The sequence below is a fragment of the Dactylosporangium sp. NPDC005572 genome (assembly GCF_040605515.1).
Taxonomy (GTDB): Bacteria; Actinomycetota; Actinomycetes; order Mycobacteriales; family Micromonosporaceae; genus Dactylosporangium.
Genome location: NZ_JBEXCY010000100.1, coordinates 1 through 40869, shown reverse-complemented (window position 1 = coordinate 40869; position 40869 = coordinate 1). Strand labels below are relative to the sequence as shown.

The window sequence follows — 40869 nt, the reverse complement described above, 5'->3', positions numbered from 1 at the left end:
GGGGACACGGCCACCAACACCGCCGCGGGCGCGGGGTGTAAGGTGGCTTTCGACCGCGCCGACGACACCCCCAAACCCCCCCGGGCGGGGGACGCCGTCATGTCGGCGTCCCCGGCGCTTCCCGCGCAATACCCGACAGAGATCGCGCTGAACCGCCGTTATGGTGACGGCCGTGACGCGGCTCGACTTCCGGATCCTCGGACCGCTTGAGGTACGGACGCCGGCCGGCGAGCCGCTCGACCTCGGCGCCCGCAAGCAGCGCGCCGTCCTGGCGCTGCTGCTGGTGGACCCCGGCCGGGTCGTGTCGGTGGACCGGATCGTCCACGGCCTGTGGGCCGGCGAGGCGCCGTCGAGCGCGACGGGCACGCTCCAGGCGTACGTCTCCCAGCTGCGCCGGGTGCTCGAACCCGACCGCCCGCCGCGCACCCCGCCCGCCGTGCTGGTGACCCGCGACCCCGGCTACGCGCTGGCGGTGGCGCCGTCCCAGGTCGACGCCCTGCGCTTCGCCGCTGCGGTCGAGGCGGCCCGCGGCAGTCTCCGTGACGGTGACTACGACCTCGCGGAACGCTCGCTGACCGCGACGCTGGGGGAGTGGCGCGGCGAGCCGTTCGCCGACTTCGCCGACGAGGAGTTCACCGTCGCGGTCGCCGCCCAGCTGACCGAGCTGCGCGACAGTGCGGTCGAGGACCTGATCGAGGTCCAGCTCGCGACCGGTCGCCTTTCCGACGCGGCGGCCGCCGCGCAGGGTCTGCTGGAGCGCCATCCCTTCCGGGAACGGGCCTGGGGCCAGCTCATGATCGCCCTGTACCGCGACGGCCGCCAGGCGGACGCCCTGGCCGCCTACCGCCGCGCCCGTGAGCTCCTGGACAGCGAGCTCGGCCTGCCCCCGGGCCCGGACCTGCAGGCCCTGGAGGCGGCGATCCTCCGCCAGGAACTGGATCTCGGACGCGCTCCGGTCGCCGGTGCCACCGAGGTCGTCACACTCGTGGGCCGGGCGGCCGAGGAGCAGCGGATCGCCGAGCGCATCAGCCAGGTCGGCAGCGGGCGCGGTGGTGTCCTGCTCGTCGTCGGTGAGGCCGGCGTCGGGAAGAGCCTGCTCGCCGAGTGGGCCGCCGCGACCGCCGAGCGGCACGGGCTCGGCACCGCCTGGAGCCGGTGCGTCGAGGCCGGGGCCACGCCGGCGTTCTGGCCGTGGGCGCAGGTGCTGCGCGCACTGCCGGACACTGCCGAACGACGGCACCTGCGCGACGTGCTCGCCGGGCGCGGCGAGAGCGAATGGCGGCGGGAGGACCCCGACGCCGGCCTGTTCCACCTGCACGAGGCCGTGGCCGAGACGCTGCGCGAGGCCGCCCGCGAGCGGCCGCTGCTCGTCGTGGTCGACGACCTGCACGTCGCCGACGCCTCGTCGTTGCAACTGCTCGCGCACCTCGCGCCGACCCTGCACCGGCTGCCGATCCTGCTGCTGGCCACCCTGCGTCCGGAGGCCGGCGACGCCGACCCGGCGCTGCGCGAGGCGCTCGCGCTGCTCGCGAACGAGCGCGGTGCCGAGCGTTTGCGGCTCGGATCGTTCACCGCCGTGGACATCGCCGACTACCTGGGTGGCCGGCCAGGCGACGGCGTGGTCGCGGCCCTGCTCGAACGCACCGGCGGCAACCCCTTCTACCTCAAGGAGCTTCTGCGCCTGCTGGCCAGCGAGCACCCCGGCGGCTGGGGCTCGGCCCAGGCCGTCGTGGACACCGGCGTGCCCGAGAGCGTCCGGGACGTCATCTCCCGCCGGGTGTCGCGGCTGCCCGACGCGACCCAGGTGCTGCTGCACGCCGCCGCCGTCATCGGCCGCGACGTGAGCCTGCTCGTGCTGGAGGCGAGCACCGGCCGGCCCAACGAGGCGGTGCTGGAGGCGCTGGAGCCGGCGGTGGCCGCCGGGCTGCTCACCGAGGTGCCGGGGACGTGGGACTACCGCTTCTCGCACGCGATCGTGCGCGACACGGTGTACGGCGGGCTCAGCCGGCTCCAGCGGGCCCGGCTGCACAAACAGGTCGGCGAGGCCCTGGAGCGCGTCGAGGACCCGGCCCTGCTGCATCTGCTCGTGCACCACTTCACGATGGCCGCGCCGCTCGGCGTCGCCGACCGGGCCGTGCGGCACGCCCGCCGCGCCGCGGAGCTCGCGATGGCCCAGCTCGCCTACGACGAGGCCGCCCGCTACCTGGAGACGGCGCTCGGCGCGACCCGGCCCGGCGCGAGCGAGGACCGCGGCCGGCTGCTCGTCCAGCTCGGCGTCGCCCGCCGCGCGGCCGGTGACCTGGTCGGCACGCGGGCCGTCCTCGACGAGGCGCTCACCGTGGCCACCCAGCTCGGCGACGACGAGCTGGCCATGGACGCCGCCACCCTGTTCGGCGGCGTGACCCTGTGGACGTGGCGCCCGTACCTCTCCGTCGACGAGCGCATGATCGGCATCCTGCGGGCCCAGCTCGGCCGGCTCGACCCGGCCGACGACCGGCGGCGGGCGGTGCTGCTCGGCACCCTCGCGGTCGAGCTGTACTACAGCCCCGACCGCCCCGAAGGCGAGGAGCACGCGACGCGGGCCGTCGCCCTGGCCCGCGGAAGCGGCGACCCCGACCTGTTGATCCGCACGCTGAACAACTACTGGGTCGCCGCCTGGGTGCCGCAGCGGGAGGCGCGGCGCCGCGCGGTCGTCGACGAGCTGCTCGCCATGGACCCGCTCGCGCCGACCGTCGAGGTGACCGCCCGGCTGCACCGCATGATGTCGCACACGATCGCCGGTGACCTCGCCGGGTTCGACGCCGATCTCGCCCGGTGCGTCCGGCTGGCCGAGGAGATCCGCACCCCGGTGCTGGGCGCGCAGGTCAAGTACGCGCGGGCCGGGCGCGCCCTCAACGCCGGCGACTGGGCCACCGCGGAGCGGCTGGTCGGCGAGGCGTTCGCGCTGCAGGAGCACACCAGCCTCTGGGGCACGCACTGGATTCGCCTCGCCATGCTCCACACCAACCGGCGTTTCCAGGGCCGGCCGGGGGACCTGCGCGACGAGCTGGTACGCCGGGCCGACGAGCCGGCCCTGGAGCTCCTGCGCCCGATCGCGGTGCTGGCGGCCTGCGAGTCCGGCGACGAGCACCTGGCCCGCGAACTGATCGGCCGCTGGGGCACCGCCCGTGAAGACCTCTGGTGCTGGGGCCTCATCGCGTTCCAGTGGGGCCTGGTGGCGGCGCGGCTGGGGACCCCGGACCCGCAGAAGTTGTACGACGAGATCCTGCCCCTCGCCGACCAGTGGTCCACGGTCGGCAGCGCCTGCGCGACCTGGGGCACGCTGCACTTCGTGCTCGCCGAGCTGGCGGCCCGGCTCGGCTCCCCGATGGCCGTCGAGCACGCGGAAGCGGCCCTCGCCGAGCACAAACGAGCAGGGATCGCTCACTTGATCACCGCGAGTGAGGCTCAAGTCGCGCGGCTGGCGGCTTAAGTCACGACCTAGTTGCTCACAAGTGGCGCGCCGCAGAGTGACTCCTGCACGGCCCCCGCCCCGGGAGCCACCGTTCTAGGGCAGTTGTTCAGATGACGATTTCCGACATTTCGATAGATGACCTGATCACCGCCGTCGCCGGCCCGGTGTTCGTGCCGGGCGACGAGGCGTACGCCGCCGAGACGTTCGCCTGGAACGTCGCCCACCAGCACACGCCGCTCGTCGTCGTGGGCGCGACCAGCGCCGCCGACGTGGCCGCCGCGGTGCGCTGGGCCGGTCAGCACGGGCTCGCGGTCGCGGTCCAGGCGACCGGCCACGGCGCGGTACGCCCGGCCGAGAGCTGCGTCCTCGTCTCCACCACCCGCATGCAGCAGCTCAGCGTCGACCCGGCCACCCGCACCGTCCGCGCCGGCGCCGGCGTGCGCTGGTCGCAGGTGATCGAGGCGGCCGCGCCGCACGGCCTGGCCCCGCTCAATGGCTCGTCGTCGAACGTCGGCGTGGTCGGCTACACGCTCGGCGGCGGGATGGGCCCGCTCGGCCGCGCGTTCGGCTTCGCCGCCGACCACGTCCGCTCGGTCGAGATCGTCACCGCCGACGGCGCGGTGCGCACGATCGACGCCGACCGCGAGGCCGACCTGTTCTGGGCCGTGCGCGGCGGCAAGGGGAACTTCGGCATCGTCACCGCGATCGAGTTCGGCCTGGTGGAGGTGGCGACGCTGTACGCCGGCGGGATCTACTTCCCGGCCACCCACGCCGCCGAGGTTCTGCACAGGTTCCGCGAGTGGGCCCCCACCCTGCCCGAGCGCACGAGCACGTCGATCGCCGTGCTGCGCCTGCCTCCGCTGCCGCAGCTGCCCGAGCCGCTGCGCGGCGCGTTCGTGGTGCACCTGCGCTTCGCCCACCTCGGCCCCGCCTCGGAGGGCGCCGAGCTGCTGGCCCCGATGCGGGCGGCGGCCCCGGCCGTGATCGACGCCGTCGGTGAGCTGCCGTACCAGGCCATCGACGCCGTCCACCAGGACCCGGTCGACCCGATGCCGAGCCGCGAGCGGGGCGCCCTGCTCGGTGACCTGTCCGCTTCCACGATCGACCGCCTGCTGGAGGTCGCCGGCCCGCAGGTCGCCGACATCCCGGTGGTCATGGTCGAGCTGCGACTGATGGGCGGCGCCCTGTCCCGCCCGGCCACGGTCCCCAACGCGGTGAGCGGCCGCGGCGCCGCGTACTCGCTGTTCGTGATCGGCCTCGGCGTCCCCGAGCTGGCCCCGGTCGTCGACGCGGTGAGCGCCGGCATCGTGGCCGCGGCGGCCGCGGACACCGTGCCGGGCGGGCTGGTGAACTTCTCCGGCAGCGCGGTCCACGAGGCCCTGCTGGCCAACTGGTCGCAGGCCGACCGCGACCGCCTCCTGCGGATCAAGCGCTCCTACGACCCGACCAACCTGTTCTCGGCCAACCAGGCGCTGCTGGCCTAGGTCCGGGCCAGTTCCCGGTACTCGGCGGGCAGCTGGCTCAGCGCGTGCTGCACCCGCGCGCTGTCCGGCAGCTCGCTGAGTGTCGCGAGGATGACCCGCAGCCCGCGGGTCACCTCGTCCTGGTTGAGCCCGGTGCGCTCGCGCAGGTGCCGGGTGAAGTTCCGCAGCGGCTCGGGGTGGGCCTGCCCGTCGTGCTGGGCCACGTGCTCGGCCAGCTCGATGGGCAGGTCGAGGGCCAGCTCGCGGCTCTCGCCGCCGCTGAGCTGGCCGCCCAGCTGCTCCAGCGTGGCCCGGGTGAGGTCCAGGGCCTCCTCCTTGGCCAGCCCTGCCTGCTCCGCGACCCGCGCGGCGAACGTCCTGTCGTCCACGCCCTCCACCCTCCCCGGCTCCACGGGCTCCCGCCGCCGCACCCGCGGGGTGATAATCGCCTCGTGCACCGGCAGCGACTTCGCGCTCTCGCCGCCCTTTTCGGGGTGACCGCGCTCGGCGACTACGTGGTCGGTGACTACCTGCTCGGCGAGAAGCTGTTCGGAAACGAACCCACTGGCGACCTGGGGTTCGCGATCACCGTCTTCGTGGCGGGCCTGGCGGTGTCGTGGCTGATCGGCCGGGTGCCCGAAGGTTGGCCGCGCCGCGAGCCCCGGCCTTGGGAGTCGCTGCCACCGGAGATGGACAAGGTCCGCGAGCTCGCGCGGGCCGGCCGCCGGTTGCAGGCCATGCGGATGTATCGCGACCTCACCGGCGCCGACGTCGCCACGAGCCGGTTCGTCGTGAGCTCCCTAGCGGCGGGCGTGCCGGACGGCGGTCACGGAAAGGACCGTGACCAGGCAGCCGAGCGCGGCTGACCCGACCAGCGACGGCGGCAGGCCGCCCGTCATGAAGTTGAGCGACACGACGTCGTTGATGATGAGGTACCACCAGACCGTGTACAGCGCCTGGAACGTCCGGGGCGTGCCGGTAAGCGTGCCGAGCAGCAATGCGAGCGCCGGGACGAACAGCGACGCCGCCGCGAACGGCAGCGGCAGCTGCCACGACGCGAGCGCGCCGAGCGCCGCCGTCACCGCGACACCGGCCGCCCACGAGGCGAGCAACCGGACGTGCGGGGACGGGTACGCGGCCAGGAAGGTCGTCGTCCGGGTGCCCAGCCTCGACCACAGCAGCACCGGCCAGACCCAGATCAGGGCCAGCGCGACCCCGGGCGGGACGGCCAGCGGCAGCCAGAACAGCAGCGCCGCGCCCAGCCACCACCACCAGGGCGTGCCCTGCACCAGGATGCGCAGCTCGCCGGCGAACAGCTGCGGGAGGCCGGGCCCGTACGCCGGCGCGGTCCGCGGCAGTCCCCGGTAGACGGAGGGCGGCACCGGCACGTCGCCCGCCCGCGACGCCACCGGCCGGTCGAAGCGGTGGAACCACAACGCCGGCAACAGCGCCACCGCGACGGCCATAACGGACACGATCGCGCGCCCTCCGACGTACGAGGGCGGCAGGGCGAGGCCGGGCCACTCGAACGTCCGCAGGGGAGTGTCCACATAGGTCAGCCCCAGGCTGAACTCGCCGCCCGACATCGACGGCAGGTGCGGCAGCCCGATGCCGCCCAGCGGGGCCGACGGCGACTGCCCGCCCACCGCGCCCACCATCCACACGAAGAACCACAGGATGTTGCCCAGCCCGCCACGCAGCATCGGGGTCGTCTCGAACAGCACGGCCGCCGCCGCCGTCACCGCGAGCATGGGCAGCGCGATGAACAGGTACGGTGCGAGCAGCCCGGGCAGGTCGAGCGCGCGCGACTCGCCGCGCAGCTGCTGCAGCGCCAGGGTGGTCGCGGCGAGCGCGGCGGCCATCGATCCCAGGAGCAGCACGTTGCCGAGGAACTTCCCGCCGAGATAGACGGCCGTGCGCAGCGGCGTCGACGCGAGCAGATGGCCGACCCCGGTCCGCTCGTCGCGCGCCACAGTGTCACGCACGAGATAGAAGCCCACGAACGTCAGCCACAGCGCGCTGGTCAGTGCGGTCACCAGCCCGACGTAGGCGCCGGTGTAGACGCCGCGGCGGCCACCGGCGTCGAGCACCACCCAGTGCGCGTCGGCGGCCGGCACCGCGAGCCAGCCCAGCCCGATCGCCGACAGGAGCATCAGGAGGTACCCCGGCCGCCGCGTCCGCTCGCGAAAGTCCGCGACCGCCAGCCCCCACGCCGCCCTCATCGGTGCACCGCCGCGAGGTAGGCGTCCTCCAGGTCGGGCGCGACCGCGACGGCACCGGGCAGCGGCGGCGCCGTGGCGAGCATCCGCACCCGGATGCCGCCCGGCACCCGGACCCGGCGGGTGGTGCGGAACCGGAGCTCGGTCTCCGGCGGTACCACCGCCTCCCAGACGTGGCCGTCCACCGTCCGCAGCAGTTCGTCGGGCGTGCCGGCGAACCGCAGGCGCCCGTCCTTGACCACCGCGATCCGCCCCGCCACCGACTCGACGTCGGCCACGATGTGCGTGGAGAGCAGCACCACCCGGTCGGCGGCCAGGTCGCTCAGCAGGTTGCGGAAGCGGACCCGCTCCTCGGGGTCGAGGCCGGCGGTCGGCTCGTCGACGATGACCACGCGCGGGTCGGCGAGCAGCGTCTGCGCGATGCCGACCCGGCGCAGCATGCCGCCGGAGTACCCGCCGAGCGGCCGCTTCGCCGCGTGCGTGAGGTTGACCAGTTCGAGCAGTTCGTCGATGCGCGTTCGTGCAGAGCGCGCGGACAGTCCCTTCACCGCGGCCAGATATCCGAGGAACTCGCGCGCGCTGAGGTTCGGGTAGACGCCGAAGTCCTGCGGCAGGTACCCGAGCGCGCGCCGCAGCCGCGCTGGGCGGGCGACCGCGTCGGTGCCCTCGAACCGGACCTGGCCGCTGGTCGGCCGGGTGACCGTGGCGGCGATGCGCAGCAGCGACGACTTGCCGGCGCCGTTCGGCCCGAGCAGGCCGTGCAGCCCCGGCCCGAGCCGCAGGGTGAGGCCGTCGACGGCGCGCTTCGAGCCCTTGTAGACCTTCGTGATGTCGAGCAGTTCGAGCATGCGTCAAGCGTCGGGACGCGGCCGCTCCCGCACATCTGCCGAACGGGAGAGATCGCACGTGACGCGCCACCCGCCCCGGTACGGCCCGGCGGTGAGCCCGGGCACCCGCTCGCGCAGCCCGGCCAGGCCGCTGCCGCCCAGTCGCGAGGTCCCCTGCTGCCGGCTGCCGCTGTCCACGATCGTGAGCCGCCCGTCGCGGTCGAGCGTGACGGTGACGGTCGCGGCGTCCGGCGCGTGCCGGCGCACGTTGGTCAATGCCTCCACGACCACGTGGTATGCGGCGGTACCGGCGGTGCTGTCGATGTCCGGCTCGGCGTCCATGACGAGGGTCGCGCGGGTCGGGCCGCTCGCGTCGAACCGGGCGACGACGCCGGGGAGGTCCGCCAGCCCATAGCCGCGCATTGTCCGCACCAGCCGGTCCATCGCGTCGAGGGCCCTCTGCCCGGCCTCCTCGATCCGCTCGTAGGCGCCCGGGTCGCCGTCGAGCTGCGCGGCCTGCGCCTGGACGACGATCGCGGTCACCTCGTGCGCGACCAGGTCGTGCAGGTCGCGGGCCAGCCCGAGGCGCTGCTCCTGCTGCGCCTCCTCGGCTGCTCTCCGCCGCTTGTCGTCGCCGTAGCGCAGGTACAGCCCGACACCGGCGGTCCCGACGGCGACGGCGAACGCGGTCGCGACCAGCAGCACGGACCCGTCGAGCCGGTTGTCGGGCAGGTGCAGCGTCATGCGCAGCGGCAGGACAGTGAGGGCGAGACCGACGACGGTCGATTGCAGGACCGTTCCGCGGCGGGTGACGAGCACATGCAGTACTGCTAAAGCACAAAACTCGACGGGCATCCACAGCCCGGGCGGCTGGGGTGGCCCGTGATAGGCGACGTCGACGGCGAGCGACACGAGCGCCGCGGGCAGCGCCAGCCGCGGCATGATCAGCGCGACGACCGCGCCGACGCCGGCCACGGCCGGCAGGATCCCGGCGGCCCCGGTGAGCGGCACCGCGCACAAACCGACAAGCACGGTGAGCGCGACGCTCAGCCAACGCCACCTCATGGCGCGACGTTCCCGCTGTCCCACGCCCAGACGGCGATCCCGACCCGGTTGCGCACGCCGAGCTTGCGCTGGATGGCCGCGACATGCGTCTTCACCGTGCCGGCCGAGATGAACAGCCGGTCGCCGATCTCCGCGTTGGTCCGCCCGGCGCCGACGTGCCCGGCCACTTCGCGCTCCCGCTCGGTCAGCGGCTCCACCAGGGCTCGCGGCGCGGGCCGCGGCCCGGTGACGTGCTTGAGCAGCCGGACGGTGACCTCGGGGCTGATCAGGCTGTCCCCGGCGACGGCCGCCCGCACGGCGGCGACGAGCAGGGCCGGCCCGGACCGCTTGAGCAGGAACCCGGACGCCCCGTGCCGCAGTGCGGGGTACACGTACTCGTCGAGGTCGAACGTGGTGACCACGACGACCCGCGTGGGCGACCCGGCCAGCTCGCGGGTGACGGCAAGCCCGTCCATGCGCGGCATGCGCACGTCGATGAGCGCGACGTCCGGCTGCGTTGCGCGAATGAGCTCGATCGCCGCGACCCCGTCGCCGGCCTCCCCGACGACCTCGATGTCCCCGGCCGCACCGAGAATCCGCCGCAGCCCGTCCCGCACCATCGCCTGGTCGTCGGCGATGACCACCCGAATCACGCTGCCGAGCCTACGCGGGCGGGGCTGACCAGGGTTTCCTGGTCCATTTTTCTGGTCAGCCCCGCCCAGGTTTCCGGGTCAGTCGCGCTCGGCGACCAGCATCAGCCGGCCGGAGCCGACCGTGAACGGCGCACCGTCCGGGCCGGCGCACCGTTCCCGCACGGTGAATCCGCCCTCCGCGAGGAGCTCGGCCAGGTGGCCGACCGTGTACACGTGGTGCACGGCCGTCGCGGTGTGGCGCTCGTCCCCGCGGCGGAAGGTGTACGTGGTGAGCAGCCGGCTCGCGGTGACGTCGTACGACGTCACCGCCTCGACCTCGATGTCGCCGGTCCGCATGACCCGCTCACCGCCGATCGGCCCGGCCAGGACACCCTCAGCCGTCGCGTTGAAGTCGACGACCAGGCCACCTCCGGGCCGCACGGCGTTGCCGAGCGCGGCGATGAAGTCGCGCAGTCCGGCGGTACCGACATATCCGAAACTGTTGCCGAGACACACGGCGGCGTCGAAGTCGCCCGTCTGGGGCAGCTGCCGCATGTCCGCGACCCTGAGGTCGACCGTGAGCCCGGCCCGCGCGGCTGCGCGCCGGGCGTGCGTGACGGCCTCGTCCGAGATGTCGAGGCCGGTCACGGCGTATCCGGCCGTCGCGAACGCGAGCGCATGCCGCCCGCTGCCACACGGCACGTCGAGGATCCGTGCGCCGCGCCGCAGCCCGAGCCGCTGCTCGACGAACCGGATGTCGGCGGCGGTCAGTTCGGGGCCGGCGGCCCGGCGCCAGAACTCGTTGGGAAGTTCACTGAAGAAGGTTTCGTACCACTGGTGCTGCAATGCAGGAGCTCCTGTTCGGTGTGCGTTCGGATTCGTTCGATTCCCGGGCACACCGCACCGGACGACGCGATCGTCGCCGGCTCTCACTGGTGACCCGGGTCAGCACCCGGGGCCAGCCATGGCATCCTCCACAGACAGGTTTCCGGCACCCTATCGAGCGGCGCGCCACCTGTCGACGCGATTTATGCGCGCTTCTTGAACGTGGAGCGCGCCCACAGGTATCCGACGAGCGCGATCCCGACACACCAGGCGACGGCGGTGATCGCGTCGGTGGCGGAGGGCGCGCCGTTGAGCAGACCGCGCAGGGTCTCGATGATCGGCGTGAACGGCTGGTACTCCGCGAACTCCCGGATGCCGGGCCCCATCTTGTCCGCCGGGACGATCGCGCTGCTGAAGAAGGGCAGCAGGACCAGCGGGATCGCGGCCATGCCCGCCGTCTCCGGCGACTTCGCGAACAGCCCCAGGGCGACCGTGAACCACCCGGCAGCGGTGGCGAGCAGCACGATGAGCCCGACCGCGCCGAGCCAGTCGACGAGGCTCGCCGACGGGTCGAACCCCATGAGGAACGCCACCCCGACCAGCGCCGCGATGGCGATCAGGTTGGTCAGCACGCTGGCGACGACGTGCGCGGTGAGCACCGCGCTGCGCGAAACGTCCATGACCTTGAACCGGTTGATGATGCCCTTCGTCATGTCGGAGTTCACCGACGTCGCGGTGGCCCCGAGCCCGTAGCAGACGGCGAGCAGCATCAGCCCCGGCGTCGCGTAGTCGACGTAGTCGACCCCGACACTGAAGGCGTCACCGAGCATGTACACGAACATGAACATGATCACGATCGGCATCAGGACCGCGTTGAACACCGAGGTCGGATTCCGGGTGATGTGCTTGACGTTGCGGCGCAGCATCACGAGCGAGTTGGCGTTCATTTGGCGGCGACCTCCGTGGCGTGGCCGGTGAGGGCAAGGAAAACGTCGTCGAGGTCCGGCGTGTGCACGGAAATCTCCTCGGCACTGAGCGAATGCGCGTCGAGCTGGTCGAGCAGCGCGCGCAGCGACTGCGTGCCGCCGTCGCCGGGCACCCGCAGGGTCAGCGCCTCGTCGTCGCGCTGGGCCCCGGAGATGACGAGCGCGGCCGCCTCGAGCTCCGCGGCGGTACCGAACCGCAGCCGCACGTGGGTCCCGGGGATCATGCGCTTGAGCTCGTCGGGCGTCCCCTGGGCGACCAGCCGCCCCTGGTCGAGCACCGCGATCCGGTCGGCGAGCCGGTCGGCTTCCTCGAGATACTGGGTGGTGAGGAAGACGGTCACGCCGTCGCTGACCAGCTCACGGATGATCGTCCACATCGTGCGCCGGCTCCGCGGGTCCAGCCCGGTCGTAGGCTCGTCGAGGAAGATGATCCGCGGACTCCCGACGAGCGTCATGGCCAGGTCAAGCTTCCGGCGCATACCGCCGGAGTAGGTGGAGGCGAGCTTCTGCGCCGCCTCCACGAGCTCGAACCGCTCCAGCAACCGGGCGACGACCTTCTTGTCGTCCTTGATGCGCACGGGGCTGAGGTCGACCATGAGCTGCAGGTTCTCCTGCCCGGTCAACAGCTCGTCCACGGCCGCGAACTGCCCGGTGACCCCGATGGCCCGCCGCACGGCCTTGGCCTCGGTGACGATGTCATGCCCGTCGACCCGCACGCTGCCACCGTCGGCCTTCATGAGGGTGGTGAGCACGTTGACGGCGGTGGTCTTCCCGGCCCCGTTGGGCCCGAGCAGGGAGAAAGTCGTACCGGCCGGCACCGCGAAGTCGATGCCGTCGAGCACAACCTTGTCCCCGAACGCTTTCCGAAGCCCGGAAACCTCGATAGCTGAGCTACTCATGCGAACGACGATCGAGCAGGCCACTGTCACGCCCCTGACACGCTGCTGACACGGCGCCACACCCTGCGGCAGGTTCATGTGGGCAACCGTCGCCGCCGGCCGAGTGGTGTATTCGGCAGACGCGAGGTTGGGGGATTGGGCCATGGCTGAGCCGGACGGGTTCCGTGACTATGTCGCGGCACGGCAGCGCGGCCTTCTGCGGGCCGCGTGGTTGATGACCGGCGACTGGCACGCGGCCGAGGACCTGGTGCAGGCCGCGCTGGTGCGTGTGTGGCCGCGGTGGACCCGGGTCGTCGAGGCCGGTGACCCCGACGCGTACGTGCGCCGGGTGCTGGTCAACGTCTATTTGACCGCGCGTCGGCGGCGTTGGCGCGGAGAGTACGCAACCGGCGCGTTACCCGACTCGCCCGATGGCGCGGATGAGTTTGCGTCAGTGGACCTGCGCGACACCGTCGCCCGCGCGTTGTCGTCACTCGGCCGCCGCCAGCGTGCGGTGGTCGTACTGCGGTACTTCAACGACCTGTCCGAGGTGCAGGTCGCCGCCGCGATGGGTTGTTCGGTCGGCACGGTCAAGAGCCAGTCGGCCAAGGCACTGGCCAAGCTGCGGGTCGCGCTCACGCCCGCCGTGATCTCCGGGGGTCCGCGATGAATCCTGCCGAAGTCACCACAAACCTGCACGCCGCATTGGACGCTCTCGCGCCGGAGCCGCCCGCGGGCCCGAGCCTGTTCGACCGCGTCCGAGCCGACGTCACACGCCGTCGCGCCCGCCGCGCTCGCCGCGCGAGCGTGCTGTGCGGGGTGGTTGTGCTCGTCTTCGTCGGTGGCATAGCCGTTGCGGTGCACGAAACGCCGGCCACTGTCGCACCCACTGCGACCGAGACGCCAGGCACGACGACGAACCGGGCCGCCGCGGACGCCGATGCCACCCAGCGAGCCGACGCGTTCGTGGTACCAGACCCGGCCCTGCGTCAGAGCACGCCGCCGCGAGGGTCGCAGGAGATGGCCGGGGGTACGGCTCCGGCGGGAGATCGCCCGCACACGAGCGTGGCGACCCGCTGGTGGACGGTCCGGACGGCACCCGAGACGCTGCGTGAGCGTCTGGACGCCTACCTGCCGGCCGGGGCCACCGCCGCCGGATCGGGCTCCGGGCCAGGATCGTTCAGTCGCATGTACGGTTGGCCCGATCAGCCCGGAGTGCTGGTCGGCCGGCAGCTCATCGTGCAGGTCGACACGACGCGGCAACCATTGCTCGTCCGCGTGGACGCCGAGGCAACCTGGTTACCGACCCGCCCGCCGACCGCCCTGATCCCGACCACCACGACGACAGTCACGGTCACCCTGCACACGAAGACCCCCGGTCTCGGTAACCAGGCCGTACCGGCACGCACCTTCGGCCCGGCGACGATCACCGATCACAACCAGGTCGACCAGGTCGTGACGCTGATCAACCGCATGCCGATGGCGGCGGTCCGGGAGGGAACCATTCATTGCCCGGCCGACTCCGGCGGCACGATGGAGGCGATCTTCACCGGCCCCACCGGGATCGTCACCGCTCGACTTCGACTCACGCTCTCGGGCTGCCGCAGCAACCAATTGGAGATGCCGGACGGCACGGCGGCAGAGCTCGCCGACGACGGCGCCGAGGACCTGGGCACCACGATCCGCGGACTGCTCGGCCTCACTTGGACGTGGCAAACCTGACCTGGGGCGACTGCCTGCGCCTACCAGCCTCAAACAGCGGCGCGGCGGCGCGTCACACGGCACCGGTCGAAGCGGGAAATTCCCCGTCAACCTGCTGAAACAGGCGCAAGATCATGACACGCATTTGCCGGGGACCGCGACAAACGGTGGCATCTGGTTGCACGCGCGTAGGATCTCGCGGTGTTGAATACTTCCTGGTCGGCCGCCAGATTGGCTGGTCCTGGAGGTGCCCCCGGCAGGATTCGAACCTGCGACACACGGTTTAGGAAATGTAGCTGATCAGCGGAAACGCGGCGCCTGACCTGGCCTGACCTGCGCCGGTGTCCCGCGTGCCCGTCCTCAAATTGACCGTGGTTGACCGCGGCTGACCACCCCATCGGGCACGTAGCGGGCACGCGGGTCAGGCCACCGGCGACGATGCTAGGAGACAACATGTAGCGCTCAAGGGTAAGCACCCACGGGGCTTGAACCCCTAAACCGAGAGCGGGTCTGAAGATCGCCCGAATGGGACGGATCACGCCCTTGAGCTGGGCGAGCGTTGTCATCGGTTGCGATCGTTTGGCAGCGCTCGCCAGCCTCATTTTTTACCGGATTTCTACCCGTTGATCTTGGTGTAGCTCCCGAGCCCCTCCGTATACCCGTCGTCCACCCTCGGGGGAACGGGCCGGCGCCGGGGCTGCCCCTGTGAGTACGGACGGCGACCTCCGCGACCACGCTTGGCGGCCCCGGCGCCGGCCCGTTGGCTTGCCTGGACGGCGGGTGTGCGGAGGGGCTCCCCACCGGAACCCAGAGACCCCCGGCTGGAGGCCCCGCCGGAGGCAAAGAGCGTGACTGCACGCGGAGTCGGCAGGGAGCGAAGCGACCGGTGTCCGCGGAACAACGGCATACAGCTCAACGAACCGGGGCCAAATGCGCCGACATACCACGTCGCGAGCCGTTGGCGGCCCTCAGGTGCGTCCGCGAGCCAGCGCCATAGGTAGTGGACATGACCCGAAAGACATTGGAAGACTTCCGCCATGACCCCGAACGCCTTCGTTCTTGCAAATCAGGGACCGAATGCTGCCGACTGGATTGCAGCCATCGGGCAAGCACTCGGCGCTCTATTTACCCTCGTAGCGGTAGTGGCTGCGTTATGGATCGCGCTCCGAGACCAACGCGACCGCCAAAGGGAGCAGAAAGATCAGGCGTTGGCACAGGCACGTCTCGTACGAGTTCGCGGGACTGGTGTACGGCCAGTCGAGGAAGATGGTCAAGGGCAACTGCACGAGCTCACGATCTACTTCACGAATCACAGTGATCGGCCGGTGCTCGACGTCTATGGGGAGGCTTGGCCAGCAGACAACGCCCTCGACGAGCCGCCGAGGTGGGCAGTGACGAGCGATGTCGTTCTGTCGGGGCAGGATTTGCCGTTGGTGATGAGGGTCAACGGCAACGTCGCACTCAGGGCGTGGCGGGCGCGATGGACCGATGCTGATGGCCGACAGTGGTGCGTCGACCGCCGAGGAGAGCCTCCGGTTCCCTTCAAGGGACAGCCTCCAAGAATGGACTGATCCGCCGGCATCAACGGACACGCTGCGCGGCCCGCCTGTGGCGTCCCGGCCGTGCGGGGTTACGGCGCCGGCGCGCAGCGACCGGCGCCGCCGCACGTCGAGCCGGGTGGCCGCGTGTGGGCTGCGCCGTAGGCGCCTTGATCCCAGTACAGCCAAATTCAGCAACGACGCACTTCCGTCCAGTACACCGTAGGCAGGTTCAGCTACCCGTCGCCACGCACCACAGTCGAGCACGGCCAGGTGTGCAGAGGCTTCAACATTCGCTTGGAGCCGCCAATTGATCAAGACAGTGTCCTGGCACAAGGTAACCGTTATGCGGTACCGCGGGAGGCGATATGGCTCTAACATCTTGTGCTGACACTCTGGACGGCTGCCGATTATCGACCATAAGGAGGTCGAGATGAACGATACACAGAAGATGGATATCAACGACAAGCCGTATCTCGACCGACTTGAAGCACTTGTAACCGCTCTGCTTGAGATGAATTTCGACGGAGCTGCCGGGATATGGCAGTTTGAACTAGACCTACTCGAGGTTCAAAGAGAAATTCAGGCCGCGATTACCCTCTGTAAACAGAAAATGCGGCGCCGGGAAGCCACCCTGGACCAGCTCAATTCCCTCCGTCAAGCACGGTGGCATGCGCGCCGACTGGGTGACGCGCTCGCCTGGGTGTTACTCGATAACGACCGGAAGATCATATTCTCCCTGTCGGAGAACGAATCGGTGTCAGTCCCGACCGACGAGCATGGCAATCGGGGAACCGTCGCGATTGCGCAGGGCTTGGCAGACCAAGGTTGGGGATTCCCCCTTCTGCATGACATTACTGATGTGCTGCGAGTCGGCGACGTTTCATTCGTTCGCTTCGACCGTCCTCCGACGACGGTCGAAGTCAAGACCCGACTGGTCGATGAGAATCCGATGCCCGACGGGAGGACTGCTGTCACATACCAAGTCACCGTCCTCGCGGCCGAGGGCCGGGAAAACATATCCTCGATAGTCGTCCCAAGTAACGAACAGCCGATAGGGTTCGTGCCGAATCCACGTGCTTTGCGGCAGTTGCAGCGGCTTGGACGCGCCAAGGCCCATCAAGAGTCCCAAGAAGGTGTCCTCAACACGGGCGGAGGTGACGAACGCCCATCCATCATCACAACGGTTATCAACAGACACCGTGGACATTGGGATCTCGTTAGTGAGATGATTAAGACTGCATACAGAACGGGATTCGCGAGTGCCGCGCCCGAGCCACCGTTTGTTTATGCCGCTTTCTATAACCAGAACGGAGTCTCGCCGGCAGACGTGACCAGCGCACCGCTGATAGAGGGCGTCAAGGATTCTCAATTCTTGATGAAAAGCGGGGGTAACAGCCTCTACATCACGTCCATTCCATCATCCCCGGAGCGGAGACCAGCGCTTTATTTGCCATACTTCCTGTATCCGATCCCCGTCGAGCAGATTGTGGACTTGCTCCACGGACGTCTCCTGCTGGTGGTATTCCACAATATGGGGCGCACGGCGGCGGCGTTGGCGACGGCGGGCGTCACGCTCGATATCCAGGACGGCCGCAAGGGCACGACTCGCGGCGCGATCACCTTGTCGGCGAATTTCGAGCACGATGACGGAAAGCAAAGATTTGAGTGGAACGGGTTTCACCATTACGTTGAGCAGGTAGTCAACGAGTTCGATAGCTCGGAACTTCTTATCGACATCGCCACGAAGTTGTGCGACGAAGCTGGCCGGAACTTCGGGAACGTACGCGCCCATTACGCAATGATTCGAGAATCAAGACAATCTGGATCAGTGGCACCTACTATTGAACCCTAGGCATACGGGTTCCACGCCTTCGTGCCGCGATGCTGGCGGCGCCGTGTGGCTGCGGTGAGCCGGGATTTACGCCCCACCTGTCGACCGCTCATATAAGACGGCTTACATATCCCGCAGCAACTAGGCGATCGTAGGCGAGCCTAACGTCTGCGGGTATCTCCTGCTCAACGGCAAAGCCCCTGTCTGCGTACACCCAGATTCTTTGTGTATCCCCGACTAGCATACTAACAACCTTGTGAATATCGCCGATGCTCACAGCATAGGCGTCTAGGTCCAATGCATTTGATGCACAGATGATGTCCAATTCAGGCCAAAGTTTCTTGCCTGTGGCATAGGCGCGGCGTTGTTGGTACGGACGGGACATGACGATCGCTGACCGCACGGCAAAACCTCGGGCGTCCAGAAGCTGACGCGTCAGCTCGAAGTTTTGCTGCGTGTTCGTCGCGGCCGGCTCGACCAACACCGCGTCGGCGAGGACGCCATGCTCGATGGCGTGTTCGGCGTAGTGAACGGCCTCGCCGCGCGGAAAGCGCTCGATCGTCGTGGGCGCGTTGGCGCCGGTGAAGACCAGCAGCGGGTACATGCCGCGGTGGTAGAGATCCGTAGCAACGATGGCGACGCCCAGGTCGTGACTGCCGAGCCCGATACCGACGTCACAAGGGCGGAGTTCGTGGTGCATGTTGTGGTAGTCCCACAGAGTCTCGACGTCCGCGCGGTGTTCATCTGGGATCGTGGTCGCTGCGGTGTTCGGCTCGGCATGCGTCACGTCCACACCCTAAACGGTGGGGAGCGACGCTGCTTTACTCCATGACGTCGAGCCGGCGGGCCAGGTCGACCAGCACCGTCGAGGGCTTGTTGCGCTGCTGCCGGATCCAGCTCAGGACCAGCTGCCGACTCATCCGGTGGTACTGCACCTGCTCCGGCGCCATCCGCTCCGCCTCAAGCAGCACGTTCAGCGCGTCGTCGACACGGTTCCAGGCGCTGTACGCGCGGGCGACCTCCAGCGAATGCCGTACCCGGCGTTCCATGGGCATGCCGGTGGTGTCGACATACGGGCCGAGGTCGATCGCGACCTGAACATCGCCGAGCTCGGCCGCGGTGGCGACGCGGTGGATGGCGACGTTGGTCGGGCCGAACGCCGTCCACAGGTGGTTGGCGTCCCCGCCGAGCCGGGTCGCGGCCTCATCGGCGGCCTGAAGGAACGTACGGGTGGTGATCGCGTCGTTGGCGCGGGCGGCGGCCATCGACCCGGCGAGGAATAGCGTGCCGTACACCGACAGCATCTCCGGCGACGGATCACCGAACTGAGGCTCCAGGTAGTTGGCAGCGTCGTTGGTGAGCTGCACGGCCTCCTTGAACCGGCCGGTCGCCTGAAGCGCGTGCGTCACCGACCGCAGGAGCGCGCAGGTAAGCACGGTGTCGCCGGCAGCCCGGGCGGCGCCGAGTCCGCGGTCGGCTGCGATCCACGCGAGGTCCGCCTCGCCGATCTTCGTCAGCTGCACTGTCGCCAGTTGGTACGCGAGGCTGAGCACCCGCCGCGCATCGTCGAGGTCGTGGCCGGTGTAGCTGTTGACGGCGGCCTCGGCGTGGGCGATGAGGCTCGGGAGCCGGCTCGTGACGTACGCGAACCGGGCCGCCTGGTAGGCGTCCCACAACGTCGCCAACTCCTGCTTGATCGCCGCGACCGACGGCGCCTCGACGGTGCTCGCCGAGGCGCCGAACGGAGTGACGTTGCGGTAGTTCATCAGGGCCGCGCGCAGGGCGGGCACCGTGCGGGTGCCGCTTTCGCCGGTCCACTGCATCAGCGACGGCTCGGCGACCAGGTCGGCGAGGGCGACGTCCAGCGCGTCGGCGAGCGACTTGATGACCGAGAGCCGGTCGAGGTCGATTCGGTTGTTCTCGACCTTGCTCAGCCAGTCGACCGTGCGGCCGACCAGGCCGGCCAGTACCTCCTGTGACATGCCCCGTCGGCGGCGGTACCACGCCACGCGCTCGCCGATGGTCAAGGTGTTCGTCATCCCACGCATGACGTAAGCGTCGCACCACCCCTCGTCTTGACCCCGGAACAATTTTCCGGGGTCAATGCGCGATCTGGATAGATGCTCGTTCCATGATTCGGGCGGCATGTGTCGGTGGTGGCCGGTGATGGACCGCGACCAGTCTTCTCCGTGCAGGTCATGCGAGGGGCGCGGCTGGAAGGTGACCAGTCGGCGGGAGCGGCTGAGCGCGGGTGAGATCGATGCGGTTCTCGCGGTTCGCGCCTGCACGGATTGCGGCGGTACCGCCATCGAAAGCGGCGAACCGCTGACCATCGCCGACGAATCGTGAAGGATGGGCGGCCCCTTGATGTCGGTAGCACCAAGGGACCGCGACCTATCGTCCCATCCCGCACCGGCGTGGTGCGGGTCAGGTTTCGCTGGAGGTCGCGAACATGGAAACGCAGGAACACGAAGCTGACGCTGAGCTGCAACTGGAGGTGGCTCTCGCGCTGCTGCCGCTACTCGGGCGATGCGCCGAGATCAACGGCGGCCGTGAGGTGCTGCGGCGGGGCAGTCGACTCGACGATGCCCAGGATCGGCGGGCGCTGGTCCGCGAGGTGGCGCAACAGTGGCTGGCGCTCGGTCCGTTCGAGCGGCGGCGGTACGCAGGGGATCGCTCGGCCGCGCTGGTGGAGTTCGCCGGGGACTATGTGGACGAGGTCGAGTCGAACGAGCCGGACGAGGGCGACTACCAGCAGTTCGGGTACGAGGCGGCGATGGAGATCGTCTGGCGGCGGCACGCGGAGTCGATCCGGCGGCGTGACGCGGGTCGGGAGTAGGGCGGCGTGGGGCGGATCTCGGCCGTACGGCCGAATCGACAGGTACCGCGTGCGCAGATAAGCTCTCGACAAGCTATGTTGTCGTCTTCGTGAACGGTGGTCGGTAGATGCCGATCGAGTACGCGCCGCCTAAGTACGTCGTGATCGTGAACGCGTTGCAGGCCCGGATCGAGGACGGGACGTACGCGTCGGGCGCGATGCTGCCGAGCGAGACGGCACTCATGAATGAGTTCGTCACCTCCCGGCCGACTGTCGTGCGGGCGCTGGAGATCCTGCGCCAGGACGGATGGATCGAGTCCCAGCAGGGCAAGGGCCGCTTCGTCCGCTCGAAGCCGGCCGAGCCGCGGTCGATGCCGGCACATGCGGCGACCCTCCTCGCCGACGAAACCGAGGGCCGGGTCCGCGTTGTCGACGTCGCGGAGATGCCAGCACCGGCGCGGGCTGCCTCGGCGCTCGACATCCGCGAGGGCTCCCCGGTCGTCGTTCGGCGGCGGCTGGTGAGCGTGGACGGGATGGGTCCGGTCGAGCTGGGCGCCGTGTACGTGCCCGTCGACCTAGCCGAGGGCACCGATATCGGCTCATCGGCACCGTTGAGCGGGGGGCTGTTGCAGCACCTCGCGACGCGGAAGGGTCTCCAATTCGGCCATGCCACGGAGCGAATCTCGGCGCGGCCGGCGACGCCTGATGAGCGGCAACTACTGGAGATCGACCGGGCGGACTGGGTGCTGACCGTGCTGTTCTCGGTTTACACGCGGGACGGTCTGCCGGCGTTCGCGCTGGATCTGGCGGTACCGCCGTCGCGCCATGAGTTCGAGGACTCCTTCCCGCTTACTTAGCGGGATGCCGCTTGTTGCTCTATCTGTGATCTTCGCTCTCTCGTATCGCCCTTAGTCACTTAACAAGGCAGGTTCCGGAGCTACAATCGAGCTACCTAACAAGTTAAGTTGTCGCCATGTTGAGCTGGCGGCACAGGACAAGGAGATGGTGTGGCTCTGAAGGGTGGGACGCGGTTCTCGGTGCGGTTCGAGGACGTGTTTCCGGCGGGCTGTGTGCTGGTGCCGGACTCGATCACCGAGGCGCACGACTACAACGAGGCGACCCGCACACGGACCCCGGCGGTGGACAAGGTGTCGGGACTGCGGGTGTGGCAGGTGCGGGTCATGGACATGGACCCGGACCTCGCGGGGCGGTCGCGCGAGGTCGCGGTGAAGATCTCCGCGGCGGTACAGCCGGTGCCGGACAGCGGGACGCCGTTCGCGCCGGTGGAGTTCGAGGGGATGACGGTCACGCCGTACGTCGGGCAGACCGGGCGGCTCACGTACTCCTACCGGGCGAGCGGGTTCCGCTCGACGACCACCAAGGCGGGCAAGTGACCGCTGCGCTGATCTCGGTCAACGTGCACCTGGCAGCAGAGACGGATCTTCAGGTACACCGCACGGCCGGCGGCCGGGTGTGGTTGGAGATCGGCCGGCCGGACGGGTCGGTCGCCCTCTTTTTCGACCGGGAGGGCCTGGCCCGGCTCGGTGATGCGGTCCGCCAGGCGACGGAGCTGCGGGCGGCCTGAACAACAACTGGTGCGGGGCGGTCTGTACGCCGTAGGAAGCCCAGACCGCCCCTGCTCCTCCCGAAACCCCTGCTGAGGCAAGGAAGGCGGGCTTCATCATGCCCAAATCCGGACCTCGTCGCCATGTCTGTGGCGGTCAACTGCTGCTCCTGATGCCCGTGGCGCGGGATGCGCGCGGGCGGTTCACCCGCTGGTTCACCGGCATGCCAGTCCAACTTCTCGCGTTCCGCCGCGATGCCCGCGGCCGGTTCGCGGCGTTGGCGGTGGCCCGGTGAGCGGCGGACTCGTGATGAATCCCTGGGGAGGGTCGTAGTGAAGAACAACGCTCCGCTGGTCAACTTCCGCCGGCTGTCGATCCCGACGCCGTGGTGGCTGGTCATGTGGGTCGTCATCCCGTACCTGCTCTGGAAAGCAATGCGGGCGCTCGTGAAGCTGCTGCCGGTCATCGGCCGCAACTGGCGCTCGCTCGCGCTCGCCATCGGCGCTTCCTGGCTATGGCACCGCCACGGCTGGATCTGGCTCGTCCTGGTCCTCGTCGTCGCGGCCGGGCTCGGCGGGCTGTGGTGGTGGCGCTGGCGCCGCTCCTGCGAACGGTTCATCGTCCTGCCGCTGCTGGCGTGGTGGCGGCGGCTGTTCGTCTACGCGCTGCACTGGCGGGAGGCGATGACCGTCTGCCGGCTCGCCGAACGCTTCGACGGCCGGCTGATCGTGCCCAAGCTCCTGCGAGTCCGGTGCACCTTCGCTGCCGACGAGATCTTGCTGCGGATGCCGCGGGGACAGAATCCGGAGCTGTACCACAGGGCGGCGGCGAACCTGGCGTATTCGTTCGACGCCCGGGTCTGCCGCGTCTACTCCGGCCGGCGGACCAACCCACCCGCGCGGTCCGGGCGGTGGGCGCCGCTGCTGCGAGTCGTGGATCGGGTGCGGTTCCAGGACCGGCCTCGGCTGGTGTGGCTGGTGTTCCTCCGCCGCGATCCGCTGCGCCGCATCGTGCCCGCGTTCCCGGTGCCCGATGAGCCAGACCTGACAGCGCTGCCCCTCGCGGTCCGGGAAGACCTGGAGACGTTCCGGCTGCGGCTGCTCGCGACACACCTGCTGATCGTCGGCGCGACGCGGGCCGGGAAGGGCTCGGTGCAGTGGTCGCTAATCCGCGCGCTGGCCAGCGGGGTCCGGTCGGGGCTGGTGCGGCTGTGGGGCATCGACGGCAAGGGCGGCGTCGAGCTGTCGATCGGCCGGGAGCTGTTCAGCCGGTACGAGTACACCGACGCCGCGCCGATGGTCGCGATGCTCGACGAGCTCGTCGGCATCATGCGGGCTCGGCAGGACCGGATGCAGGGCAACATCCGCGTCCACACGCCGACCCTGGATGAGCCGCTGTACGTCCTGGTCGTCGACGAATTGCTGGCCCTGGTGGCGCTGCTGCTCGACGTCGAGCTGCGCAACCGGGCGCGGGCCGCGCTCGCGCTGCTGCTGACGCAGGGCGCCGGGCTCGGGGTGCTCGTTGTGGCCTCGACGCAGGACCCGCGCAAGGAGGTCGTCGAGCTGCGCGACTTCTTCCCAACCCGCATCGCGATGCGCCTCAACGAACCCAACCAGGTCGACCTGGTCCTCGGCGACGGCGCCCGCAACCGGGGCGCACTCGCCGACCAGATCCCGGCCGACCCGTCCATGCGCGGAGTCGGGTACGTCGTCCTCGACGACCGGCCGGAGCCGGCCCGGGTGCGGTTCGCCTACGTCACCGACGACGAGATCCGCGCCATGGCCCAGACCTACGCCACACCGCCGTTCCCGGAGCCGGTTCGGAAGCCGACCGCAGTGCCTCACAGGCGGGCGGTGTACCGGCCGGGACCACTGCTGCCGGACAGCCTGACCGACTTCCTGGACGGTGAGGCGGCATGAGCCGACGCTTCTACCGCCTCCGCGCACCGGACGTCCAGCACGGCACCTCGGCGGTCACCGTGCGGGTCACCGAGGGCGAAGACCTGTACCTCGCGGTCGGTGCCGGCCGCCGCCGGATGTACCTCACCCCGGCCGAAGCGTGGGCACTGTGGCGCTGCCTCTCGGAAGCGGTCGCCTCCACCGGCACGCCGCCCGAGTGGATCCGGGTACCGATCACTCCGAAGGGCCGCTGATGAACGGACGAATCTGGGCCTACGTCGGGACCGCTGTCGGTGGCGTCGCGTCGCTGGCCGCGAACATCGCCCATTGCTACGTCCCGCCGGCCGGTGCCCCGGCGGGCTGGAGCCCGGAGTTCGGCGCCGTGGTCAGTGCGACGTTCTGGCCGGTGGCGCTGTTCATCGCGGTCGAGATCCTGGCTCGTACCGTGTGGCCGGCGGGCGGCTGGTGGAAGCTGGCCCGGTTCGGTGGGCTGCTGCCGGTTGCTCTCGTCGCTGCGGTGGTGTCGTACCGGCACCTGTCCGGGCTGATCACGTACTACGGCGAGGACCGGCTGACCGCGATCGCTGGCCCGGCGGCCGTCGACGGACTCATGATCATGGCCGCTGCGGCGCTGCTCGCCTCCGGGAAGCACCGCGAGCCCGCACCTGCCGGGCCGCCGGCTGCTGAGCCCGCGCAGCCTGCGCCCGCCTTGGCGGCCGTGCCCTTCACCGAACGTCCGCGCGCCGTCAACGGCGCCATCCCCTCCGGAGTCGTGCGATGACCACCCACCTGCAACCCGTCGAACGTCACCTCATCGGCTCGGCGGCCGACCTGTGCGCGATGCTGCGCTCGGAGCACGCCCGCGGCCACCTCGTCCGCTGGAGCACCCCGGTCCACCGTCCCGACGACCGCTACGCCATCACGATCACGGTCCTGGAACCGCCATCCCGCCGTGCGATCCGCGGTCGCCGGATACGGCTCACGGCGTGGACGCTCACGGCGCTCACGCTCGCCGGGGTCGGCGTCCTGCTCGTGCACTGGGTGCTCACGCACCTGCTGGTCGCCGCTGCCGTCTCGGCCGTCGCCCTGGCCGCGGTCGCCGCGACGGCCCGCGGCAACGATGGCCACTGCCGGGGGTGCGGCCACCGTTGACTATCACCGCCGAACCCCTCCCGGGCCTGGCCGGCGAACCCCGGCCAGGCTCCCGGGCCGCTCGCCGGCTGCTGCCCCTGGCGGCCGATGTGGTCAAGGACATGGCGTCCGAGTACGGCGTCTGCCTCCGGCCGGTCGGGCTGCGCCGCACCGACCTCACCACCGGGCAAACCGAGATCATCGACGTGCCCTGCGGCGCCACCCGCGAAGACAAGTGCCCACCGTGCGCGCAGCGTGCCCGGCGGCTGCGCAAGACCCAGATCCGGGAGGGCTGGCACCGCGCCGACGAACCCGCACCGGCTCCGCGGCCGGCGACCGAGGAGCATCGGGCGCTGATTAGCCTGCGGGCGCATCTCGAGTACTTCCGGGACCAGGCCGTCCGCGAGTCGAAATGGGACCAGGTCGGCGAGGTTGACGACGCCACCCGCGAAGTTGAGGAGGCGATCGCGGCGGAGGGGCTGCGGGGCACGGTCGCCCCTTCGCACGACAAGCCGGTCGAGCCGAAGCGACAGCGGTCCACGAAGCGGCGCCAGGACGCCCCGGCGCTGCCCCGGCAGAAGGTCCAGCCGCGCACGGTCGGGCGGGTGTACACGGCGCCGGACGGCAGCGAGTATCGGCCGTCGATGTGGCTGACCGTCACCCTCGACTCCTACGGCCCCGTACGACCCGACGGCTCACCCGTCGACCCGACCACCTACGACTACCGTCGGGCCGCCTGGGACGCGATCACCTTCCCGCGCCTGCTGGACCGGTTCTGGCAGAACCTGCGCCGCTGCGTCGGCTGGAACGTCCAGTACGCCGGCTGCGTCGAGCCACAACGCCGACTCGCACCGCACGCGCACTTCGCGATCCGCGGCACCATCCCCCGCACCGTCCTCCGCGAGGTCGCTGCCGCCACCTACCACCAGGTCTGGTGGCCCACCGTCGGCGAACCCGGCCGGGCGCCGCTGTGGGACCAGGAGGGCGAAGCGTGGTGCGACGGCGAGACCGGTCGGCCGCTGCCGACGTGGGACCAAGCGCTCGACGCGATCGGGGACGAGCCGGCGCACGTGATCCGGTTCGGCAGCCAGATCCGCGCGGAAGGCGTCAACGCCGGGGACAAGGACGCCGAACGCACCATCGGCTACATCACCAAGTACATCACCAAGTCCGCCGCCGACTGCCACGCCGTGACCACCGACCGGCAGCGCGACCACCTGGAGCGCTTCTGGCGACAGCTGCGGGTCACACCGTGCTCGGAACGGTGCGCGAACTGGCTGCTCTACGGCATCCAGCCGAAGAAGGCCCACGGCAAGCTACGGCCGGGCAACTGCAAAGGCCGCGTCCACCAACGCTCCACCCTCGGCATCGGCGGCCGGCGCATCCTCGTCTCGCGGGACTGGTCCGGTAAGACGCTGGCCGACCACCGGTACGACGCCCGTGCCTGGGTCCGCGCGCTGCTCGGCGGCGACGACCAGGCCCCGACGGTCGAAGAAGGGCCGGCGCCGGTCGCATGGGAGTTGGCCCGCCCGAACGATCCCGACATGCCGCCGATGCGGCACCGCCTGCTGCGCGCACTCGCCCAGCGCATCCAGTGGCGCAACGCGCTCAACGCCGCCAAAGACCGGGCGGCGCAACACGCAGACGCAAACGACAGCAACGGGGAGGAGTCGCCGAGTGGTTGACCGGCTGTTGAACGTGGCTCAGGTAGCCGAACAGCTCGGGACGAAGGAACGGTTCGTGCGTCGCCTGATAGCGGAACGCCGGATCGCGTACGTGAAGGTCGGCACCCATGTCCGCATCCAGCAGAGCGTGCTGACCGACTACATCAGACAGTCCACAGTGGAGGCGATCGACATGCACTGGCACGGCAACGGAATGGTGGCCTGATGGCAGAGAAACGGCGTCGATTCGGGCGCGTTCGGCAACTGCCGTCCGGACAGTGGCAGGCACGGTACAAAGGGCCGGACGGCAAGGACCACCCGGCGCCGACAACGTTCGCGACCGAACGGCTCGCCGAGAAGTATCTCAGTGTCGTCGAGGGCGACATCGCTCAAGGGCGGTGGATCTCGCCGACCGCCGGGAAGACGACGGTCGCCGAGTGGGCCGACCGCTGGTACCGCTCGGCGATGTCGCGCTGGAAGCCCAAGACGCGGGAGAGCTACCGCTCGGTCCTTGACCGGCTCATCGGGCCACACCTCGGCCGGGTGAAGCTCTCCGCACTCAAGCCGATCATGGTGTCGAACTGGGTCGGCAAGCTCTCCGAGGAGGTGTCGGCGTCCCAGGTACGGCAGGCGTACCGCCTCCTGTCCCAGGTCATGACCTCGGCGGTCAACAACGACATGATCCCGGTGACGCCTTGTCGCGGCGTCCGGCTGCCCCGGTTGCCCGAAGCGGACCCGCGGATCCTGACGGTCGAGCAGGTCAACAGGCTTTCGGCAATCTGCGAGCCGGTCGACCGCGTGCTCGTGCTGCTGCTCGCCTACGGCGGGCTCCGCATCGGGGAAGCGCTCGCGCTGCGCCGCAGGCACCTTGACGTCGAGAACGGGCGGGTCGTCGTCGCGGAGGCGGTGACCCAGCTCGTCGGCGGCCCGGTGATCGGCACGCCCAAGTCACACCAGCGGCGGGCGCTGACCCTGCCGACCTTCGTCGTCGAACTCGTCGGGGAACTGCTCGGCAACCTGCCCGAGGGTGGCGACGTGTTCCTCTTCGGCGGCCGGCAGAGGCACACTCAAGATCGACAGCAGAGCTACCACGGCTTCCGCCGGCGGTTCCGGGTCGCGGTCACCGCCGCCGGCCTCGGCGACGTCACCCCGCACGACCTGCGGGCCACCCACGCGAGCTGGGTCGCCGACTCGCACGGCGTCCTGGTCGCGGCCCGCCGGCTCGGGCACGCCAACGCCAGCGTCACGACCAGGCACTATGCCCGCGCGATGGACGGGGCCGACGACCATGTGGCGATGCACCTCGACGAGGTGGCTCGCGATGCTTCCGTGGCGCGGCAGCAACGAAAGGACGATGAGAGGGTGCCCAACCGCCAAGCCGATGGAAATTGACAATTGGTCTGCTTGGAGATAATGCCAGTCCGGTGTACATAGCAATGTGGACCGCTTTGCATCGCTGGCGAATGTATTTAAGTCTCAAACGACTGCTGTGACGGCAGTCTTTACAGTAAGGCCCACCATGATTGAACCAAATCCCACAGTTTGTTGGTAGTTTGCTGACCCAGCATCGTGACCACAAGAGTTACCACAGCCACGAACAAAGAAACTAGCGCTACGTAGACCGCATATCTCTGAAGCTTGAAAGCATCAATGGACGAACCGAGCGCGGAAACAGTGGCGAGAATGTTGCGGTAGTCGGCGTCCGCTGCGGCAATTTCCCTGGCGGATGCTACTTGTTGCCTCTTCAATTCTTCGTTGACGTTGATCGGCTCAGTCGGTGGGAGGCCGTCCTTCTGTTCCAATGCAACTAAGTCGGGGGCAAGCCGCCGAACGAAAATGGCTGCCTCGCGATCGAGAATGCTTTCGCCGTTTTCGGTAAGGTCCCTGGCGATGCTGCTGGCATCCAGGCTGGTTGCGAGAAATGTGGACCTCAGTTTCTCCAAATCCTTTCGCCGATACTTTCCCTGGCCCTTGCGGGCGCTATCTCTCAAGGATGCTTGTTGCTCGTGCTTCATTTGGAGATAATCCGAGATTGCGAGGCTGGCAAGATATGCACGAACTGAGTCATCGCAGAATCCGGCAATGGCGGCCAATTCGTCCCATTGGCCTCCGTAGGCGTACAGAACCTTACCCATCCCGCTTCTAACCTGATCCCTTTGGCCCCAGAGCGTACGCACGTTCTTCCCCTTGAGCGCAGGCACGAGGTCCTCGCGTGTTGCCTCAAGGAACAGACCTGGAAGTTGAGATGAAGTGACCTCGTATGGAGAGTGAATAATCCCCAGTGCGCGAAGTGCGTCGTGGTGCTCCCTGGTCAACGCTCTGTTGGCAGGATCCAATTTCTCTACGAGAAGCAGATCCAATAGCGGTTGTGACGTTTGGGTATGGGCGAACGCGCCGGCACAATTACTTGCCATCCATTCGCGCGCTAGGTCATGCAGCCGACGCCGACTAGACTGCGTTTGATCAAGGCCGTGCCAAAGCCTACTCTGGACCTCGGGCATCGCGCGGCGGCGCCATTTGAAGCGCGGTTTGTGCTCAGCGTGCCAGATTCGGTCAACCGAAAACTGGCCTTCGCGACTGAGGTGAAAAGTAGCGGTGACAATGGTCATACTTCGAGACGCCTGGAATGCCACCAGATCGATCTTATCGAACTCTCGGGGAAGCGGCATTCGTTGCGCGTCTGGCTCTATGCTTGCGGATGTCTCGTTCGCGATTGTACCCAAGCCGAACCAAATCCAACCCGATCCTCGCCGGGATTGATCGAGCATGGAACGATTTGCTTCCCGGATCCCGTATCGGCGCCTGGGCCGGTCCCAGTCGTTCTTGGCAGTCGCTGCCGCCAGATAATGTGATTCGCTTGGAGGAAAGCATTCGGCCACCCATATACTTGGGACGCAAACGGCCTCGCTTGGTGGCACCAACAGATTGTGCGACGGGTCGCTTCGATTCCAAGTCTTGGCTCGTTGGTAGTCGTTAAAAAGGGAGAAGAAGTGTGCCGCGAAGCCTAGCTGCTCGCGAATCTTGCGAGGCAGTTTGCGACCGATTCTTGATCGCGCCGCTCGTATCAAGAATCTATAAGGTATGTCGTACCAGCGCCACGCCTCGCCTACTCCTGGCACCAGTTTGTAAGCCTCGTCCAGATTGGGCGAGAACGGCAGTTTAGGAGTGGGGCCTTCCGTTACGTCGGGATCGAGGGGAGGATCTTCAAGTCCGTCCTTGCTTGCAGTCATGCGTCCCTCCTCGACACGGCGCCTGGTCCGCGCAGACGGTCCGCGCTGCGGACGTCCGTCGGGTCAGGGTGCAGCGGGCACGCAGCGGGCACGCAGCGGGCACACGAGATCCGACACGACGCCCCTGGAAGTGCTGATCAAGGCCATGGCCTGGGTGCCCCCGGCAGGATTCGAACCTGCGACACACGGTTTAGGAAACCGTTGCTCTATCCCCTGAGCTACGAGGGCGCGAGGTCCCAGGTTACCTGCCAGCGGATACCAACGGGTGACAGGGCATCCCATCGAGTACCAACGGCTGACGGCGGCGATCCCGGCGACCGGTGGAGCACACATGGAGCACAAGGAGCCGCGTCGACGGGGCCGGTGTCAACCAGTACCGGACAGTGTCAACCGGTACCAAGCGGTGCCATCGACTCACCGAGCACTTTCCGAGCACAGCAGAGATCAGCCTAACGCCCACCCGCCGGTGTGGACAGCGCATATGGCTGGCCAGCCGATGCACGGTTGGCGGACTCGGCCATGGCATGGTCGATGCGGGGTCGCGTCGAGCGGTGGATGTCCAACTCGACGAGTAACGGTCCCCGCCTGATCTCCGCTGGTCGCTCCGGCCGTCTGGAAGATCGTCCAGCTCATGTGCCCTCAACGTCGCAGCGCTTGACCCCCTGCCATGTGGTCCGGCCAGTGAAGGCGTGATTGTGAATCATGCGTACGCACACCGGCGCCTGCGCAGGGCATACCCCCGGTGCATCCGGCTCGTAGTAGGCAGCGCCCGCTGCCGGCCTTGAGCGGTTATCAACGACGACCGGCGACTCCATCTGCCGACGGTGACCGGCGCGGCGAATGCCTGGATGAGGGACGGACCGGCGTCGCCTTGACCCGCGTCCGTGGGCCTTGGCGACCAGGGACGCGCCCACGACGTCGGTGACGTCCCGCAGCGGGAAGGCAGCCAGCAGGGACAGCTGCAGCGTCCTGCATGCCTCCATAGCTTCTTTATGAAGGCGTTGGTCCACCTGCTACTGACATCGAGTTGAGACCCGGTTGGGGTGATGGGCACTGTGCTGTTCTGTCATACCCAAGACGAGGGAGGTGTTGAACGTGGAGAACTGGGCGGAAATCCATCGCCTTCATCAGGCTGCGGGATGTAAGACCTGTCCTGACAGCTGGGCGTCGGCCTAGCATCGGGAACCATGACGCGCGGTGAGCGAGACTGGGAACCCTGCGACGCCGAAGCCGATGGTTCCGGTCCCCTCGCCGGCCTCGACGCACTCGTGGATTCCTTCGGCGCCGGACACCGCAACGATGATCCTGTCGCGGTACTGCGCGAGCTTGTGAAGCGTCCGGAGAATGACGACGTGCTGGCCGACGCGCTCGCGCGGTGCTGGGCACTGTTACGGGAGAAGGTGACGGCGGAACATGGCGGGGGCCAACGAGGGATCGACGAGACGGCCGCTTGGACGTTCCGCAGGCACGACGACGATACGTTCCTTCATTGGCTAGCGCTGACACTCGCCGCTGACGTGGTCCGGCCCACTCGAGCCGATCAGCTCAGATACCTTCTGGACCTGGCAGGCGCCGACCCCTACGCGCTGCGGCACATCTTCGCTCCGTCGGTAGCTGACAGAGTGGGAACCAACGAGGATCAGCCACTGTGGGACTGGAAGAGGGTGCTGGTGAGGGCCCGGGACGCGCTCGATGACTCCAGACCGCGCCCTTGGAGCGACGCCGCCGGCCGCGACCTAGCACGTCGAGCGATGGCGAGCGTCTCTACGTCCGGCTTCCTGGACGCGGTCAGGCGAATCCGAGGCGTTGACCTGAGCCTCCTGCCGCATGTGGCGGAACTCGACCGGGACCTGGCGTTCGAATTGGGAAGCCATCACTTGGTCATCCGCGAGCAAGAGATCCCAGCGGTGACATTGCGTGGCTTCTCCATGTCTCCCGACGTCATGGAGGCCCTCCGCTTGGTTTCCGTCGACCTCCTTGACATGCGCCCGATTGAAGTTGGCAAGATCATCGGATTTCAGGTCCAGACACAAGGCCTGCCCCGGACACCCGGGTCAGTTGCTGCTGTACTCGGCCGGTCCGAAGCGGAGGTGAGCGATCGCCTTGTCACCGCAGTCGCGCTGCTATGGGCTGATCTCCGCCAGCTCGTCCAGTACGAGAACCCCCGGCTAGAGCGATGGAAGAGCCAGGACCAGATCCGTGGCGTGCTCGCCCATTTGACCGAGCATGCGTCTCGGTGGCCCGAGGCATGGGCGATAAGTGTCCGCGACATCCTCCGCGACGTGGACGCGCTCGGTCGGCACTGCACGGACCTGCTCGCGTACGCCGCCGGCGACGACCGCGTCCGGGCAGCGATCACCGCTGCGTCCAGCGATCCCGATGTTGCCGTCGGCGACCGGGCCCGCGGCATTGATGCGCTCATCGGCGGCACCGGTTCACCGGGTGAGGCATTCCGTCAGTGGGTCGCCAGCACTGCCGCCCAAGCCTTCGACGGAACGACGATGTCCCCCCGACCGCTGTCCTCGATGTCCCGGACGTGGCTCGGTTCATTGGACCTTGAGGACACTCTGGCGAACACCCTGCGCGACGCTCTATGGAGGTTCGGCGACTGGGTGCGGACGCAGGGTGCTGCACAGGAGGAGACCGGGACCGGAACGCTACTCACCCGGATCGAAGCGGCGTTCGAGGAGGCACGGCTGCGTCTCACCGCCGGCGGCCGCACCGCAGTGGCGCGGCAGGTGTCGGTCAGTCACCGCCATACCACCAAGACAGAAGAGCAGCAATGGGGATGTGACCTCGCCCTCCTGCTCGATGTCGAACTTCCCGGCTGGATGCGGCTCCACTCAGCCGCACTGGTTCAGGTGAAAAAGTCTGAAGCCATCAGGGAACGAGCCACCGCCTCAGCACGGCCGCCCCATGAGCGGTGGAAGATCGACCTGGGGCAGCTTCAGGATCTCCTGGAGATGTCGGAGGCGTCCTTCTACTGGCTCCTCATGAGCAGCGGGGAGGCCCTCTGCGTCCGCGCGCTCTGGATCCACGGGCAAGTGGCTGGCCACGGTGCGCTCGACACCGACCAAGGCACCCATACGATCGGATATGAGCACATGCGCCATGCTTCCGTGACCCTCGACCAGTTCCTTCCCGAGCTGTTCCTGGGGACATGGGTGGGGGACGCACGGGACGCGACGCTGGAGTTTGCTCGCGGGACTACAGGAATCGCGCCGCGGCACCTGTTCGAGATCAGCGTTCGCCTCGCTGACCAGCGCGGATGACGCCCGCACGGCAAGAGCTGACATCCGCGGGGGCACGACCATGATCCTGACCTGCCGACATAATCCCAGGTAGGGCCACACTGTCCACGGCGACGTGCCGCGCACACCTCGCGCAAGGACTCTCTGGTTGTGCCCGCCGCTGGCGGAACGCCCATTGGCAGCTTCGGCGACGCGTTGATCGACGACAGTGCCCCCGCCAAAGACGTGTCCGTGCAGTTCAGGCGGCGTGTTGGTACTCGTGGAGGATGCCGCCGAGGCCGTCGTGTCGTCGGATGTCGAGGTGGCGGATTGTCCGGGTCGGTGATCGGCGGCGGCAACGGACGCGACGGTCGCGCGTTCGCGATGCCTTGGTGCGGGCGGTGGCCGTTTTTAAAACGACTCGAACTCGCGCAGGGCGTGCAACGGATGTTGCTGGTTCCAGATGAGGGTCCGGTCCAGCAGTTCACGGCGGCAGGTCTGCACCCACCGCTCGATGATCGAGTTCAATGGCCCGACAAGGACAACGTGTGGAAGCGCACGATCCTCAGCGCGGCCATCGAGCGCATCGAGATCTCCCGGCACCCCGCCGGCTTGGCCACCAACCACACGCCCCGCCGGGTCGAGTCCGACCGGGACTTCGAGACCCGGTTCGAGCGCCACCGGGCCGAGGTTCTCCGCCAACGGGTGAACGTGCAGTGGTGGGCCTAGGTTGTAAGGTTCCCGACCCGAACAAAAGTTCGAAGCACCACACCTGGGGAAACTACTCAGGGTAGCACTCGAGCCGCTCATCGACATCTTGTGCCGGGGACTCCTCGACTCAGTCGGACCAGAAGCCACGAGCCGCATAATCGCCGCCCTGGTGGAACGACTCAACGATGAAATCGGCAGTCGCGTGTTCGCGGCCCACATCCAATCGGCGGGGAGGTAGCCGCGACACAGGAACGACAAATTCAGTCTGGCGCCGCCGGGCCGCCCTTACGAGCGCGACGCGATGGTAGAGCTGATCTTGGCCCTGGACGCTGACCAGATCCGCGGAACCCACCACAGCACGTCGTTAGCCCCGCAGGGCTTGCGCCCGGCCGCCGCCGGGAGCCTCTCGGTGTTGCAGGGGAAACGGCGGACTGCGCACCTTCGGCGAACCGTTGACGGGACTTGTTGTGTGGAACGTCCAGGCCGGCCATTAGCGCCGGCATCTGGGTCGGTGACCTGCGCCGCCCCTCACTCTTCTGTTCTGTCCTGCTCCTCCATGGTCTCCAGCACAAAGGCGCACCAGGCGACGGCGACGCGGGCAGCTAGGCGGCCGTGCCGCAGCTCCAGCCCGGTCGGCGGCGCCAGAGGGCCATGGCCATCGCCAGCCTCGTTACGCAGTTCGCCTACGTGGTTTGCGATGGCGGCCGCCTTGGAGACGATGTCCCTGACCGGGCGGCGCTCCTCGTTCGCAGGGTGCGCGTCCAGCGCTTGCAGGGCTGCGGTAATCAGAGCGGGCAGAGTGGCGGATCTGGGCACTTCCTGGCCCCGGGCGTCCAGCACGACCTTTGCCGTTGACTCGACAAGGTTCTTCGCTGCGCCTATGGCCTGACCCGGATCGGAGCCAAGGGCACGTTCCAGGCGTACAAGTTGTTGCCGAACCGCGGCGGGTTCGCGTACTGCGCGATCCGCGGTGTCACCAAGCTGATGCAGTTGTGCCTCGGGATCTCCAGCGGTTCTGTCGTCGATGCGCTTCCGGAGCTGTTCCCGAACCTGCGATAGGCGTTCGTTGACATAAGCATCCCGCTTGGCGTAGCTCCCGTGCTGCTTCGCGCTCCCGTGCCAGCTTGCCAAGGAGGGCCAGACTACGAATGGCGACCTTAACCCGAGGCGCCGCAGATCGGCGTCGAGATTCTTGACGCTGCGTTGGTACTCTCGTTCGAAGCGCTGCCAAGAGTCGTCACCGTACGCCCGCCCGGTTTGGACCAGGAGGGCAGCCATGCGGTCCACCCGTTCCAGCAGGTCCTCTGGGTCGGGTGGCTCGGATTCCGACCACCACTCCTCATCGTCCGCCGTCATCAGCTCAGTCTGTCAGCTCTGCGCTGTACGCCCTCGGCGGGGATCCCGCCGAGGTGGTGTGGGCCCAGCGGGCAGGTATCTGCCACACCGGGCAGGGCTGGAACGTCGGCAAGCCGCCGTACGGGTACCTCGCCGAGCGACACAAGCCCCCGTGCCCGCGAAGCAGGCGCAGTGCAAGCACAAGGCCAAGCTGGAGATCGGCCAGTCCGCAATCTCACCGTGGTGCAGATGTTCGCCTGGCGCATCGACGAGTGCCTGTCGTACCGGCCATCGCCGAGCGGCTTAACACGGACCTCGACCGGTACCCGCACCGCAGCCGGTCGACCCGGAACGTGCGGTCGGCCGGTGGACCGGCTCCGCCGTGCGGGAGATCCTGTTCAACCCGAAGCACACCGGACACATGGTGTGGAACCGGCGGTCCACGAAGGACAAGCTCCACCCAGGCAAGAACAACCCCCGCGAGGAGTGGATCGTCATATTTGGGCTGCGGAAGGCGAACCAAATTTCGCGCGTGTGCCCTACAGCAGCGGGTCAACCCTCGGGTGCCGGTGCGCGAGGTGATTCTGCAACTCGGCGTGGTGGAACTGGTGCACGGGGCCGACGGCACGCAGCCGCCCCAACCGGTGCGCGTCGTCCAAGAGCGCCATGACGTTCATGTAGGAGCGGCTGTCGCCTTTGCGTGCCACCATGTCGGTACCCGGTAACCCACCACACCCTCGGCTGACTCAGCTCGACACGAGTCACGAACAGACCGACGTCGGCCTGCCATAGACATCACTTTTTGACCAGCACTGCGAGCAACTGCGCGATCTTCAGCGTCTGCGGATGCCCCGGCCCAAGGGCGCGAAGGGCAGTCCTGTGTGTCTGTTCGGCCAAGTCCAAAGCCTGGTCAGAGCGTCCGCCGAGGTGGTAAGCGCAGGCAAGGTTAATCGCCGAGATCAGAGTCTGCGGGTGATGTTCGCCGAGGATTCGGCGACGGTCGACCAGGGTACGCTCGCCCAGCGGGATGGCGAGGTCCAGTTGCCCGGCTACCCCATACGCATCGGCGAGATTGCTCGCGGACTGCAGAGTGTCCGGGTGGTCGTCGCCAAGCACCCGGCGGCGTGCCTCAAGCGTTTTCTCGTTCAACGGGACGGCACGACGCAGATTGCCAACCTTGCTATACGTGTCGGCGAGGTCGCTGGCGGAGGTCAAGGTATCAGGATGGTCCTCACCAAGGACGCGAAGACGGTCGGCATAAGTTCGCCGGTAAAGCTGGAAGGCTCGCCATGTATCCCCGGCGGACTCCAAGACACCAGCTAGGTCGTTTGCCGAGGTGAGCGTGGCCGGATGCTCGTCGCCAAGCACCCGGCGACGAGCATCTAGTGTCTTCTCGTAGAGGGCCAGGGCCCGTTCCAGTTCATTTGCCTTGGCAAAGGTCCAGGCTAGATTGTTTTGGACACTCAGGGTATCGGGGTGGTCATCGCCGAGGACACGTCTGGTGTCGGTGACAATCTGTTCCAGCAGGTCGATCGTACGGTTAAGGTCACCTTTGTCCTCGTACGTGGCGGCAAGGTTACTGGCGACGAGCAGCGTCGTGGGGTGATCGTCACCGTGAAGCCGACGGCTGTCGACGAGGGTCGGCTCGAGCAGTGCGATTGCCCGCCTGAGGTCACCCGCCTTCCGATAGGCCGCGGCGAGGTTGTTGGCAGCGATCACGGTGTTCCGATGGTCGTTACCGGCAATCCGTACAGTGTCAGCGAGAATCCGCTCGTGCAGCGAAACGGCGCGCTTCAGATTGCCCGCAGACAGGTAGGCATTGGCGAGCAGAGTCTGGGCGCTCAGTGCGCCCTGATCATCATAGTCCTCGTCGCCTGACAGGGCAGCCACGCCTCGTTCGAGGTGTCGGATGGCGTCCTGAACGGCGCCCTGTCCGTTCAGGAAGGCTCCAAGCTGGGTAAGCAGGACGCCCGTGAGTCCGTCGGTGGGCTCAGGAGAATGTCGGGCGAAGGCGTCGAGGTGGGCGAGCAGAGCACGGTACGCCGGCCAGGTGGCAGGATCATGTCTGTCGGTAGGCAGAGCGGCGATGAGGGCACGGGCGGCGAAATCACGTGCCTTCTCGATGTCGTCTGCTTGGCGGTGCGGATCGTCCGGATCGGCTGTGCGAGCGATAGCTTGCACCAGCCGATGCAGGGTCAAGGTCCCGGTGTCGAGGTCGGTGGTAAGCATGTTGTACGCGGCGAGTCGACCGATCGCCTGGGCAACGGCCGGTGGTTCGGCCATCCCATCAAGCAATGTCCGGGGAATCGCTTGGGACGAATACCAAGCCAGTATCCGCAGCGTGTGAGCGGTCAGGGGCTCTTCGGCGAGCCGATTAAGGGTGACCCGCCAGATCCGGGCGATGGTCCGTTCGGCGTCTTGTCCCTCACCGGCTGCTGAATACATGGCCGCGGGGTAGGCGGCGAGCATTGATAAGTATTCACGGGGGGTAACACCGGCCTGCGCCATGAAGCTTGCGGCCTGTTCGATTGCGAGTGGAAGGCATCCCAGCTCGACACAAACCTTGGCGATGCCAGGTAGGTCTGGCTTGCTCGAGTGATCCTTTAGAGTGGCGACGACCACCTGCACCGCTTCATCGAGGCTCAGCACGTCCAGGCGGATGGTGGCAGCGATGCCGGCCCAGCCGGTGGCCCGACGACTGGTAACGACGAAGTGGCCACTTGGCACACGCGCAAGCAATCCGGTGATGTCAGCAGGGTCGGTGACGTTGTCGAGAACCAGCAGCCATCCTTGATGACAGGACAGCCATTGCACGGCGCGCTCGCGGAGCGCCTCGAACGGCAACAGCCCGCCCAATTCTGGCTGTAGTGCCACCGCAAAGCGGACGAGGCCCACGTCGATCGCCGCCGGAGTGTCGGCCGTTATCCACCAGACCGGGTTGAAGTAGCCCGTTCGGTCCGCAGCCCAGCGGGCGGCTAGAGTGCTCTTCCCTATCCCACCGAGGCCATGGACCGCCTGGACTACCGGTCCGCCAGGTTCCGCCAGGTGCGCATCAAGAAGACTCAGCGACTCACCGCGACCGACGAAGATCCCCGGACGTACCGGAACGTTTACCAATGCTTGGGGAGCGTCGACCCGAGATGGCGGCAGCATCGCGGCGGCGGGTAACACCACGGCCTGCCCTGCCCGCACCTGCACGTTAGTCACGCCGGAACCGGTCGAGACTATTCCGTCGAGATCACCACCGATCGCAACCGAGTGCGCGCCAACCGCCTTTACCGACGACCGCGCCTCGCCTGTAGCCGGCGGTTCTGGGTCCCGGCGCTGCTTCCAATGCCTCACCGTTGCTGATCGAGTGTAGAGCTGTCGCCAGTAGAAGCGATCCCGCCGACATCGCCGCCTACTGCGATCGACCGTGCGCCGGTGGCCTGCACGGACGGACCCGGCTCCGACCTGGTCCCGTGATCGACGCCTCCGCCACCGGGACGCGCCATCAACAATGCTAGGACCGCGACAACGAAGCTGGCGACTCCGGCCAACCAGCTGGCCACCTCGATACCCCGGACGCCGAACAGTGCAGCGGCCGCCGCCAAACCGAACGCCGCGACGCCTCCGATAGCGAAAATCGTCCAACGCCGCGAAAGTCCCATAGGCCCATGGTGCCATCCGCACACCAACTTCGCAGCCGTGCTTTCGAGTGCAACTTCGACATTCCAACGGCCTCCGGAGCGACTGCTGGTCGCTGGTCGTTGTTGCCCCCGGGAGATCGCAGCCAGCACCGGCTCTGACAGTCACGAGATTGATCCGCCGCGGAACACCAGCAGGCGCACGCCAGGGTCCATTCGGTCAGGTGGCAGCGCGGAAGCGTTCCTGCGCGTCCGATGAGTGACCCTTTCGGCAGTCCGGAGCTGGTCGGTAAGGGTGTCGGCGCGCCGCTATGCGCTTGTTGGTGGGCGGCCTGTACCTGGGTGCTGCTGGCCGATGTCACCATGGCGTGTGCGGTGACACGATGATGAAGCCAACGAATGCGCCGGAGCTGACGATCGAGGACACGACGCCCTTTCGAATCCGGCCTTATGCAGCGTGCGTAGCAACTCGATCCGCACCTCGGACTGTGCCACCTGCAGGGTGTTGCGTGCCCTGCCCCGCCGGCCCGCGGCGCACGGGGCGGAGACCTGGATGTCGCGGCGCGGGTCGAGACCGAAGTCGGCGGGGATCCGGGCGCAGGCGACGTCTCGTCGTCACCCCTTACCAGGGAACGCCCGGCGTGACCATCGGCCCCCATGCGGCGCGCACCGTCCTCGGAACCAATCGCCTGTACTGCGCCATCGCCGCCAACCGCGCCTCGAACAGCGCCCGCACGCCGCTGTCGGATCGCAGCAGTCCCAGCGCGTGTCCGGCGTGACCAGGCACGAACCCGTTGCCGCCTTCCTCCGTGGCCAAGAGCGGCCCAACCGCGCGGTCCCCTTCCGGGGTCGGCCTGCTCACGCATCCGTCGGCTGATCGATGGCTGCCTCGTAGAAGGCGTCCGCGAGTGCCATGATGACGGCGCTGATGCCGGGGCCGTCGCTGAAGAGATAGTCGGCCATGGTGTTGTGGGCCTCCTGGTTGTCGACGACCGCCTCGGTGACCGCCGCTTGGAAGTCCTGCGATTCCATGAACTGCTGTCAACCACCCGCGTCGGCACGCTGTAGCAGCCTTCTGGTGGCTTACCGCCCTCCCCGGCCTACACCGGGAGAGCCATTTGTTCGAGCCCCGGCGCACCACCGCCGGCTACACGATCATCGACGGCAAGCCGCATACCGCCGCCGGCCGCTGCGCCATCGCCCTGACAAGCACACCGTCCAGGTCCTGCGCGCGCATCGCCGCCGCCAACTCGCCTACCGTGAGCGCCGGCGCGCCGCGCGACTTCTTCCGTTGACGCGAGCGGCGGCGAGTCCGAGCGGATCGACGGTTTGCCGCTAAGATCCCACCGAAGCTTTCTGAGTCGTCTGCACGCGCTGCTCCGCCGGCACAGCTCTCAACGGTTCATAAGGCAGGTCGCTACATGCCAAGCAACTTCACCGCTGACCCATCGACGCTTCGTCAGCTGATCCTGCAGCCGGGGCAGGGGTTCTACGTTCCTGCCTACCAGCGTGACTTCACCTGGGGCACGGACGAGATCAGTCGCCTGTTCGAGGATCTGGAGCAGGGGATTACGAGGGCCGCGCAGGGGAAGACGCCCTCGACGTTCCTGGGCTCGGTGATCCTCGTCAGCGACAGGGACAGCGTCATGCCAAAGCGCGTGGACGCGCTCCCGACGACGGTGCTCCAGGTTGTCGACGGCCAGCAGCGGCTTTCGACGTTCCTCACCGTGTTCGTGGTCCTGTCGAGGTTCGTTTCTGTTGAGATGCGATGGCTCCAAGAGCAGATCGACGGCGGATCTACGGACCCGCTCGACATCTGGTTGCGGAACACGCTGGGCGAGCGGCGCGACGAACTCCTCGATGCAATCGCTTTCAAGACCTTTTCAGGCGCGGACGAGTTCAACATGAAGCCCCGGCTTATTCGACAAGTGAGTGACGTCTGGGGCAATGACGCGACTCATGCCGCCTATGAAAGCGACATCGCGTGGCTGCTGATGGAGGCGACTCGCTTTCGGCTTCAGGACCAGCAACATGTCACGATACCGACACCCTCGGCCCGACCGCACCTGGAGCTGGTGCTCCGAGTGATCGCCGAGCACCTGGATGATCTGCGAACCGGCGCGGAGGGGGTGGATTGTGATGTCCTCACGGAGCTTCAATTCCTAACAGACATCGGCATGGCGAAGGCGCTCATCGGGTCCAGCTCAGACCCCGTGGTAAGCCCAGATGCGCTGGATGACCATCGGAAATCAGCCGCGCG

At 68.1% G+C, this 40869-nt stretch carries 39 protein-coding genes, 1 tRNA gene and 1 pseudogene; 25 read left to right on the top strand and 16 right to left on the bottom strand.

What is annotated here, in order from left to right:
* The first annotated feature begins 172 nt into the window (after positions 1–172).
* Together ABZS66_RS35865 and ABZS66_RS35860 are read left to right on the top strand one after the other, a co-directional pair.
* Positions 173–3472: a BREX system ATP-binding domain-containing protein gene (locus ABZS66_RS35865; RefSeq protein ID WP_354765645.1), complete on the top strand. Its 3300-nt coding sequence runs from the start codon at positions 173–175 to the stop codon at positions 3470–3472.
* A 92-nt stretch (positions 3473–3564) separates the two neighbouring features.
* Entirely contained in the window at positions 3565–4938 is a 1374-nt protein-coding gene (locus ABZS66_RS35860) for an FAD-binding oxidoreductase (RefSeq protein ID WP_354765643.1), read from the top strand.
* Here the strand turns inward: ABZS66_RS35860 and ABZS66_RS35855 are convergent.
* Complete coding sequence (locus ABZS66_RS35855) at positions 4935–5306, bottom strand: DUF2267 domain-containing protein (protein ID WP_354765641.1); 372 nt, start codon at positions 5304–5306, stop codon at positions 4935–4937. The two genes, ABZS66_RS35860 and ABZS66_RS35855, sit on opposite strands and share 4 nt — an antisense overlap.
* Positions 5307–5369: 63 nt before the next feature.
* Between ABZS66_RS35855 and ABZS66_RS35850 the strand changes: the two genes are divergently transcribed.
* On the top strand, positions 5370–5783 hold the full coding sequence (locus ABZS66_RS35850; protein ID WP_354765639.1) for a hypothetical protein: 414 nt from the start codon (positions 5370–5372) through the stop codon (positions 5781–5783).
* Here ABZS66_RS35850 and ABZS66_RS35845 read toward each other — a convergent pair.
* From ABZS66_RS35845 to ABZS66_RS35815, 7 genes are all read right to left on the bottom strand, one after another.
* The gene (locus tag ABZS66_RS35845) at positions 5718–7139 is read right to left on the bottom strand and encodes a hypothetical protein (RefSeq protein WP_354765637.1); all 1422 of its coding nucleotides are present in this window, start codon (positions 7137–7139) and stop codon (positions 5718–5720) included. The two genes, ABZS66_RS35850 and ABZS66_RS35845, sit on opposite strands and share 66 nt — an antisense overlap.
* Positions 7136–7984, bottom strand: coding sequence for an ABC transporter ATP-binding protein (locus ABZS66_RS35840; RefSeq protein WP_354765635.1), 849 nt, complete (start codon positions 7982–7984; stop codon positions 7136–7138). The genes ABZS66_RS35845 and ABZS66_RS35840 overlap by 4 nt, the downstream gene beginning before the upstream one ends.
* Before the next feature lie 3 nt (positions 7985–7987).
* On the bottom strand, positions 7988–9028 hold the full coding sequence (locus ABZS66_RS35835; RefSeq protein ID WP_354765633.1) for a histidine kinase: 1041 nt from the start codon (positions 9026–9028) through the stop codon (positions 7988–7990).
* Positions 9025–9660 (bottom strand): response regulator transcription factor, encoded by a 636-nt coding sequence (locus ABZS66_RS35830; RefSeq protein ID WP_354765631.1) that lies wholly within the window; start codon positions 9658–9660, stop codon positions 9025–9027. The genes ABZS66_RS35835 and ABZS66_RS35830 overlap by 4 nt, the downstream gene beginning before the upstream one ends.
* Positions 9661–9738: 78 nt before the next feature.
* The gene (locus ABZS66_RS35825; RefSeq protein ID WP_354765629.1) at positions 9739–10485 is read right to left on the bottom strand and encodes a class I SAM-dependent methyltransferase; all 747 of its coding nucleotides are present in this window, start codon (positions 10483–10485) and stop codon (positions 9739–9741) included.
* Between the two features lie 182 nt (positions 10486–10667).
* A complete protein-coding gene (locus ABZS66_RS35820) occupies positions 10668–11411 on the bottom strand; it encodes an ABC transporter permease (RefSeq protein WP_354765627.1) in 744 nt (247 codons plus the stop codon).
* Positions 11408–12349: an ATP-binding cassette domain-containing protein gene (locus ABZS66_RS35815; RefSeq protein WP_354765625.1), complete on the bottom strand. Its 942-nt coding sequence runs from the start codon at positions 12347–12349 to the stop codon at positions 11408–11410. The genes ABZS66_RS35820 and ABZS66_RS35815 overlap by 4 nt, the downstream gene beginning before the upstream one ends.
* Before the next feature lie 142 nt (positions 12350–12491).
* Here ABZS66_RS35815 and ABZS66_RS35810 point away from each other — a divergent pair, with 142 nt between their 5' ends.
* From ABZS66_RS35810 to ABZS66_RS35795, 4 genes are all read left to right on the top strand, one after another.
* On the top strand, positions 12492–12998 hold the full coding sequence (locus ABZS66_RS35810; RefSeq protein WP_354765623.1) for a SigE family RNA polymerase sigma factor: 507 nt from the start codon (positions 12492–12494) through the stop codon (positions 12996–12998).
* 545 nt (positions 12999–13543) lie between these two features.
* Complete coding sequence (locus tag ABZS66_RS35805; protein ID WP_354765621.1) at positions 13544–14050, top strand: hypothetical protein; 507 nt, start codon at positions 13544–13546, stop codon at positions 14048–14050.
* 1016 nt (positions 14051–15066) lie between these two features.
* Entirely contained in the window at positions 15067–15600 is a 534-nt protein-coding gene (locus ABZS66_RS35800) for a hypothetical protein (RefSeq protein ID WP_354765619.1), read from the top strand.
* 400 nt (positions 15601–16000) lie between these two features.
* On the top strand, positions 16001–17422 hold the full coding sequence (locus ABZS66_RS35795) for a hypothetical protein (protein WP_354765617.1): 1422 nt from the start codon (positions 16001–16003) through the stop codon (positions 17420–17422).
* An 88-nt stretch (positions 17423–17510) separates the two neighbouring features.
* Here ABZS66_RS35795 and ABZS66_RS35790 read toward each other — a convergent pair whose 3' ends face one another.
* Both ABZS66_RS35790 and ABZS66_RS35785 read right to left on the bottom strand, forming a co-directional pair.
* Complete coding sequence (locus ABZS66_RS35790; RefSeq protein ID WP_354765615.1) at positions 17511–18188, bottom strand: YdcF family protein; 678 nt, start codon at positions 18186–18188, stop codon at positions 17511–17513.
* A gap of 34 nt (positions 18189–18222) precedes the next feature.
* A complete protein-coding gene (locus tag ABZS66_RS35785) occupies positions 18223–19440 on the bottom strand; it encodes a helix-turn-helix transcriptional regulator (RefSeq protein WP_354765613.1) in 1218 nt (405 codons plus the stop codon).
* Positions 19441–19567: 127 nt separating this feature from the next.
* Here ABZS66_RS35785 and ABZS66_RS35780 point away from each other — a divergent pair, with 127 nt between their 5' ends.
* From ABZS66_RS35780 to ABZS66_RS35725, 12 genes are all read left to right on the top strand, one after another.
* Positions 19568–19750: a hypothetical protein gene (locus tag ABZS66_RS35780; RefSeq protein ID WP_354765611.1), complete on the top strand. Its 183-nt coding sequence runs from the start codon at positions 19568–19570 to the stop codon at positions 19748–19750.
* A 103-nt stretch (positions 19751–19853) separates the two neighbouring features.
* Positions 19854–20240: a hypothetical protein gene (locus ABZS66_RS35775; RefSeq protein WP_354765609.1), complete on the top strand. Its 387-nt coding sequence runs from the start codon at positions 19854–19856 to the stop codon at positions 20238–20240.
* 107 nt (positions 20241–20347) lie between these two features.
* Positions 20348–21076: a GntR family transcriptional regulator gene (locus tag ABZS66_RS35770; RefSeq protein ID WP_354765607.1), complete on the top strand. Its 729-nt coding sequence runs from the start codon at positions 20348–20350 to the stop codon at positions 21074–21076.
* A 150-nt stretch (positions 21077–21226) separates the two neighbouring features.
* Complete coding sequence (locus ABZS66_RS35765) at positions 21227–21613, top strand: transcriptional regulator (protein ID WP_354765605.1); 387 nt, start codon at positions 21227–21229, stop codon at positions 21611–21613.
* A complete protein-coding gene (locus ABZS66_RS35760; RefSeq protein ID WP_354765603.1) occupies positions 21610–21804 on the top strand; it encodes a hypothetical protein in 195 nt (64 codons plus the stop codon). The genes ABZS66_RS35765 and ABZS66_RS35760 overlap by 4 nt, the downstream gene beginning before the upstream one ends.
* Positions 21805–22116: 312 nt before the next feature.
* Entirely contained in the window at positions 22117–23703 is a 1587-nt protein-coding gene (locus tag ABZS66_RS35755) for an FtsK/SpoIIIE domain-containing protein (protein ID WP_354765601.1), read from the top strand.
* A complete protein-coding gene (locus tag ABZS66_RS35750) occupies positions 23700–23936 on the top strand; it encodes a spread protein (protein WP_354765599.1) in 237 nt (78 codons plus the stop codon). The genes ABZS66_RS35755 and ABZS66_RS35750 overlap by 4 nt, the downstream gene beginning before the upstream one ends.
* Positions 23936–24463 carry a DUF2637 domain-containing protein gene (locus ABZS66_RS35745; protein ID WP_354765597.1) on the top strand — a complete coding sequence of 176 codons (528 nt, stop codon included), beginning with the start codon at positions 23936–23938 and terminating at the stop codon, positions 24461–24463. The genes ABZS66_RS35750 and ABZS66_RS35745 overlap by 1 nt, the downstream gene beginning before the upstream one ends.
* The gene (locus ABZS66_RS35740) at positions 24460–24834 is read left to right on the top strand and encodes a hypothetical protein (RefSeq protein ID WP_354765595.1); all 375 of its coding nucleotides are present in this window, start codon (positions 24460–24462) and stop codon (positions 24832–24834) included. The genes ABZS66_RS35745 and ABZS66_RS35740 overlap by 4 nt, the downstream gene beginning before the upstream one ends.
* On the top strand, positions 24831–26498 hold the full coding sequence (locus ABZS66_RS35735; protein ID WP_354765593.1) for a replication initiator: 1668 nt from the start codon (positions 24831–24833) through the stop codon (positions 26496–26498). The genes ABZS66_RS35740 and ABZS66_RS35735 overlap by 4 nt, the downstream gene beginning before the upstream one ends.
* The gene (locus tag ABZS66_RS35730; RefSeq protein WP_354765591.1) at positions 26491–26703 is read left to right on the top strand and encodes a helix-turn-helix domain-containing protein; all 213 of its coding nucleotides are present in this window, start codon (positions 26491–26493) and stop codon (positions 26701–26703) included. Before ABZS66_RS35735 ends, ABZS66_RS35730 begins: the two co-directional genes overlap by 8 nt.
* Positions 26703–27869: a site-specific integrase gene (locus ABZS66_RS35725; RefSeq protein ID WP_354765589.1), complete on the top strand. Its 1167-nt coding sequence runs from the start codon at positions 26703–26705 to the stop codon at positions 27867–27869. Before ABZS66_RS35730 ends, ABZS66_RS35725 begins: the two co-directional genes overlap by 1 nt.
* Before the next feature lie 110 nt (positions 27870–27979).
* Here ABZS66_RS35725 and ABZS66_RS35720 read toward each other — a convergent pair whose 3' ends face one another.
* Positions 27980–29707 (bottom strand): hypothetical protein, encoded by a 1728-nt coding sequence (locus ABZS66_RS35720; RefSeq protein ID WP_354765587.1) that lies wholly within the window; start codon positions 29705–29707, stop codon positions 27980–27982.
* Positions 29708–29862: 155 nt separating this feature from the next.
* Positions 29863–29935, bottom strand: a tRNA-Arg gene (locus tag ABZS66_RS35715).
* A 959-nt stretch (positions 29936–30894) separates the two neighbouring features.
* Here ABZS66_RS35715 and ABZS66_RS35710 point away from each other — a divergent pair.
* Both ABZS66_RS35710 and ABZS66_RS35705 read left to right on the top strand, forming a co-directional pair.
* Positions 30895–32979: a hypothetical protein gene (locus ABZS66_RS35710; RefSeq protein ID WP_354765585.1), complete on the top strand. Its 2085-nt coding sequence runs from the start codon at positions 30895–30897 to the stop codon at positions 32977–32979.
* Positions 32980–33279: 300 nt separating this feature from the next.
* Positions 33280–33666 carry a hypothetical protein gene (locus tag ABZS66_RS35705; protein ID WP_354765583.1) on the top strand — a complete coding sequence of 129 codons (387 nt, stop codon included), beginning with the start codon at positions 33280–33282 and terminating at the stop codon, positions 33664–33666.
* A 510-nt stretch (positions 33667–34176) separates the two neighbouring features.
* Here the strand turns inward: ABZS66_RS35705 and ABZS66_RS35700 are convergent.
* A complete protein-coding gene (locus ABZS66_RS35700; RefSeq protein ID WP_354765581.1) occupies positions 34177–35004 on the bottom strand; it encodes an abortive infection family protein in 828 nt (275 codons plus the stop codon).
* Positions 35005–35087: 83 nt separating this feature from the next.
* Between ABZS66_RS35700 and ABZS66_RS35695 the strand changes: the two are divergent.
* Positions 35088–35479: pseudogene (locus ABZS66_RS35695) on the top strand (recombinase family protein); the annotation flags it as partial.
* Between the two features lie 43 nt (positions 35480–35522).
* On the opposite strand, the gene ABZS66_RS35690 reads toward ABZS66_RS35695, so the two are convergent.
* A complete protein-coding gene (locus ABZS66_RS35690; RefSeq protein ID WP_354765579.1) occupies positions 35523–35693 on the bottom strand; it encodes a hypothetical protein in 171 nt (56 codons plus the stop codon).
* Between the two features lie 85 nt (positions 35694–35778).
* Entirely contained in the window at positions 35779–38190 is a 2412-nt protein-coding gene (gene fxsT, locus ABZS66_RS35685; RefSeq protein WP_354765577.1) for an FxSxx-COOH system tetratricopeptide repeat protein, read from the bottom strand.
* Between the two features lie 1060 nt (positions 38191–39250).
* On the opposite strand from fxsT, the gene ABZS66_RS35680 reads away from it, so the two are divergent.
* Entirely contained in the window at positions 39251–39388 is a 138-nt protein-coding gene (locus ABZS66_RS35680) for a hypothetical protein (protein ID WP_354765647.1), read from the top strand.
* A gap of 79 nt (positions 39389–39467) precedes the next feature.
* Here ABZS66_RS35680 and ABZS66_RS35675 read toward each other — a convergent pair whose 3' ends face one another.
* Positions 39468–39641 (bottom strand): hypothetical protein, encoded by a 174-nt coding sequence (locus tag ABZS66_RS35675; protein WP_354765575.1) that lies wholly within the window; start codon positions 39639–39641, stop codon positions 39468–39470.
* 86 nt (positions 39642–39727) lie between these two features.
* On the opposite strand from ABZS66_RS35675, the gene ABZS66_RS35670 reads away from it, so the two are divergent.
* Together ABZS66_RS35670 and ABZS66_RS35665 are read left to right on the top strand one after the other, a co-directional pair.
* Positions 39728–39904: a hypothetical protein gene (locus ABZS66_RS35670; protein ID WP_354765573.1), complete on the top strand. Its 177-nt coding sequence runs from the start codon at positions 39728–39730 to the stop codon at positions 39902–39904.
* A gap of 126 nt (positions 39905–40030) precedes the next feature.
* A partial coding sequence (locus ABZS66_RS35665; protein WP_354765571.1) for a DUF262 domain-containing protein occupies positions 40031–40869 on the top strand: 839 nt, incomplete at its 3' end.

Excerpts from the sequence above, each read along its gene's own strand:
- ABZS66_RS35860 (WP_354765643.1), top strand. The coding sequence starts at position 3,565 with ATGACGATTTCCGACATTTCGATAGATGACCTGATCACCGCCGTCGCC.
- ABZS66_RS35845 (WP_354765637.1), bottom strand. The coding sequence starts at position 7,139 with ATGAGGGCGGCGTGGGGGCTGGCGGTCGCGGACTTTCGCGAGCGGACG.
- ABZS66_RS35840 (WP_354765635.1), bottom strand. The coding sequence starts at position 7,984 with ATGCTCGAACTGCTCGACATCACGAAGGTCTACAAGGGCTCGAAGCGC.
- ABZS66_RS35835 (WP_354765633.1), bottom strand. The coding sequence starts at position 9,028 with ATGAGGTGGCGTTGGCTGAGCGTCGCGCTCACCGTGCTTGTCGGTTTG.
- ABZS66_RS35820 (WP_354765627.1), bottom strand. The coding sequence starts at position 11,411 with ATGAACGCCAACTCGCTCGTGATGCTGCGCCGCAACGTCAAGCACATC.
- ABZS66_RS35815 (WP_354765625.1), bottom strand. The coding sequence starts at position 12,349 with ATGAGTAGCTCAGCTATCGAGGTTTCCGGGCTTCGGAAAGCGTTCGGG.
- ABZS66_RS35810 (WP_354765623.1), top strand. The coding sequence starts at position 12,492 with ATGGCTGAGCCGGACGGGTTCCGTGACTATGTCGCGGCACGGCAGCGC.
- ABZS66_RS35800 (WP_354765619.1), top strand. The coding sequence starts at position 15,067 with ATGACCCCGAACGCCTTCGTTCTTGCAAATCAGGGACCGAATGCTGCC.
- ABZS66_RS35795 (WP_354765617.1), top strand. The coding sequence starts at position 16,001 with ATGAACGATACACAGAAGATGGATATCAACGACAAGCCGTATCTCGAC.
- ABZS66_RS35785 (WP_354765613.1), bottom strand. The coding sequence starts at position 19,440 with ATGACGAACACCTTGACCATCGGCGAGCGCGTGGCGTGGTACCGCCGC.
- ABZS66_RS35780 (WP_354765611.1), top strand. The coding sequence starts at position 19,568 with ATGGACCGCGACCAGTCTTCTCCGTGCAGGTCATGCGAGGGGCGCGGC.
- ABZS66_RS35775 (WP_354765609.1), top strand. The coding sequence starts at position 19,854 with ATGGAAACGCAGGAACACGAAGCTGACGCTGAGCTGCAACTGGAGGTG.
- ABZS66_RS35770 (WP_354765607.1), top strand. The coding sequence starts at position 20,348 with ATGCCGATCGAGTACGCGCCGCCTAAGTACGTCGTGATCGTGAACGCG.
- ABZS66_RS35750 (WP_354765599.1), top strand. The coding sequence starts at position 23,700 with ATGAGCCGACGCTTCTACCGCCTCCGCGCACCGGACGTCCAGCACGGC.
- ABZS66_RS35745 (WP_354765597.1), top strand. The coding sequence starts at position 23,936 with ATGAACGGACGAATCTGGGCCTACGTCGGGACCGCTGTCGGTGGCGTC.
- ABZS66_RS35740 (WP_354765595.1), top strand. The coding sequence starts at position 24,460 with ATGACCACCCACCTGCAACCCGTCGAACGTCACCTCATCGGCTCGGCG.
- ABZS66_RS35725 (WP_354765589.1), top strand. The coding sequence starts at position 26,703 with ATGGCAGAGAAACGGCGTCGATTCGGGCGCGTTCGGCAACTGCCGTCC.
- ABZS66_RS35720 (WP_354765587.1), bottom strand. The coding sequence starts at position 29,707 with ATGACTGCAAGCAAGGACGGACTTGAAGATCCTCCCCTCGATCCCGAC.
- ABZS66_RS35710 (WP_354765585.1), top strand. The coding sequence starts at position 30,895 with ATGACGCGCGGTGAGCGAGACTGGGAACCCTGCGACGCCGAAGCCGAT.
- ABZS66_RS35700 (WP_354765581.1), bottom strand. The coding sequence starts at position 35,004 with ATGACGGCGGACGATGAGGAGTGGTGGTCGGAATCCGAGCCACCCGAC.
- ABZS66_RS35690 (WP_354765579.1), bottom strand. The coding sequence starts at position 35,693 with ATGGTGGCACGCAAAGGCGACAGCCGCTCCTACATGAACGTCATGGCG.
- ABZS66_RS35675 (WP_354765575.1), bottom strand. The coding sequence starts at position 39,641 with ATGGAATCGCAGGACTTCCAAGCGGCGGTCACCGAGGCGGTCGTCGAC.